Source organism: Gracilibacillus saliphilus (assembly GCF_010994085.1).
GTDB lineage: Bacteria > Bacillota > Bacilli > Bacillales > Amphibacillaceae > Gracilibacillus > Gracilibacillus lacisalsi.
Window position 1 is genome coordinate 1 of the sequence record NZ_WJEB01000004.1, and the last position, 57,671, is coordinate 57,671.

Consider the following 57,671-nt stretch of genomic DNA (forward strand, 5'->3'; position numbering starts at 1 on the left):
TATAAAGTTTAGTTTCATAAGTTCATTTCTTTTTATAATCAGAGGACCAAAATAGCGTAGGCAGAATACAGAGACTCCTGTGGGACTCACGAGAGCTGAAGATCCACTTGGTGAAGTGCCTTTCTTCACCAAGTTAGCTGAAGTCGAGCCCACGGAAAGCGCAGTATTCTGCCGAAGCGTTTGGCAGCACTCATCAAAATGCAGTACGGAAGAGAGCCTATCCTCACTCACGTTACTGCGCAGTTTATGTATTTTGTGCTCTATTTTAAAAAGCACTCACCATTTAAAAAATGATGAGTGCTTTTGATTTTAGCCTTCTAATAATAGATCATATGGATCTTCTAATAATTGTTTGACGCGTACAAGGAATTGTACTGCTTCTTTTCCATCTACGATACGGTGGTCGTACGATAAGGCGATATACATCATTGGACGAACTTCAATGGAATCATCAGGCATTACTACTGGACGTTTTTGAATCGTATGCATTCCTAAAATACCAACTTGTGGTGAATTTAGAATTGGCGTGGATAATAACGACCCAAAAATACCACCGTTTGTAATTGTGAAGGAACCGCCCTGTAAGTCACTAATTTGCAACTCTTTATTTTTCGCTTTGGTACCTAAATCAGCAATCTGCGATTCGATACCTGCAAAGTCTAAACGATCTGCATCACGTACTACTGGTACAACTAAACCATCATCTGTTGATACAGCAATACCGATATCATAGAATTTCTTCTTCACAATTTCGTTTTCTTGAATCTCAGCATTTAAGTACGGGAACTCTTTCAATGCACTAACTACTGCTTTGGTAAAGAACGACATAAAGCCTAGTTTAATACCATGCTTTTCCTGGAACTTATCTTTACGTTGGCTTCGTAGTTTCATCACTGCAGTCATGTCTACTTCATTAAATGTCGTAAGCATTGCTGCTGTGTGCTGGGCTTCAACAAGACGATTAGCAATGGTTTGACGGCGGCGAGTCATTTTCTCACGCTCTACTGGTTTATCAAACTCTTCTTTGGAACTAGAAGTTTTTGCTTGATTATCTGCCTTAGACTTCTTATTTGCTTTTTTAGGTTTCGCTGCGTTCTCCACATCTTCTGAACGAATCCGTCCTAGTGGATCTGTCGGAGTAATATCATTCAGATCAATACCTAACTCACGAGCACGTTTTCTCGTAGCTGGTGATGCGACAACTTTTTGTTTATCTCCTGCTTTTTTCGGTTCAGTTGCTTCATTACTAGCCTCTTCTTCTTTCTTTGGCTCAGTGTTTTTCTCTTCTTCTTTTGTTTTTTGTTCTTCTTTATCGTCGGAGCTTTCAGTTGAATCTCCAGCAGCTTCACCATTTTCATCTATCTTCGCAATGACTTCCCCTACTTCTACATCATCACCTTCATCTTTAACAAATTCAGCAATTACACCTGAATAATCAGCATTAACTTCTACATTAACTTTATCTGTTTCTAGCTCACAGATCGGATCACCTTTCTCGACGGAATCCCCCTCACTAACTAGCCACTCTGCTATCGTACCTTCCGTAATGGATTCTGCTAATTCTGGGACTTTAATTTCCTTCATTGGTTTCTCCTCCTTCAGACAGCTCTAATGCTTTTTGTACTATGCGTCTTTGTTCTGTTTTGTGTATGTGTGGATCACCAACAGATGGTGACGAACGTTCAGTACGTCCAACATAGTGTAATTCTAATTTTGTGTTCTCAAGCATTCTGTAAAGCAATTCTTTTACAAAATTCCATGCTCCCATATTACGTGGTTCTTCTTGTACCCAAACCACTTCTTGCAATTTAGGACAACCATCAATGACCTCTTGAATTTTCTTTTCAGGGAACGGATAGATTTGCTCTAAACGAACGACATGAATATCTTCATATTTCTCTAGGCTTTCACTCATTTTTTCTTGAATGTCTACCATAACTTTCCCTGTACCAATTAATAATCGCTTAGCTTTTTTTGATGTTAACTCTAAGCCTGGTTGAGGTATTAATGATTGGAATTTACCATTCGTAAACTCCTCTATTGTTGACACTACTCGCGGACTGCGTAACAAACTCTTCGGTGTTAAAACAACTAATGGACGCGCTGCTTCACTGTCCACTAAGGCAGCTTGACGTCTTAACAGATGGAAGAATTGTGCACTGGTTGTAACATTAGCTACAATCCAATTATTTTCCGCTGCCATCGTTAAGAACCGCTCTGCTCTTGCACTAGAGTGTTCTGGTCCTTGGCCTTCATAACCATGTGGTAATAACATCACCATATTAGAACGTTCATCCCACTTCGCACGACCAGATGAGATAAATTGATCAAAAATTACCTGACCTGCATTGGCAAAGTCACCGAATTGTGCTTCCCAAACAACTAATGTTTTTGGTGCTTTTACACTATAACCGTATTCAAATCCTAGTACCGCAGCTTCTGATAATGGACTGTTGTGAATGTCGAATGTCGCTTTTGCTTCATCCAGTCCGTGCATCGGGCAATACGTATCACTTGAATCCACATCATGTAACATTAAGTGACGGTGTGCAAATGTTCCACGTTCTGAATCCTGTCCTGTAATACGAATTGGAATACCGTCTTGTAAAATCGAAGCATAGGCTAAAGCTTCTGCTACTGCCCAATCGGCTTTTTCATCTTTTTCGAATGTGTTATGACGCTTAGATAATATTTTTTCGAGCTTCTTAAAGGATTGGAAACTTTCTGGTCGTTTTAATAGACCTTTATTAAGTGAAAGCAGTAAATCCTTTGGCACCGATGTTTCAATGTCACTCAATCCATTCTGCAACGCCTGTGGTACTGGCAATGCTTCTGGATTTTCATTAACACTTTCCGTCATATCATCATAAATGCCTTGTAATTTATTAAAAACAGCTTCTTTCATTTCTTCAAAAGTATTTTCTGCTAAAATTCCTTCTTCTTGTAGTCGTTTAGCATAAACATTGGCACAAGTTGGATGTTGATCAATTGATTGATACAATTTCGGTTGTGTAGCACGTGGTTCGTCCATTTCATTGTGACCATATCGTCTGTAACCGACTAAATCAATTAACACATCTTTTTGAAACTTTTTACGGTAATCATACGCTAATGTTGCTGCTGAAATACAAGCTTCCGGATCATCTGCATTGACATGGATAATAGGTACTTCAAAGCCTTTCGCTAAGTCACTTGCATACCTGGTGGAGCGACCTTGGCGTTGCCCAGTTGTAAAACCTACTAAGTTATTCGCAATGATATGCAATGTTCCACCTGTTCGATAACCATCTAATGCACTCAGGTTAAAGGTTTCTGCTACAACACCTTCGCCTATAAATGCCGCATCACCATGAATCAAAATACTAAATGCTTTATTGACATTTTGCTCTGGACTACCTTTTTGGAAACGAAAATCTTGTGCTGCTCTTGTAAAACCTTCTACCACTGGGTTAACAAACTCCAAATGTGAAGGGTTATGTGCTAATGTAATCTTCGTTGGTGATGGTTTCTCTTCCCCAACATCGCGTTTTGCGCCAAAATGATATTTTACATCACCAGTCCATCCATACGTAATCGCTCTTGAACCCGGTGATGATGGCACTAATTCCTTATCTGCTGAAGGATGAAATTCAGAGAATAGCTTATCAAATGGCTTACCTAAAATATGTGTCAGTACACTTAATCTACCACGGTGAGCCATCCCCATTAGAATCTCTTCTGTTTCATCATAAAAGGAATTTTGAACGATTCGATCTAAAATAGGAACCATCATTTCCAAGCCTTCGATCGAAAAACGTTTCTGTGCGACAAAAGTTTTCGCTAAGAAATTTTCAAAACCTTCCACATCAACGATTTTTCCAAGTAGTTCTTTTTTCTCCTTCTCTGAGAATGGAAAACGATACTTACCAGATTCAATGTTCTCTTGGAACCACAAGCGCTCTTCGTCATTGTTTACATGATCGTACTCAAATGAAATCGTTCCTGCATATTGAGCTAACAAATAATCAACAACATCCTGCGCATTGTTCACCCCTTGAACAGTGGAATCCCAAACCCATTCAGCCGGAATCGCTTCCAAAACGTCTCTACTTAGATTGTAATAGCTTGGATCAACAAGTGTATTATCACTTGCTATACCTGATCCTACAGGGTAAATCTCAGCTTTCAAATGACCATAACGACGAATAGCCTCAACAAGCTTAATTGCTGAGGTTAATTGTTTCGCACTTATATCAGATGATAAGCCCTTATTGCTTGCTACCTCTGCTTGCTGTCCTTCAATTAATTCTTTTGGAGCTCCATACTGATCAAACATCTCTTTCAGGGATGAATCGACAGAGTCTTTGTTTTCCAAATAAAGTTCATACTGCTCTTGTACATAGCCCATATTAGGACCGTAAAATTTTTTCCAGAATCTCTCACTGGATTCCTGCTGTGTCACGTCTTATACCCCCATTAGAAGTCACTTTCTCCTGCTAAACTAAACTCCCATCCAAATGTTGTAATGAGTAAAACATTACATCAATAAATATAACCTATTTTACCTAGGGAAACAACATATAAGTTACGATTTTTTGGAAAAGTTTAATAAGTATAAAAAAAGCTTAAAAAAGCTAGTTTTTATGCGTTAAAAGGTACATTATGATCGTTTATGAGAATGCTTACAAAAAGGGGAAAATACTTCGCACTTTTGTACTATTTTAAACGGAATAATGGGTAATTATTAAAAGCTATTTTTAAAGAAGCTAAAAGCATTAATACAAGCCATGCAGTTGTCACCAACGCTCTGATATGATTTACTTTTAAAGTAGGAATTTGATTGAGGAGGAAAATAATAAATGAAAGATTTAGATAAAAATCCTATTAAAGTAGCCAATCGCGAAGCACTCATCGGTGTCTTTTTAGTAGTGTTTCACTTTATCTGGTGGTTTGCTTTTGCATATGGCTTAGGAACAAAAGAACCTGCAGAGTATCAATATATTCTCGGATTTCCCGCATGGTTTTTCTATAGCTGTATTGCAGGTATTATCATTATGTCCATTCTTGTATTTATTATCGTAAAATTCTTTTTCACTGATTTACCTTTTGATGATGAGGAGTTCGAACAATCATGAATCTAGTAGCATCTATCACATTATTCAGTTCGGTTGCCATTATTTTTTTAATTGGTTTATTGGCGAGCAGAACGACCAATACAAGTGCTTCCTTTATGGAAGATTATTATTTAGGCGGACGCAGCTTAGGCGGATTTGTCTTAGCGATGACCATGACTGCAACATATGGAAGTGCCAGCAGTTTTATCGGTGGGCCCGGTGTAGCTTACAATGAAGGGTTAGGTTGGGTATTATTATCTGTTATCCAGGTCTCGACAGGTTATTTCACCTTAATGATTATCGGAAAAAGATTTGCAATCACAGCAAAAAAATATAAAGCGATTACGATGGTAGACTTCCTTAAAGAAAGATATCAATCCAAATGGGTTGTATTATTGTCTTCATTCAGTATTATTGTCTTTTTATTTTCAGCCATGGCCGCTCAATGGATTGGCGGTGGTCGATTAATCGAGTCTATTACTGGGTTATCCTATCATTCTGCATTACTTATTTTTGTATTAACAGTACTTATTTATGTCACATTCGGTGGGTTTCGCGCAGTAACTTTGACGGATTCCATTCAAGGAACGATTATGATTATCGGAACTGTCATCCTATTGTCATCGATCATTACAGCAGGAGGCGGTATTTCTTCGATCATGGCTGACCTTCGTGCTGAGAATCCTAATCTAATTACACCATACGGGGCAGATGGAAGCTTATCACCACAGTATGTATCCTCTTTTTGGATATTGGTTGGTGTTGGGATTGTAGCTTTACCGCAAATTGTGGTTCGAGCGATGTCCTATAAGAACACGAAATCATTTCATCGTGCACTAATTATTGGTACTATTGTCGTCGGTGTTATTATGTTAAACATGCATTTAATCGGAGTATTTGCTCGTCCGATTTTGCCAGGTGTTGAAGTAGCTGATACAGTAATCCCGTTAATTGCTATAGAAGTATTACCAGCTTGGTTGGCAGGAATAGTATTGGCAGCACCACTAGCAGCCATCATGTCGACAGTTGATTCCTTGCTATTATTAGTCAGCTCAACCATTGTTAAAGACGTCTATCTTAATTACATACAGCCAACAGCCTCTAAGAAAAAAGTTCGTACATTAAGTATGACCATAACCGCTATTTTAGGGTTGATTGTATACTTAATTGCGATTAATCCACCTGATTTAATCATTTGGCTGAATTTATATACTATTGGCGGGTTGGAAGCTGCATTTATTTGGCCGGTTGTAATGGGTATCTATTGGAAAAAAGGAAACAAATATGGTGCGATTGCAGCGATAATCACAGGTTTCAGCTCGTACATTTTGTTTCAAGCCTTTTATCCAGAACCATTTGGCATGCATTCGGTTGTCTCATCAATAGCGATATCACTGATTGCCTATGTTGGGGCTAGTTTGAGCTTGAAAAACAAACTGCTGTGATTTAATGGACACTTTTTACTGTTTATTGGACACTTTCGATCATTTATTGGACACTATTCATGATTTATTGGACACTTTATATGGTTTATTGGACACTTCTAGTGATTTATTGGACACTTTTTAAAATGCACACACAAAAATGACCTCCGGACAAAGGAGGTCATTTTTCTTATTATCGATTCAACAAGCTACCGACATAACGTAACAGATCATTAGCAGATTGTGTATTATAGCCATACTCTTCCACTAAAGTTGCCACTACTTCATTCATTTTCTTTAACTGCTGCTCATCTGGTGTTTTCGTGGAAGTGGTGATTTTTACTACGTCCTTCAAGTCAGCAAATAATTTCTTTTGAATCGCTTCGCGCAGGCGTTCATGTGATTGATAATCAAACTTTTTGCCTTTGCGTGCATAAGCTGAAATTCGGATTAAGATCTCTTCGCGAAATGCTTTTTTGGCATTTTCAGATATACCAATCTGTTCTTCAATCGAGCGCATTAATTTTTCATCAGGATGCATTTCTTCTCCTGTTAGTGGATCCTGCAATTTTGCTTTATTACAAAATGCTTCCACATTATCTAAATAATTGTCCATCAGCGTTTTGGCAGATTCTTCATAGGAATAAACAAAAGCTTTCTGTACTTCTTTTTTCGCCAGTTCATCATATTCTTTACGGGCAATCGAAATAAAGTCCAAATAATCTTCTTTTTGTTCTTTCGTAATCGAAGGATGATCATCCAAGCCATCTTTCAATGATCGCAATACATCAAGCGCATTGATTGCCTGCATTTCTTTACGGATAATCGTCGATGAAATGCGATTGATGACATAACGAGGATCAATTCCAGTCATGCCTTCATCAGGATATTCCTTTTTCATTGCGTTTACATCTTGATCACTAAATCCTTCAACATCTTGATCATTATATAAATACATCTTTTTCAACATACTGACATTGCTTTGCTTCGACTCTTTTAATCGTGTAAGAATCGTAAACATCGCAGCTATTTTTAAAGTGTGTGGTGCAATGTGGACGTCCTGGATATCACTTTCTTCAATCATTTTTTGATATATTCGCTCTTCCTGATCTAATTTTAAGTTATATGGAATCGGCATCACAATCATTCTTGAGTGTAATGCTTCGTTCTTTTTATTAGATATAAAAGAGCGATACTCAGATTCATTCGTATGCGCTACTATCATTTCATCTGCTGAGATCAAGGCAAATCGGCCTGCTTTAAAGTTACCTTCCTGTGTTAATGAAAGCAAATGCCAGAGAAATTTCTCATCACATTTGAGCATTTCCTGGAATTCCATCAATCCGCGGTTGGCTTTATTCAACTCTCCGTCAAAACGGTATGCTCGAGGGTCTGACTCTGATCCATACGTGGCAATCGTGGAAAAATCAATTGAGCCAGTAAGGTCCGCAATATCCTGTGATTTCGGATCGGACGGACTAAATGTACCAATGCCAACCCGTTTATCTTCTGAAAAAAAGATCCGCTCTACTTTAACATCTTCAATTCTACCGCCGTATTCCTCCTCGAGTCGTAGTCTATTTAAGGGGGATAAACTTCCTTCAATTTTTATACCATATTCTTGTTCAAAATCAGCTCTCAAATGCTGTGGTATCAGGTGCAACGGGTTTTCATGCATGGGACAATCTTTAATTGCATACACCGCACCGCGATCTGTCAACGTGTACTTCTCTAATCCTCTTTTTAATAATGTGACCAAAGTGGATTTCCCGCCACTTACCGGTCCCATTAATAATAAAATCCGCTTTTTAACATCTAGCCTTTTAGCAGCTGGATGAAAGTATTCCTCAACCAATTTCTCTAATGCTTCTTCCAATCCAAATAATTCATGGCTGAAGAAGTTATATTTACGCACTCCATTTTCTTCTTCTACCCCTTCATCTTTTATCATCTGATAGATACGGGAATGAGCAGATTCTGCAAGGTACGGTTTTTCTTTTAACAATTCAAGATACTCTGCAAATGTACCTTCCCATTTCAAGGCATCTTGTGTTTGACGATATTCTTGCACCCTTCTTAAGATATCCATAGAACAACCTCCCAATAATGTAAACCTTGCTTATGCTTCCAAGCATGATGTAATAGTTTCAGTAGTTGCCATATCTATATCTATGTAGGAACAAGGCAAAAAATGAATCGAGTATCGTTAAGAAAGCAGATTGATTTGTCAGGATAAGTAAGATTCCAGAAACGTTTAATATTCACCAAAGTGCCTATGAGAAAAACTGAACAAAATTCACTCAGTCCTTATCACTCAATGTTAAGGGGATCTTAAATTGTTTTAGTGGCCATTTTGAAATATATCAATTGCATAACCATCGCTTCGGCTCCTACGGAGTTAATACGTTCTGAAGATCCACTTTTGCAGCAGTGAATTTCTCCTGTAAAAGTTAGCTGAAGAGCATGCCTCTATAAAGCGAAGTAATTAGTCGGAGCGTTGCAAATACACATCAAACATTTCAAAATAACTACTTCGTTTAACACGGCCATTGCGCTGATTTTATACTTTCCTTACAAGCAAAAAAAGCATGGAGAACCAAATCTCCATGCTCAGTTACTTTAATGTGGTTTTCGTATTTTTCTGATTTCATCTGCTACAAATTGCACTTGAGTTCCAACTATTACTTGGATGCTATTTTTACCTACAATATTGATTCCGGGTACACCAGTATTTTTTATACGTTGCTGATCAACAGCATCCATATCTTTAACGTCTAATCTTAATCGTGTCACACAGTTATCTAATGTGACAACATTGTCATCTCCACCTAATCCAGCATAAATTTCTTTTGCCATTGTAGCTATATCATTATCACCAGAAGATTCTTCACTTGCATTTTCCACCTGCTCTACATCATCTTCACGACCAGGTGTTTTGAAATTAAATTTCGTGATTAAGAAGCGAAATAGTACATAATAAATAACAGCTATGACTAAACCTTGAACAAGTAACATTAATGGCTGGTTAGCTAATGGTAATTTTGAACTTAAAAAGAAATCAATAAAACCAGCACTAAATCCAAAACCTGCTGTCCAATCAAAGGCAGCTGCTACAGCCATGGAAATACCTGTTAAAGCTGCATGCACTACATATAATGCTGGAGCTAAAAACATAAATGAAAATTCTAACGGTTCTGTTACACCTGTAAAGAACGAAGCAAAACCAGCTGCTAAAAGTAATGATGCGACTGTTTTCTTTCTTGTTGTTTTAGCTGTATGATACATTGCTAACGCTGCTGCTGGTAAACCAAACATCATAACTGGGAAAAAGCCTGCCATGTACATACCTGTAACACCTTTTTCCCCTTCTCCAGACCAAAAATTCGCAATATCATTAATACCTGCAACATCAAACCAAAAAACGGAGTTTAAGGCGTGATGAAGGCCTGTCGGTATTAATAAACGGTTAAAGAAGCCATATAAACCTGCACCGATAGCATCTAAATCTAGAATTGCCTTACCAAAGGAAACTAATCCAGAATAAACAACCGGCCAAACAAAGAAGAGAACCGCAGATATAAGTAAGCTAGATACCGCTGTCATGATTGGCACTAAACGCTTACCACTAAAAAACGCAAAAGCATCTGGCAATTTCACGTGACTAAATCGATTATACATAATAGAAGCAATAATACCTGAAATAATACCGATAAACTGATTTTCAACATTATCAAAGGCTGCATTAACATTGTCTGGGTCTACACCTTGTAACAGTGCGACAGATTCCGTTGATAACAAGGTTGTAACGACTAGATAAGCTACCAACCCACTCAATGCAGCAGAACCATCCTTGTCTTTGGACATTCCAAAGGCAATACCTACCGCAAATAAGATTGACATACTTTCAGTAGAAATAATAGATTCACCGGCTTTAATTAAAAAGGCTGCTATTACATTTGCTTCCCCCCAACCTTCCGGATCCATCCAATAACCAAGCCCCATTAATATCGCAGCAGCTGGCAATACGGCAACCGGTAACATTAATGATCTACCGATATTTTGAAGATATTTCATAACCATCATTAGTTCCTCCTATAAAAAAAATTAAATTACTGTTTAAGTCTATTAAGGTGAATCGTGATATATCCAAGCTCTGATTCTGGAAAATAAATATCATACTTATTTTGTATAATGTCTGTTACTTCTTTAGTACACTGATAAGAATCTGCAAATTTCTTTTGAATCATCGATAACATTTCCTGATCCAATTCATGCATTTCATAGTGACTAACTCGAGATAAAGCAAAATGTAAATGAGTTACAAGCCTTTGATAAGATATATCATCTTCTCTAAATTGCATCACCATTTTCTGCATGATAAGTTGGATCATTTCTCTTACTATGGCAGTATGCTTAATCGTCTGACGGTAATCACCCCCTTGAAGCTTCATTGTATGGATATGCAGTGCAATATGAGCTGCTTCATCAATTGGAATGTCTATATCATATTTTTTACGAATTCGCTGCACTGCCCATAAACCAATTTCATATTCATTTCGATACAATATCTTTATTTCATTTAGAAGCTTATTTTGGAGATGTATCCCATCTTGTGTACGTTCAATCGCGAATGAAATATGGTCTGTTAAAGCAATATGAATATGCTCACTTAACTTAGTGCCAAGATACTTTTCCGCATAGGAGATAATTTCTTCTGAAATCAGAAAATGTTCCTCTGGAATTCGATCTAACAACTGCTGTAACTTTTCATTTTCCTTCATTACAAAAAGTTGTTCGACTTTCTGTGGGTTAATGACATCATTCTTTTTCTTACCGAATGCAATGCCAGTGCCGATCGCTACTTTTTCTTCTCCTTGGTCCACTACAAGTACAGCGTTATTATTCAAAATTTTTTTTAATTTCATTCCATCATCTCCATTCTTCGCAGAAAGCGTCATTCCTAACATTACTCATTAATCGTTAACACGGTTGTTTTTCCGGCTACACATTCCGTTTCTGTAGTTAAGATATATTCGTTTTGGCTTTGGTTACTATTAGTAATGACCATCGGAGTTATAATATGATCTACTTTATTACGAATATAACCCAAATCCACTGCCATTAATCGATCTCCAACTGAAACACGATCCTCTTCTTTTACTAAGACGTGAAATCCCTTTCCATCTAAGGAAACAGTCTCTAATCCAACATGGATAAGTATTTCTATGCCATTTGTCGTCTTTAATCCAATGGCATGCTTACTTGGTGCAATTTGGATAATTGTTCCTTCAACAGGGGCAACAATATTTTCTTTGTTCGGGATGATCGCAACCCCTTCCCCCATCATCTTTTGACTGAAAACTGGGTCGGGTACCTTTTCAAGCGGTAATATTTCACCAGTAATAGGTGCTTTTATTTGTACAGTGGTAGAAGGTTTTTTAAACAAGTTTTTAAACATCATTCCATCTCCTTTTGGCATGATTTTCATTTAAATAAGAAAAGCGCAGAGCGCCCGTTTAGAAACGTAGCTACTTCAGAAGCAACTGAGATAAAGGAATCACGGTGAGTTTACGAACCGATGATGACTTATCGTAGGGCGATTCGTGAAATCGCATAGTTTCTGGGCGTTCGGAGCTAGACAAGTACCTAATTTTTTATACTTTTTTTCCCCACAAAAAAAGCATGAAGAAATATTAAAGGCGATAAACCAGCCTTTATAATTTCTCCATGCCTAATCTCATTAGTAACATGTGAGCCATGATTTAATTAGCCAATTCCAATTACATATAGATTAACATAAGACAGGATTAGTTGTCTATACCTAAATATATCAATAATATCTACGCAATTTTGATACGAAAAACACGATGCCACCGCCAGTTATTAATAGTAAGCCGATTAATAAAAAATCGAATTGGTTCGTAGCAGTATCTGGAAGAGGCTGACCTTCCGTTTGCTCATTTTGACTTTGGGGAGACGTAGTACTTTCTTTTTCGTTGTTCCCATCGTTCTTGTCGTCTTGATCCGTATTATTAGTGGAAGGTTCTTCCGTTGTTTTTTCTTCATTATCGTTATCTATTTCAGACTCATTGCCTTCCTTTTCATCTTCTGTTTGTTCTTCATCAGGAGTGCTATTCTCGAATACCCCGTATAAACTAAAATGAGCAACCTCTGCCATAACGATTTGTTGTTCCTTATCGTACTCGACATCTATTTCTTTCTGTTTTTCACCCTTCTCCTCCAATAAATAAACAACTAATTGATCCCAATTTTCTATCTTGTCTTCATTCACAGTGAAAGTCAATGTAACTTGATGCTCGCCAAAGTCAGCCATTACTTCTTCTCCAGCTAATATCTTTAAATCATAAATAGAGCTAACTTGATTATTATGCTTACTGTTTATCTCCTCTCCAGCTTCGGTAAATTGGAAGGTGATATTCTCTTCTTTCTGCAACAATGCAACAGGTACTTCTATAGCAATATCTTTAAAATCAATCACTAACTCATAATCTTCTTCTAATTCTTCCAAAAGGGATGCATTAAAAACGATGCTTTCCTGATTACTTGAGTTAGTATACATATACTGATTATCACTGATCTCGAGTTCTGCTATATCCTTAACCGTACCATCATCAGGAGGTGTAGGTTCAGGTGGTGTTGTGCCGTTTGTAAATTCATTAAAAATTACAGATAATAGTCTACTCTCACGATCTGCACTTAGCTCCCAAATCATCGCCCCGCCAAGTTGACGGTTTTCCAGATAGGCGATTTTATCCGCTATCGAACGTTCATCATCATAGGTAATAAATTCGCCTGTTTTTTCATTAAATAAATACGGTACTTTGGAAACATCATTCCAATAAGCAGTATATTGCTCATCCGTTAATTTATTGGCCATAATATCATCATAATCATAGACCCCTGGTTCCCATGTTCCATCACCTGCACCTTGACAGTTTTGATAATAACCGCCATTAGGGCTATCCTCCGCGTTATCACAATCAGACCATGAACGACCATAAAAAGGTAATCCCATCACTAATTTATTGGCAGGTACACCCGCATTTAAATGTCCTTCGATTGCTGTGTCTACATTGAATACATCTGTGTCTGGAACTCCTGCGTCCATTGCAACCGGATCAGCAAATAATGGAGCATTATGTGCACTGGTAGATTGCCAGCTTCCATTAAAGTCGTAAGTCATGATGTCAATAAAATCAACTATTTCTGCAATTTTTTCCATTTCATTATTTTCTAGATAAGAAGGATTTGCACTAGAAGCAATCGCTAATTCATATTCCTTGCTGTCTTCTTCCTCTGCTTTGTCTAATTGATCACGTATCGCTTGTAATAACAAAGTGTGATTTTCTTTATCTTCCGGGCGGTGAACATTTCCTTCCTGCCCACCACTAACCGGGTATTCCCAATCGATATCTACACCATCCATTTCATATTTTCTCATGAAAGCAACTGCTGATTTTGCAAAAGTTTCCCTAGTATCTTCTGATGCTGCTATATGGGAGAAATTTTTCGAGAATGTCCATCCCCCAATAGATAATAAGGTACGTAATCCCGGGTTTTCATCCTTTAATATTGCTAAACCACCTAAGTTTCCATAAAAATCTCGATCCCAATCTTCTAATTCCTCTTCAGTAAGTCCTAATACATTAGGATTTTGATAATCTGCCCATGGATCAGCGGATACTACTGTACCATTTGTTACCCCTTCACAATCAGTTGTATCTGCATGACCTTCACCTTCCCAACAATAATCCGCAAATGCATAAACGATATGTGTTAATTTACTTGCATCAATATCTATCGCTTGATAATCTCTGCCATATGTTGACCATTGCGTATAATATCCGACTACTCGATAATCATCTTCTGATTCTGATGCAGTCATTTCTTCTGTTGCTAGAAATAATAAACCAACAGCAACTATTACAATTGCGACACAACCTGATACTAACCATTTCATAACATCTTGACATTTCCCTTTCATTATCACTTTTTCCTCCACTCCTTTAATAGATTAGTAGAATACATGTTGGTGTAAGCGCAATCTATGTTAGGGATAATAGATAAGATGACTATACCTCTATACAAGATTATTAAACTTAGAAACTTTTGTCAATATAAAATAAACACAGGACTATCTTAAAATAAGGTATAGACATCTATACTTAAAATTGATATTCTTTTGTCATAAGGGGTGAAATATATGACATATTCGTATGTACTACAGAATGTGAAATTCGCTATCGGGCGGAAAGTGGATATGGTGATTAGAAATGGCCGAATTGCTGAAATTACCAAGGCTGGAAAAGGAATAGCGCAGGAAAAATTCAATTATTCTGGCTGTTATGTGTCGAGCGGGTGGATTGATCTACATGTACATGCAAATAAAGCATTATATCCATACGGAGACGAAATAGATGAAATTGGTGTTAAACAAGGTGTAACAACCATTGTGGACGCTGGAAGTTGTGGTGCAAACAATGTAAGCGATCTCCTTGATACTGAGAAGGTGTATAAGACAAATTTATATCTGTTTTTAAATATTTCAGCTATCGGCCTTACGAGAATGGATGAACTATCTAATCTGGAATGGATAGATGAACAGAAAGTAGTGGATACCATTGCTAAATATCGCGAGAAAATCATTGGACTTAAAGCTAGAATAAGTAACAGTGTTGTAAAGGACAACAACATTATCCCATTACAAATCGCCAAAAAATTTTCTCGTCTTACCTCCCTACCATTAATGGTACATATTGGCTCAGCACCTCCAGCTATTAACGATATTTTAAGATTACTAGATCGAAAGGATATTGTGACACATTTTCTAAACGGAAAAAGCAATAATTTATTTGATCAGAATGGTAATCCACTAAAAGATCTGCAACAGGCAATCCACCGTGGGGTGTTGTTAGATGTTGGCCACGGCAGTGCAAGCTTTTCCTTTCAAGTTGCAGAATATGCCAAAAAGCATCAAATCTATCCTTTTTCGATCAGTACTGATATTTATCGGGAGAATCGGCAGAATGGTCCAGTGTACAGCTTAGCTCATGTAGCCAGTAAATTTCTCTCTCTTGGCTACTCTTTGGAACAAGTCATCAATTCCATAACCACATACCCTGCCCAAGCTATAGGAATGCCTGAGTTAGCTACCTTTGCAGCAGGTGAAAATGCTAACTTGACAATATTTAAGATGGAAAATAAAAAAACGGTTTTAGTTGATTCAGTTGGAGAAGAGAGAATTACCAATCAAATGATCGTACCTAAAGGAGTGGTAAAAGATGGCGAACTCATTACATGCTAAATACGGGTTAAAGCGAGTCATTAATGCAAGTGGCAGAATGAGTATTTTAGGGGTATCGGCACCAAATGACAGTGTTATGGACGCAATGAAAATAGGAGCACAAAACTATATCGAAGTAGCTGATTTAGTAGATAAAGCAGGGAGCTATATAGCGGATAAATTAGACAGTGAAGATGCAGTCGTCGTTAATTCTGCTTCTAGTGGAATCGCAATGTCAATTGCAGCTCTCGTAACAAAGGGAAATAAGTATGATAGTTTAAAGCTACACCAAAAAGACATTCCAGAAAATGAAGTGATCTTATTTAAAGGGCACAATGTTCAATACGGAGCTCCAATAGAAACCATGATTCATTTAGGAGGTGGAAAACTAGTAGAAGCCGGCTATGCCAATGAAGGTAGGAAGGAACATTTAGAAGAAACGATAAACGACAATACGTGTGCTATTTTATATGTCCAATCTCATCATGCCGTTCAAAAAAACATGATAACGGTTGAGGATGCATGGGAAGTTGCCAAAAAATATAGCATTCCCTTCATTATTGATGCTGCTGCTGAAGAAGATCTGCAAAAATATATATCCTGTTCCGATCTTGTTATCTTCAGTGGTTCGAAAGCTATCGAAGGGCCAACCTCGGGGATTGTAGCAGGAAAAAAGCAATGCATTGATTGGGTAAAAGTCCAATTATATGGAATTGGTAGAAGTATGAAAGTAGGAAAAGAAGCAATCTTCGGGTTACTTCAGGCAATTGATCATTTCTTTAACAAAGAAGATCATAGTCGAGAAGAACGAATCAGCCTTCAAGCCTTACATGTATTAAATGAATTAGATGGTGTAACCGTTGATATTGTCCAAGATGAAGCGGGAAGAGAGATTTATCGAGGAAGAATCAAGGTTAATCCAATCCAAGCAAACATGAGTGCAGAAGAATTAGCTACTGCTTTAAGAATCGGAAAGATCGCTATCTACACTAGGGATTATGGAGTAAAGCAAGGCTTTTTCGATATTGATCCCCGCCCATTACAGGGAAATGATATCGAAATTATTGTTCAAAGAATCCAAGAGATTTTAGGAGGTAGTTCATAATGGCTTCTATTTTTAATCATTTTTATCAAAATCGGGTTGCTTTAAATGTATTAGCCAACAGTATCGATAACGCGAAAAACATCTATCAAGCTGCTGAAAAACATGTACTAGTTGGCGTTTTATCTAAGGATTACCGAACAACAGATGAAGCTATACAGGCTATGAAGGCGTATGGTTCAGCAATAGAGGATGCAGTCTCGATCGGACTCGGAGCAGGTGATAGTAGGCAAGCACCAGTAGTTGCTGAGATAGCAAAACAATATACGGGCAAACATATAAATCAAGTATTTCCATATGTCGGACACACGAAAGCAAATACGGATAAGCAAGAATGTTGGATTAATAGCTTAGTAACACCTTCTGGGAAGATTGGTTACGTCAATATTTCAACAGGTCCTATTAGTGAACAAGCAGAAAAAGCAATTGTTCCTGTCAAATCTGCTATTTCATTAGTTCGTGATATGGGAGGAAAGGCAATTAAATATTTTCCAATGCAAGGTTTAGCGACAATAGATGAGTACAAAGCCGTCGCCAAAGCGTGTAGTGAAGAAAACTTTGCACTAGAGCCTACTGGCGGTATAGATAAAACAAACTTCACTGAAATATTGGATATTGCCTTATCAGCCAATGTACCGCAGATCATTCCCCATGTTTATTCATCGATTATTGATAAAGAAACTGGCAAGACTAACGTTGATGATGTAACCTTCTTACTACAACAAGTAAAAAAGCTGGTTGATCAATATGTCTAAGAAAATCGCAGCCTTTGGTGAAGTAATGATGCGTATGCAAGTGCCTGAGAATCTACTGTTGACACAAGCCAATTCTTTACAATATTCGTTTTCGGGTACAGGGGTAAATATTACTGGCAGCATCGAAAAATTAGGATATGAAAGTGCACTCATTTCAACACTACCAGCTAATCCAATTGGTGATGCTGCTATTTCTCATTTACAAAAGCTCGGCATTTCGACCGATTATATCGCCCGATCAGGTAATTATATCGGAATGTATTTTTTAGAGAATGGAATTGGTGCTCGGCCAAGTCGTGTAACTTACTCCAATCGTATGGAAAGTAGCTTTAATACCGCAAGTAAATCCAACTATTCATTTCATAAAATCGCTGAAGAGATCGACTTATTACATGTATGTGGGATAACACTAGCTATGAATGAAAATGTTCGACAGCAAATGATACGGTTAGCTAATTTAGTCAAGGAGCAGGGCGGTACTGTTCTCTTTGATTGCAATTACCGTCCTTCTCTATGGGGAGAAAACGGCCATCTAAAAGCAAAACCATACTATGATCAACTACTGAACATCGCTGATATGGTGATGATGAATGAGAAAGATGCACTTTACACATTAGAATACCACTGTCAGCATCAAGAACGTGAAAAACAGTTAGAGGAACTGATTCCAAAAGTGGCAGATGATTATAACATAGCTATGATAGCAGGTACTCATCGAACGATTCATCGTGATGACTCCCATTCTATCAAAGGCTATTTATATCAGGCAGGGAAATTTCATTATGCAAAGCAAGAACAATTTCGTGTTTTGGACCGAATCGGAGCTGGTGATGCCTTTGCAACAGGCATTATTCACGGAAAACTCCAAGACTTTCAACCACAACAAACCATTCAGTTTGCGACCGCTTCATGTATGCTAGCACATACCATTGTAGGTGATACACCGCTATCGACCAAGCAAGAGATTTTACAAGCAAGCAACCACCAAATCCGTGATGTAATAAGGTGACAATAAATTTTTCTTATAGATAATTAGAAAAAACGGGAAAGCCCGCCAAGTCCTGTCCAGAGTAGTTATGTTGACATGAATAATAGGCGTAACAACCGGAGCGGTTGACTTGCACTAGCTAGCTTTCAAAATGACAACTCGTATAGCTATTCTTGCTTCATAAAATATACCACCTTTCCTTACAAGTTAAAAAGCATAAGCGACCAATGAGCTGGCCGCTTATGCTTTTTGGGGTTTCCATTGTTTTTTTCTTTCATTCGTTTCCTTAACTCTTTTTGCTCTTAGGTAAATGAAATAATAACCTAGAAAACAGATAATTGCAGGCGAAATTCCACCATACAACACAAGAAATACGGGATGTAGCCAGTATAAAATATACAGGCAAACACCTGAAACACCAATTATAGAAATGGTATAATGCGGAAAACCAATACTCATTATGATAGATTTTTTAAGGGATGCAATAAACGTCAGATGATAATGTACGCTATCCGCAAAGAAATAACTCGTAAATGCTAATAAAAACATAGTAAGGGCGAGGTAAATATAAGACAATCCAGAACCTAACTCAATCCCTGATAATTGATAATTGTAAATCCAAACAAACCAAAGAACAGTAATCGTTATCCCACCTACAAGACTGCGAGCATAATTTTGTTTATATGTCTTCCAGAAATAAGATAGTAATCTATCATCCTTCTTATATAACACTCCTCTTCTTACTACCGCAAACATTGCATTAGTGGCAGGAAAGAAAATAAAGGGGAGTAACAGTATGATGATGATAAGAAGCAAATACAGTTCATCCATACTGTTTACTGTTAATATAGCCAGTACCATATACACGATTGGAAAATTAAAAATAACCCATATCATATTTACCAGTAGTAATTTCATCATCCAATACGATATTTGATAAAATCTACCGATCATTCCCATCGATTCCATGATGATTTACTCCCCTTCCATTTAATCATTTATTGCCCAGCCATAACCGCTAGATTCTCTTGCCATTTTTCAGTTTGAAATTCAAGGAGTTGTTGATAACCTACATCCTGAGCCGCTGTTTCAGCTTCGGCCATTATCTGCTCGACTTCTTCATCGCTTTGTGCATAAACTGCTTTGGCACGAGCCTCCTCAAAAATTTCTCCTACACGTTGTTGGATAATCCCTTCCTCACTTTCGGGGATCGGGCTAATATTCAAATATTGTGTTGCATCATATTGGGTATCCCATGTAATCGTATTTTGCCAGTGCGTCGTCCAATTACGTTGTTCCTCAGGTAATGTTTCTTCAAATTTAGCTTTCGCTGTATCTAAGAAATTAGAATTCCCATTCCATTGAAAATTCGCTGTATCTTCTTCCACTTTCGCTAAACCTTCAGGATCCTCATAGTATTTTTCCGTAAATTGCGGGAATCCTTCTTCATCAAATCCATCCCAATATTCTCCCTCAGGACCAAATATGAGTGAAGCCTGCCCTTCTGGCCCTGTTAGCCAATCCAAGAAAGCAAAAACCTTCTCGGGATCTTCCGCACCTTTAGTGATAACACTTACATTCCACCCCATCATATTATAAGAACCTGGGTAAACTTCATTTGGATCTAATCCTTCTTTATGAATTGGATGAATCATGAAATATCCTCCATCAGGATCTTCTTCCAAAAGATTATAATGACCAGTTCTGGCATGATCAGTTGGACTTGCAGATGCGAAAACAGCTATGTTACCTGATGTGACTTTCTCTATAACCATATCTTGATCTTGTGTTAAAGCGTCTTGAGTGAGCAATCCTTCACGGAACAATTTACTAACATATTGTAAAGATTCAATATAATTCTCATCCGTAAAAATGGACGTTAACTGATCTCCGTTCGGGACTGCTACATTGTTAATATTAGCCGGAGATTCTCCCTCGGCAAAAGCAGAATATAAAACATTAATCCCTTGACCATCTATACCTGTTTCAAACGGAATAACATCTGGATATTTGTCTTTTACTAATTGTAAGTATTCATATAAATCTTCTGTAGTCTCTAAAGGAGGAGAACCTAAATCCTCATAAATTCCTTTATTTACGACATACCCAGCATTGCCAAATGGGCTCGAATTATACCAGTTCGGAAATTGATATAACTTCCCGTCATCTGAACGAAGCATATTAATACCTTCTTCACCGAACCAGTCTCTTAAATTTGTATACTTATCAAGATAAGGATCCAATGGGACAAGCGCTCCACCTTCTCGTAATCTTTCAACAGCTGCCCCACGATCTGTCCAAATAAAATCAGGCAGCTCATCCCCTGCAATCATCGTGGTTAATTTTTGTTCAGCATTCCCACCACCGTCAATCGCAGTTATATCTACTTTTTTATTCTCTTTAATCCAAGCTGTTGCTACATCATCCCCCCATCCAGGCATGGTGTACCAGTCATAATTGCCAAACATTGAAATTTCCAGTGGCTCCTCACCTAATACAAATCCGTCATCCTCCTCACCTGCTTCATCGTTTGTTTCAGAATCATTTGTCTCTTCTTCTACACTTTCAGTGGTATCACTATCAGAACATCCAGCAACAATGCCAACAGTTAATAGAAATACAAGTAATAGATACCAATGAAAACTCTTTTTCCTCATTGCACACAACCCCTTTTTCAATTAATTATTATTTAAAGCATGTAGCCTTAAACCAATGTCATTGCACTACTCTTTCAATGATCCGATTAGTACCCCTTTTACAAAGTGTTTTTGGACAAATGGATAAACTAGTATAATTGGAATCGTCGCTACCATCATGGTAGCCATTGATAAAGATTTTCCAGTAACTTTCGCTACATTGGACATGTGCGCTAAAGCTCCCGCATCAAGCTGACTCATTTGTGATGTTACAGTATTGGAATTCAATACTTGTCGAAGTAAAGTCTGAATTGGTATCAAGTTCTCTGAAGAGATATAAATACTAGGGAAAAACCAATCATTCCAATGGAACACTGCTGTAAACAGGGATAACGTTGCGATAACAGGTCCTGACAAAGGTAGCACAATCCGGAAGAAAATTTGCCAGTTTCCACATCCATCTATCTTAGCTGATTCCTCCAGCCCTTTAGGCAATTGTTGAAAGAAGGTACGGAAAATAATCATATTCCACACTAATACAAGTGTTGGGATAATCATCGCCCAAAAGGAGTCCATTAGCCCTATTCCTCTAACTAGTAGAAATGTAGGGATTAATCCGCCACTAAAGAACATGGTTAACAAACAGAAAATCATAAAAAATTTTCTACCAATCAATTCTTTTTTGGACAAGCCATACGCCAGTAATGCAGTAACTAGAACAGATAAAAAAGTACCAATTACCGTCCTTAACACAGAGATCAAAAAGGCATTCAATAATCTTTTATCCTGGAAAACGATTTGATAATTTTCCAATGTGAAATCTCTTGGCCAAAAAGTTACACCGCCTAGCATAGTGTCCTGCCCACTATTAAAGGAAATCACTAACGAATTCCAAAATGGATAGAACGTTACAAAGCCTAATAAAATCAGAAAAATATATATGCTGACTATCATGATTCGGTCACCAAATGTCGGTTTTATCATTAGTTCTTCACCTCTTCTCTCTCTTTTACCAAAGACTATTGCCATTCCTACGAGCAATATAATTTGCCAACGTTAACAAACCAACACTTATAATCGCTTTAAATAATCCAATTGCTGTTGCATAGGAATACCTTCCGCTTCCAATCCCTACCCGGTAAACATAGGTATCAATGACATCAGAAACAGACCGTAATATTGCCGAATCTCCTAAAATTAATAAATCTTCGAAACCAGCATTTAATAAATTTCCAACTTCTAAAATAAAAAAGATAACAATGATAGGCATAATCGAGGGAATCGTTATTAAAAAGATTTGCTTAAATCGACTTGCCCCATCTAATGCTGCTGCTTCATAAAGCTGCGGATCCACTCCTGCAATTGCCGCAATATAAACAATCGAAGCAAAACCAATCGATTTCCATAGATTAGTAGAAACGATAATCGTCCAGAAATATTCAGGGATTGCTAGAAAACTAATCGGTTCATCAATCAACCCTATTTTTTCTAATGCAATATTTAAACTGCCATTGTCAGTTGATAATATCGACATCGCAAATCCAGCAACGATCACCCATGACAAAAAGTGTGGTAAATAAGTGATGGTTTGTACTGTTCTTTTGAAGGCCATGTTTTTTACCTCATTTAACATAAGAGCTAGCATGATTGGTGCCGGGAAACATATTAAAATCTTCAATCCACTAATCACAAAGGTATTTCGCATGATTTCCAGAAACCTTGGATCAGAAAAAAACATTTTAAAATGCTCTAGTCCAACCCATGTGCTCCCCACCATTCCCTCAAATATGTCATAATTCTGAAAAGCCATTAACACGCCATACATCGGTATATAGTTAAAAATAAAAATAAAGACCAGACCAGGAATAACCATCATTTGTAGGTCAAGTTGGCCAAAGTATCTTTTGAAAAAGCTTTTCTTCTTATTGGTTTTTATACTTTTTGTGATAACCTCGGATTTCACATTCATTTGTCTCCTTACCCCCATATTTTGAAATCAAAAACGACTGTACTTCACGTTCCTGGCAAAGTCATGGCAATTGTTACACATAAAAAAAGGAGAACATAAACTCCTAGACATTTCTAAGATGATTATGTTCTCGTTGATAAGTTTTCTTATTGGTTAAGATAACTATACCAATTCGTAGAGTGTAATGCAATCCTTTTTTTGCATTTTTGTTCAGTTTTTCTTTTATAGGATTTTTTTACTAATTTCCTTCACTGCTATTGAATTAAACACTTGCATCCTCTATGATATAGAATGTAAGGGTTTTCTTTTCATAGTAGAAAAGGAGGTGGATTCCGAAATTATTGGGGCTCTTACTACTATCTTTTACTTCAATAGGTATAGACTTCTAGTATTATAATCAAGGAGGAGAAGAGATGAGTGTAAAAATGAATAATCTAAGTTATTTAAAAGTTGGATTGATGGTTGTTGGATTATTTTTTATGTCGTTAGCTTTTACTACAATTGTTTCTGCACACGGATATGTTAGTAATCCCGAAAGTAGAGCTCTGTTATGTGCAGATGGCGTTAATGTTGATTGTGGGGCTGTAGTTTATGAACCACAAAGCCTTGAGGGACCTGGTAACTTTCCTGAAGCAGGGGTACCAGATGGGCAGATTGCCAGTGCTGGAGGTGTCTTTCCTAAATTAGACGAACAATCAGAAACTCGTTGGGCAAAAGTTCCGATGTCAAGTGGCGCCTTTACCTTTGAATGGACATTAACTGCTGCACATGCTTCCTACAATTGGGATTACTATATTACAAAAGAAGGCTGGGATCCTAATTCTCCGTTAGAACGAGCAGATTTTGAATTATTCTGTACGCATAATGATAATGGGCAACGTCCTGATTTCACGACAACACACGATTGTGAAATTCCTCAAAGGTCAGGATATCATGTTATTCTTGCGTATTGGGAAGTAGCGGATACAGCAAATGGTTTCTATCAAGTAATTGATGCTAACTTTGATGGGGAATTTGAGCCTGGAGATCCGGGGGAACCAGGAGAACCTGATCCGGAAGAACCTGGCGACACACCGGAGTGGGATCCAAATGCTGTTTATTTAAATGGTGATCGAGTTTCTTATAATGGAAACGTTTATCAAGCAAAGTGGTGGACACAAGGAGATACTCCTGGTGAATCAGACGTATGGGAATTGGTAAACGGGGACTCACCTGAACAACCTGAAGCTCCAGAATGGTCCAGCACCACTGCATATAATGGTGGAGACCGTGTTACGTACCAAGGTGTCTTATATGAAGCACTCTGGTGGACACAAGGTGAAATACCTGATACAAGTAGCGTATGGGTTGTCGTGAACTGAGATTCAAAATACATTAAAAAATAGATCTATAATAAAGAACACTACCCCTGTTTCAAAATATTTGATACAGGGGCTTTTACACATAAAAATCGCCTGGTAAGATAATAAATTACTTTTCTCTTATCCAAACTAACATTTCATTCTCACCTCTATTACTCCATGCGTAGTAAGGGATTGCTGTTAGTTCCTTTTCTATAAAGGCTGATTGAGCTGTTGTATAAAGTTGGTCTTGAATCTTTTCAGTATCTGTTTTGAAGCCTGTTCCTTTTACAACCATCACCCCATTTAAGAGGGAAGCATCAAAGTCTACTGAGAAGGACTGCTTCGAATCTAGTTGGATATCTTGTAAATTTGCTCCATTATCGATTTCTTCCAGACAATATACGATTGGCCCACGTTGAAGTGCCACTTTACCAGCATTTTCACGTACAGCAGGATGTGATCTAACGGTTTCTACTGGCATATCTAGAGATAATGTTACTTCATCCCCTGGATGCCATTCTTTGTGAACTTTTGCATATCCTTTCACTTTCTCAACTGGATATTCCTCGCCATTTATGAATAGTTTGCATTCTTTACACCAACCTGGAATTCTAATTGCCAATGTAAATGGAGTTGGCTTTTTTAAGTCTATACGAAAGTTAATATTCCCTTCCCAAGGATAATTTGATTGTTGTGCTATCTTAATAAGCTCACCATCCATCATAAATTCAGTTTCACCACTAATATATAAATGGACATACAGTTCTTTGTGATTAACAGAATAAATATATTGACCAAGAGAAGCTAGTAATCTAGCAATGTTTGGTGGACAGCAAGCACAACCGAACCAAGGTTGTCTTATTGTTTTAACTGAATTCATATCATGTCTACAGTTTGTTGTATGCGGCCAAACTTCTAATGGATTAACATAGAAATAACTTTTACCATCTAATGCAATGCCACTTAACGCTCCATTATATAATGCTCGTTCTAACACATCCGTATAGTTGGAGTCGGCCTCTATCTGCACCATACGATGAGCCCACATGATTAATGCCACCGAGGCACATGTTTCTGTATATGCTCTATCATTAGGTAAATCATAATCAACCGTAAATCTTTCTTGGTGTGCGGATGATCCAATCCCGCCAGTTACGTACATTCTCTTATTAACAGTATTCTCCCAAAGGGCACGACACACCTCTAACAGTTCTTCGTCTTCTAACTCGCTTGCCAAATCAACCATACCACTATATAAATAGGTAGCACGCACCGAATGTCCTTCAGCTGTCCGTTGTTCTCTAATTGGTAAATGTGCTTGATAATAACTATAATCATTTTCAGGCTTTTCGCCACGTTTTTTAGTTTCTTCGTCAAAGAAATGATGTGGAGTTCTTCTGCCTCTTTCCTCGATGAAAAATTTACACAAACTGATATACGCCTCTTTGCCAGTTATCCTGTATAATTTCATCAAAGCAAGTTCAATTTCAGGATGCCCTGGATATCCAGCAAGCTTTCCTTGATCTTCTCCAATCACCTCTGTAATATGCTCGATAGCTTTATTGACGATCTGAATAATTTGATCTTTCCCTGTTGCTTCATAATAGGCTACTGCTGCCTCAATTAAATGACCAATACAATACAATTCATGATCATCTTTTAAATTCGTCCATTTTTTATCTGGATGATTAACACTAAAATAGGTGTTGAGGTAACCATTTTCTTCTTGTGCTTCTTCAATTAATTGGATAACTTCATCCATGATCTCCTCCCATTTGTCATTTTTCTGCATATGAAGGGTGTATGCTACTGTTTCCATCCATTTGTACAAATCACTATCTTGAAAAACCATGCCATAATGCTTACCATTTGATCTACCTGCTGCTATTTCAAAATTTTTGACCGTTCGGCTTGGTTCAGCTCCAGGTATCCGGTCATTTAAAGCATCCCACTGATATGGAATGATGGAATCTTTTACAAGATTTTGCCATGGACTCCAAAATGCATCCTTAATCTTCACTTGTGAAAGCTGAATTGGTGTCATCTTACTCATCGTTTTTTCCTCCTCATGTATGTTATAGATTAATAATTTTCCAACACTGATCTTGATCCCTTTCAATAATTATCTGTGAAAAATCTTGATTATCTTGTTTGTATACATCCGCTATTCCCATTTGGTAAAACTTATATTCTTTAGGATACGCTGCATAACTTTCAATAATCAATTGACCGTTCTTTTCAGTAATAATTCCATTTACACAATGCACCTTGCCATTTTCTTGATAGACATATGTTGTTGTACCAAATCCTTTTAAATACGCTACTAATTCTTCTCCCATATCCCAATCATCACCTGTTGCATTTCCAGCAAACAGTTCCGGATCATCTTCAAAAAATACTGATTGTCCAAAACGGTTATGGGTTAAGTATGGCTTATTAATATTGGGATAAGCCACACTATAAGTCGAAGCTGCTTCCCCCTCTTTTAGCACGTTTAAAGTGGCACTGGCATTCCAGTCATAACAATAGAGGACAGCCATCATCGAACGGTAAGCTGCATGAAGATAAGCTGTTTTTTTACTTTTTTCAAAGAGGACAAGGGCTGAATGGGATACAAGACCTCCCCATAATGAATGAATCATATAAGATAATGCTTCCCACCAACGATCTGGATTTTGATTTCGAAAATCGTTACTTATACCAATATTCGCCAATATTAATTCACCATACTTCTCCGCAGCTTCTACTTCCCCATATATTGCCAATGATTCACTAGTTGGACCAAATCCGGCATTATCAAAGTGATGCTCTGTTATTGCTGATTGATAGGAATCCACATTATTTACCAACTTCAAACAGAAACTTTGCCATAGTTCTTGTAGCCGATTCCAGTATTTCACCTTTTTTTGTTTTGCAAGTTCTGCTAATAAATCTTCTATAAATAGGTTAAAAACACCATTCATTTCTGTCTCATTTTTTTCTCGTTCACTTTGATGTAAATTCTTATCAAAGCGAAGTATCATTACCTTGGCCGCCCACTCCAAATAAACATTAGGTTGATGAATTTTCAAAAATGTTGGATCGACTTTTGACAATAAAAAGAAAACATGTGCAATATAGTCAAAATCTAATGTACGATAAAAGTCACCATGTATTTTCAACGGATTATTTAGGTCCCCATTTTTAAACCATTTATTTTTTATATAAAATACTGCACTTTTTTCTACTTTTTCTATTTGATTCGGTTTAACTTCCGCTATCAGATTTTTTTGTAACAAAAAACATAACTTACCAAGTGATTCTCCTTGATTCGATATAGGTTTAAACCCAAAAGTGTTTTCATCAGTCTCTTCTTCAATAAAAGCATTGCGCTCTAAATAATTTGCTCGTGCTTCGATAAGACGATGTATTGGATCCATTACATTAAAAACAACGAAATCTATTTTTTCATTATCCAAAACTACCTCTAATTTATGCTCGCCCAAATCTTGCATCAAATATTCTATTTGATACTTACTTTTCGATAATTTCTTTAAATAATTTGTGATATCGATCGTCTTATCATGAAGCTTTAATATAAGCTGGTGAATTGTAGTATTGCTAGGTAGCACCACTTCACCAATAAAATGTCTATCCTTCAATACAACCGGTGGATATTGAATAAGTGGTTGATCGCAATCTATAAGGGCTTGCTGATATTCTTCAGTATGATCGACAGCCGCAAATCGATATAACCAAGACTGCTTATTAGCAGCTGGAACTGTAATACTTTGAGCTAAACTATCATAAACCCAATCACATTGTGCTTTAGTTTCACTCGATTCTGCTAATATAAGTTGGTGAAACATAGTTCCATCTAATGAAGGTGATACTTGTTCACGAAATCTATTCGTATATCGACAGAATGTTCCGATATTTATCGTCTTGCCTTCTAAATTCAAAATAGCTAAATCGGGTCCCTTGTTATCTCTCTTTTTGGCAATCAATCTAGTATAATCATTTGAAATATGTGGGAATATCGCACAAGACTGCTGCATATTCCGATGTACATCTGTATCTCGAAACATAATATAAGAAAGAGAACACCACACTTTAAAATGATCAATCACTAATTCCTTTTCATTATGGTTGATAACTTGTATATGCCAATCAAAATAACTATTATCAGCTGCTGTATAGATATATGATATAGTGAATCCAGCTTCTAAAAAGTCAAAATTCACCTTTAGTTGTTGCTTTGACACATCTACTCTTGGTTTGACCCCCTGATTATCAAAAGTTTGGTTATTTATCTCAATCGAAAAATTCCCATGCAATTTCTGATAGTCTGGGTAATTATGCTCTTTTAAATAATTTTGATTGATAACCCAATTCATATGTGATTTGTCTTGGTTAACAGAAAGAGAATCAACCAATCCTTTGTCGTTTACGAATACTGTGAACACTTGGTTCGTTAACTTATACATATATTATCCCCCAACGTACATATATTGTTGTTTTTATTCTTTGATCGCCCCTGCCGTTAGTCCACTTATAATATACTTTTGTAAGAAAACGGATATTAACACAATTGGAATCGTTGCAACTATCGCTGCAGCTGTCATTTGCCCCCAATTTAGTGAATGCACACCTTGGAACTGAGAAATCGCAACAGGTACCGTCCGAGCACTATCTGAAGATGTAAAGATTAACGCAAATAAAAATTCATTCCAGGATAATGTGAAGGCAATAATCCCAACGGTAATAATTCCAGGAACCGATAAGGGTAATACAATTTTCCAGATTAATTTTGGAATACTACATCCATCCATGATTGCTACCTCTTCGATAGCACTCGGTATTGTTCTGAAAAATCCCGTTAAAATCCAAACAACTAATGGTGTGAAATATGCAATGTAAGGTAAAATTAAGGCAAAGTACGTATCTATCGCACCTATGCTTCGCAAAAAGCTAAATAACGGACTGATAATAAAGATGCCCGGAAAAATGGTCATAAACAGCACAAGCATAAACAATCCATTTTTCATTCGGAACTGTAGCCTTGCAAAAGCATAGGCGGCGGGTACCCCAATTACAATACACATTATCGCTGTCACGCTTGAAATCACGATACTATTCCATATATTCTTCAAAAAGCCACTTTCAAATAGTACTTGCACATAATTTTCCAAAAAAAGTTTTTCAGGGAAAATCTTTATGTTATAGATTTCATTTTGTTGTTTTAAAGAGGTTAAGATCGTCCATAGATAGGGAATTATATTGATTAATATAATTATCGTTAATCCGATCCAAAACCAAACTTTTACCTTTTTTTTCATCAGGAGTACCTCCTATTAGTTATACTGCTTATTCATACTTCTTGTATAGAAGTAGATTAATATACCGACTATAACTACTCCGATAACAGCCATAGCACCACCAAGACCAAAGTCTAGATATTGGAAAAATACTTTGTAATTGTAAAGCGTAAAGATTTCTGTTGATTCACCAGGTCCTCCACCAGTCATCACATAAATAATATCGATGACATTGATCGTCTGTAGTGTTGTAAAGATAAGTCCCATAGCGATGAACGGCCTTATCAATGGCAGTGTAATATGATAATACTTTTTCCAAGCACCTGCTCCGTCTATATCTGCACTCTCGTATAATTCTTTTGAGATCGTCTGTAGACCAGATACAATAATTAAAGTTAACAGAGGGGTTGTCTTCCAAACATTTGTTACGATTACACTGATCATGGCATGATCCGATGAAACAAGCCACGGTATATTTCGTTCGATGATCCCAATCCCTTCCAAAACATAGTTGATAATCCCAAAGTCTGTTTCAAACATAAATTTCCAAGACTGTGCTGCAACTACTGGAGCAACCGCCCATGGTAATAAGATGGAAGCGCGGAATAATGAACGACCTTTAAATGCTTGATTTGCAATTTGTGCGGTAATTAAGCCTAGTATTAACATCCCTATAACACTACCAATAATATAAATTAAACTAGTTATTAGAGAGGATATAAAACGGCTATCCTGCAAAATTTCGATATAATTACTTAAACCAACAAAAGTCGCTTGTGCATCTGGATCTGTCAACCTATAAGATTGAAAGCTGTATATGATGGTCGTAATAAGAGGAATAAACACAATGACAATAATCATGGTAAATACAGGTAATAACAACATATAAGGTAAAAATCTATATCTCATGATTTACACTCCTTATAACAGGTACCGAGGATTCCTCGATACCTGTTATTCTTTTTATTCAAGCTCCTCTAACTCCGTTGCTAATTCATTCAAGGCTTCTTCCGGCGTTATATCTCCTGACAACGCCTGATGAATATAGGATTGCGCAATATCAGATAATTTAGAATACTGAGGATGTGATGGTCTTACTGAAGCATGTTCAAATACATCTAAATACTCTTCCAGCTGAGGATTTGCTTCTAATACTTCTGGATCCTCATATAGCTTTACTCTGGTTCCCACTTGACCACCACCAAGCAACATTTCTTTTTGATTATCAAAAGATGTAAACCATTTGATTACTTCCCATGCTGTTTCTTTATCACTAGCATTTTTGGATATAGCGAAGTTCCAACCTCCAACAGCATTGGCTTTTTGACCACCTTCAAATGCAAAATTACTAGCTACCCACGTTTGATCTTTTACCGGTGAATCATCAGCTTGATTTTCTGAATACACATAGCCCCAGTTAGGATGGAATAATACTTGTCCTTGAGTAAATGGAATTCTAGCATCCTCTGGTGTTGAATTACCAATAGCTGAAGGGGATACCACTTCATATTCCTCTATCATATTGACCATAAACTGAAGTGCTTCCACTGCCTCTGGACTATTAATCGTGACATTGCCATCTTCGTCGAAAAAATCGCCATTATTAGCATGTAAAAATTCAGTAAAGCTGACAATAAGTTGTTCAGCGCGTCCCCAGTGCATACTGAATCCTTGAATACCTTCCTCTTCTTGAATCGTTTGTGCAACCTCTACAGCCTCTTCATACGTTTCTGGTACTTCCAAATTATATTTTTCTAACAAATCCTTGCGATACCATAATGGATGTAAGTCATTAAACCATGGAACCGCCCATACATGTCCCTCATACGTCATGGCATCAACTTGCCTTTCAATAAATTCTGATTGCATTTCTTCTGTAAATAGGTCATCTAATGGCTCTATCCATCCTGCTTCTGCAAATTCAGCAGTCCATACAACATCCATATTAACAATGTCGAGTTTTTCAGATCCTGCAGACAGTTGTGTTACGGTTTGGTCATGCATTTGCGATGCATCATTTGACATCTCCACAAATTCTACTTGTATATCATCATGTTCTTCATTAAATCTTTGACGGGCTTCCTCCATCATTCCATTAGGATCAGATTCTAATTTTGCCATATGAATAGTTTGTACATCCGTATTATTATTGTTTTCAGCTTCATTTTGTTCCTCATCCGCATTTTCATTACTACAAGCGACTAAAAATACTATTACAATTACTACAACAAAAAGTGAGAAACGGTTTTTAATATAATTTTTCATAGTTAATTTTCCTCCTTTAATTTTGTACTACATGCCTTTGAACAAAAGGAAATAGCTACAGCATCACATTAATTTTTATACACCACCTCCTCGAATAAACCGCTTTCATTTGATTAAACGTTTAATCTTTATGCAATTAGATTAAACGCTCTTACGTTTAACTAATTTACAATTTAATCTAATTTTATTAGACAAAATTCTTTCTCCTCTTATTTTTTTTATTAATAATTTAATGGATTGCTGCCCCATCTCATTTAATGGTAGACTCATAGTTGTTAATTTGGGTGTTAAATACTGGCTGATCTCTCGATTATCAAAACCTATAACTGCTAAGTCGCCAGGAACGTCAATTCCTAATTCATTTGCCGCCTTTAATACACCACCTGCCATTAAATCATTCATAGCTAATATAGCTCTTGGTTTATTGTTTTTCTGTAATAAAACAATGCCTTGATGATAACCAGAATTGAATTCCCAATCTCCATTAGTAATCCAATCTGGATTCCATTCTATTTCATTTTCTTTAAATGCTTTTTTAAAACCTTTTAATCGTTCCATAGTTGATTCAGAATTTTTAAATCCTGTAATTAGGCCTATCTCTTTAATACCTTGCTCGATTAAATAGTCCGTTGCATAAAAAGCAGCGCTAAAGTCATTATAATTAACCGATAAATCTTTCGGATTAGATGTATCACAATAAGTATATACAACAGGTATAGAAGAATCAGGAAGTATCCCTTTTACATCACGTGAATGAATTCCAATATAGATAATCCCTTCAACTTGACTTGCTAATAAAACTTTAAACATTGGTGCTGCCTCTTGTTTACATACTTCGGTGTCGGGATATTGCACACCGGTTTTTTTCTTCATACGTAAGTTCATCAGTAATATAGAATATCCATGATCTTCTGCAAAAGAATTTATTCCATCAATTATTTCTGGTGCATTAAAAACAGATAAGTCCTCAACAATAACACCAATCGTTTGAGATTTATTCATTTTTAAGCTTTTTGCCATTCGATTAGGAGCATAATTAAAATCTTCAGCTATTCGTAAAATTTTCTTTTTAGTTTCCTCACCTACTCGCCCTCTATTATTGAGAACATTTGAAACGGTAGCAACTGAAACATTTGCCTTCTGAGCGATTTCTTTTAAATTAGCCATTTTCTTCACCACTTTGATAAAACGTTTAACCTTTATAAAGAAATTAACATGAATGCGTTTTCTTTGTCAATGAATATTAGAAAATTAATCCTATTTTTTATCCTTTACTACCGTTCATGTTTACTACTCTCAATTTGTAGGCTTAAGAAAGATTGAACAAAATACATGCTAAGTGGATCTGCGATTATTTTAGTACGGAAAGGGAACTCCTGTGGGAATAGCGCGAGCCGAAAATCTACTTTGCAAAGTTAGTTGAGGCCGTGCCGCGGAAAGCGAAGTAATTAGTCTGAGCGTTGGCAAATACACATAAAATTGAAACATATCAAAATAACTACTTCGATTAACACGGTCATTGCGGGCTGATTTTATATTTTTTGCTCTGAACAAAAAATAAAAAAGTAATTCAGTAAGGAGTACAAGTTGCCCGCACTCCAGAACTAAACTACTTAAAGTGACTTCAGTTGTTTCAACACAGGCACACCATCAATCGGTACCGCTCCAATCGTTTTCTTATAAAAATCCACGGGACCAGCATCACCAATGATTGCATACGCATAACCTTTAGCTCGTAATTGAAACAAGCTAGCCAACAACAACTGATAACCAATTCCTTGCCCTCTTGCACCTTCTTTCACTCCAGTTGGCCCAAAAAAGTTTGGAAATGTTGTATCATAACAGGCAAAACCTAAAATTTCATTATCTTGAACTGCAATTAAGCAGTTAGCAGGTACCTTTGTGCAAGCCACTTCACATTCACTTACCCAGTTTTCAGAAAAATGCTCACGGACCCAATCCACCACTTTATGTTTTTCTGGTGGTAAAACCGTTCGGATTTGATAGCTTTGCGTCTTATCAAGTGAAGCTTCTGGTAATGAATATAAATTGACTAACATATCTGCCATTCTCACAGCCCCCTTAAAAATTTTAAACAAGTCGGTTTCATCATTTCATATTTATCAGGTAATAGTTGTAATGTACCATCTGAGCAAATTTTCAGTACCGTGATCAAGTCACTATGTTCATTAGCAACCAAAATAAACGCACCATCAGGCGTAACAGCAAAATTTCGTGGCCAGCGCCCTAGTGTTGATACCTCATCATGAAAGGTTAGCACGCCATTGGTAAACACCTGAAAAACGGTAATAGAATCTCTCCCCCTATTCGATACATATAGGAAATGTTCATCTGGAGAAAAGTGTATATCCGCACAATAATTATCTACCTCTTCGTCTTGAGGAATAGTAGCAATTTCCTGAATAAGCTCCATCTCTAACTTGTCTTCATTAAAGCAGTATACTGAAACAGTAGAACTGAATTCATTTGCAATATAAATGAATTGTCGATTCTGAGAAACAACTAGATGCCGTGGTCCCTTACCTTGTCCTAATTCAAATGAATGAATATGATGTAAGCAGTGTTGATTGCGAATTAATTGAAACAATGACAACGTATCCTGACCTAAATCCGTGACTAAAAAAGTATCCTGATCACCTAACGGATAACAAGTATGTGGATGTGAATGCTTACCTTGCAGAACAATCGGTAGTTTAATTGCATCACTACACGTTTCTATTGAACCATCTTCTTTTAACGGGTGTAACGAAATGTTCCCTTCCCCATAATTTGCGATTAATAAAAATTCGCCTTTTTCATCGGTATGAACATAACAAGGCCCTGATCCTCTTGTAGACTGTCTACTTAATTCCATGAACTGCGAATCAAACTGAAACCCAGCTACTTCTCCGTTATCCACCTCACTGACAGCATACAAGATGTCTAAATAAGGATGAATTGCTAAAAAAGAAGGGGAAGTAATCCCCTTTATCGTAGACTGTTTTTCAAATGAATTTGTTTTTGAGTTGTAAGTAACCAATTGTATCGCTTCCTCATCTTCTTGCCCATATCCTCCAGCAAACATTTTATAGCTACTCAATTGAATGGATCTCAGTCCTTTCGTATATTGATTAATAGATTGGTAATACGTGAAAAAACACGTTTGGAGATGCCATCCGATAATAATAACTAGACCAACCTAAACCGGTTGTTTTATCTAGATTAGCATTAAACGGTAGACGTTCTTGTTCCAGCTCCTCAATTCTTTCAATCTCCCCATTCGAATAGTCTATAATTCGCTCTATTGCAGTTTCTAAACGAGCAATAAGTCCACCGTATCGAATATCGATCACTTCCCAGCCAAAAGGCTTATTAATGGTCAACCATTGCTTTTTATGGGCATTTCGCAAAACTTTTACCTTATCTATAATTACCGGTAAGTCTTCATCAGCTATTTGCCGTAAGGTTTCTACTTGTTGATTATCATAGGCTGTTTTTAGTTTGATACCGATAGCAGCCTTTTGTGCTAATACTGCCGATAATTTCTCTGGTACTTCAAAAATAAAGTCAAGCTCTAAACGTGGATCTCGTGACTGTTTTATCCTATTCTCCAATTGTTGATAATGAAGAGAAACGTCATGTTCTACCCCTTCTATATGTTTATCAAATAAGCCGAGAAGTACGTCTTGCCATAACAAAAATTTCGATGGATTTGTTTGATCCAAGTTTCCGCTTCCCACTCCAGGGATGTCATCTAAATCATTTAATTGTAAAAAGGACTTCGCATCTAAACCAGTACAAAATTTAGTACGGGCATACCAATATTCCTTATCAACAGTAGTTTGGAATTGATGTTCTGCATACAATTGTAAACCAAGCATCGCCGAATAGTAGTTATTTTCATAACCATCATCACCCCATAAAGTAACAAAAACATCTTCTATACCCTCTTGCTTACATACTGTTAGAGCTGCTTCACTTGTTTTTAATGACAGTCCATAATTCGTTGCGAAGGTATTCCAAACCCAAATGCCACCAGCAAATGCAGGTGTTTGTCCCAATTGTTTATGTTTAGCAATCAATGCCTGATAATCTTCTTGTTCCGTATGATAGTAATCCCAATACATTAGCTTGATATTGTCAGGTATTTTATTTTTCATAACCTCTGAAATCTCCGTTGACATATCATACTGATCATCCCCGGAATTAGATGCTAGCTTTAAAAACATGTCACTCCACATCATGACATCAAGTTCCAGTTTATCTGTTATTTCTTTTACCTGTCGTAAATGATCTGTCATCAAATCTATACGATCTTTATAGCCAAATTTATTTAAATAGATCCCTCTCCCTAATTCTTCGGCTTCATCCATACCAATATGAATACGTTTAGTTCGGAAAGGTTGAGCTACAGCGGTAATCATTTTTCGCAAAAATTCATATGTTGCTTCCTGTTCCACTAATAAAACACCTCTTGTATCCTTCAGGTGTGCTGCTGCATCCCACTTCAAAAACTCTTCTAAGTGTGCAAGTGTTTGGATACAAGGAACCAACTCGATTCCAAATTGAAACGCATAATCATCAAGCTCTTGTAATTCCTGTTGGGAATAGCGCCCCCGCATATATCCAAAGTAAGGAAAATCTTTAACTTCATACGTATCTTCCATGTAAAGCATTGCTGCGTTAAATCCCATTAATGCCATTTTTCGAAGCATACCTTTGAATTGATCTACTCGCATCACGGCATTTCTAGACAGGTCAAACATCGGGCCAATTGTTTGAAAATGTGGTGTTTCTTTCATCATAAACGTTGCTTGTTCTTTACTGTGTTGAACAAATAAACCAATTGCTCTATAGACGTGATAGGTTTGACCATAAGAAATAAACCCTTCACCATTTCTGAACTCAACAACAGTATCCTTACTATCACTCTTCTCTATTGTTAATGGGATACCGTCTTCATGGAGGGTAAAATTAATTTCCTTCTGTAATTCTTCAATACCAGGTAAAAATGAGTGAAATTCTCCTTGTAATAAAATATACAAATGGATCACCCTTTCTTTTTTGATTGTCTCTCAATCGTTAGCCTTTGACTGCTCCAGATGTTGCTCCTTTTTCAAATGTCTTCTGAGCTAATAGATAGAAAATAAGAACAGGAATTACAGTCATCGCAATCGCTGCGGTCATTAAACCGTAATCTGTACCATACTGTGAACTTACATTAGATAATAACACGACGATTGGTGCTACTCTTTCGTGTGAAACTAATACTAATGAAGAGAATAAGTCGTTATACGACCAAAGAAATACGAAAATACCTACTGTTGCAAAGGATGGTAATGATATCGGCAAGAATACTTTTGTAAACATTCTAAAGCGGCCACAACCATCCATCACAGATGCCTCTTCTAATTCCTTGGGGATGGTCGCCATATAACCACTAATAACCAGGATCGCAAAAGGCAGGTTACCAGCAGTATGCGGAATAATCAGCGCCAGATATGTATTAACAAGGTCCATTTGAATCATCATTCGATAAACAGGAACAATCGTCGCAAATGCCGGGATTAGTAAACTTGCGATTAAGAGAGCTTGTAATACTCCTCTTAATTTAAATTGCATCCGTGCCATCGCAAAAGCCGCTAGACCACCAATAAATAACACAAGCAACACAACAGAACCAGATATTATAAAACTGTTTAAGTAGCTTTTACCAATATTGACAGTTTCAAACGCATTGACATAATTTTGCACAGTTGGATCAGATGGAATTTAAAACGTGTCCGTGATAATCTCCCGAGAATCCTTAAATGAATTTAAAAATACCCATGCTAAAGGAAAGATGGTAGTCATCGACCATAATGTAAGCACAACATAAATAAAGATTTTGCCGATTTTAGATTGGGAAAAATACCTTTCCTGAAACCTTTCCCAAAATGTTAACTGTTCCTGTGTATGAGTATGCAAAGGTGAACACCTCTTTTCCATTTAGTACGTAACTTCTTCTTTCTGTAATAATTTGTTCGTGATAAATGCTAAACTTAAACCTAAAACAACAATTAACACTGCGATGGTAGCACCATATCCCATTGCCGTATCTTCAAATGCCTTCTGATACATGTAGGTTCCTAATACTTCAGAGGAACTACCCGGTCCACCTCTAGTAATAATGTAAACAAGTTCAAATATCTTTAACGTACCGGTAATGGCAAGAACAATACATGTTTTCAAATCACTGACAATCAATGGGATCGTCAGTTTAAACATTTTTTGAATGCCGGTAACCCCTTCTAACTCAGCTGCTTCATAAAAGTCATTTGGGATTTTTTGAATGGCCGTTAATAAGATGACAAAGTAAAAGCCAATATAGTTCCAAACCGTTGGTATAGCTACCATATATAAGGAGGATTGCTCGGTCAGCCATAACACTCTTTCTAAACCAAGATTAACTAAAATCTCATTCAACAAACCGTTTCTGTAATTATAAATCAACGTAAATAATAACCCGATCGCAGCACCGGAAATAACGATTGGAAAGAAAAAGGTTGTCCGGTAAAAGCCTGCCCCTTTCGTAATGGCGTTGACCATTATTGCTAGAACAAGTGCGATTCCTACCTGAAAAATAGTGACATACAACATTAACTCCAGTGAATTGAATAATGCCTCTCTAGCAATCTCATCATTCCATAACCGAACATAGTTATCTATCCCAATAAATGTAGAATTAAAGAATCCGTCCGTTTTGTAAAAGCTTTGCAGAATATTTTCTACAAACGGATAATACAAAAAGATACCTGTTATCACAAAAGCAGGTGTGAGAAAGAGAAAAATATACAACTTATCACCTTTCATGACGTCCTCCCTTCCAGATGAGTAATGAGGCTGACCCTGATACAGGGACAACCTCCTACTTACTATCTAGTTATCTATTACTCTTCCATTGCAGCTGCTTCCTCTAATACTTGTTCACCAGTTGTGTTACCACTTACAATATCAGGGACGCTTGTCCGCATATGTGTGAACCCTTCCGGATAAATACGGTCGTTGATCGGTAATGCTACTGCTGGAGCATCACTGACTAATTGATGACCTGCTTCCAAATAAGCTGGTAAATCTTCCAATGCACCTTTAGCCGGTGGCTGCCCTGTTGCTCCGGCAATCCGGACAATCGTTTCTTCGGAAGTTAAATAGTTAAACAAATCTACAACAACATCACGCTTTGCTTCATCTTCATAGGATTTAGTACTGATAAACCATCCTTGAGATGCTCCACCGACAATCTCCCCAGTTTCACCTCCATCAGCATAAACTGGCATCGGTAAAACGGTAACATCTTCGCCCATACCTGCTTCTTCCAATTGCCCCCAGAACCAAGAGCCTTCGAAAATCATTGCTGCTTGTTCTTGTTTAAATAATTCTTGTGCCATCGCTAAATCAATTGTTGCTGCATCAGGTGTAAACGTTCCCATATCTGCATGTTTTTTTATGTTATCTAAACCTTCCGCCCAAGACGGGTTTTGGTCTGCTAATTCTGCTGTATAATTTTCCATACCGCCTGCAGCAAGTGCATAATGCTCTACTACATAATATGAGTCCTCTGTAGATGCTGCGATTGGAACAATATCTGTTTCAGCAAATGCTTCAATTGCTGCTTCATATTGCTCCCAAGTAGTAGGTAGTTCAATTCCATTTTCTTCAAATAACTTCTTATTTACGAATAACCCTTCATAAAAACCAGATTGTGGTGCAGCATAAATGTTACCGTCGCTATGTCTTTGTTGTTCTAACATCGAATTAAATCCAGATAAGTCAATACCTTCTGCTTCTTCTAAATTTACAACCTTACCTTCTTCGATGAGTCCTTCTGCATCAACTGTATTAAAATAGAACATCATATCAGGCTCATTATCAGAAGAGAAATCCGTATTTACTTTCGTTCGGATTGTACCTGCATCGGCTGATTGTGAATCATTTTCAATGGTTACATGTGGATGTTCGCTTACAAATTCGTCTAATACTTCCTGAAATACTTCACCGGCCGGATCCGTACCTGCCATTGTCGTAACCACTCGTAAATCAACGTCTTCAGATGCTTCTTCTGTATCTGTCTCTTCGGCACCTTCAGAGTTATCATCATTATCTGCCGGTATTGAATCGGTTTCATTATTAGAACACGCTACTAAACCTATTAAAACAAACAAAAGTACTAACAACAGACTCCATTTAAATTGCTTCAACCTAACTACCCCTTTTCTATAAAGTTTATCAACAACTTATGTACAGTTGTCTATACCTAATATAGCTTGATGGTTTGAAAATGTCAATACTTTTTCTATAATTCTGCCATATTCCACCACTATTTAAATAATCCGGTTAGAAAGATTAATAAACCAATCTATAATAATAGGATATTTTAAACTATTTTCTAACAAACTACCTTCTCTACGTTATTTTCGATAAAGCGAGACTATGATCAGTGTATATCGTCTGTTACCCCTTGTGTTACTTGAAGTCGGACTTTTAGCAACTAAATAAATGGCACCACACCTTGTATATACCATTCGCAACCTTTTTGTAACAAATATTCACACACTTTTCACAAGAAATATACCATATATTTTTATTAGGTATAGACAACCATACTTTAAACTGGTATTCTATGATTAACAACTCATTCTCTAAAGGTGTGATCATAATTGGATAGACAAAAGATTTTAATTAAAAATATGGAAATATATGCAGAAAACCAGAAACTTCATAACGGATTCATTAAAATCAAGGATCATATCATCGAAGAAATTGGTACATTAGACCAAATAACAGCAGAAGAGGAGTACCGAGTCCTTGATTTTTCAGATAAAAATGCAAAGGCGATTCCTGGATTAATCGACGTTCATATACATGGCGCAAACGGAGCTGATGTGATGGATGGCACGAAGCAAGCCTTGCGAACAATGGCTAATACATTACCGAAAGAAGGAACGACTTCTTTTTTAGCGACCACAATGACCCAAAGTAACGATGACATCGAACATGCGATTAAAAATGTCGTCTCCTATATGGATCAGCAAGAGCCGGGAGAAGCTGAAATTATCGGAATTCACTTAGAAGGACCGTTCATCAATATGAAGCGAAAAGGTGCACAGTCTGAAGCACATATTAAGGAACCAGATATTTCACTGTTTCAAAAATGGCATCAATTAGCGCATCAACAAATCAAGCTTGTCACACTTGCACCGGAAGTAAATGGTGGAATGGAATTTGTTCAACATTTAAAAAGTCAAGGCATCATTGCATCAGCAGGACATACCGATGCTACCGCTGGCGAAATTAAGACAGCAATCAAACATGGTTTGTCTCATATTACACATTTATATAATCAGATGCGTGGTTTTCATCACCGGGAACCAGGTGTAGTAGGTGCTGCATGGCTACAAAATGAACTTATGGTAGAGATGATTGCTGATGGTGTTCATTCCACACCTGAAGCAATTCAGACAGCTTTTAAACTCAAAGGAAAAGACAGACTACTGTTAATCACAGATGCAATGAGAGCAAAGTGCTTGCACGATGGTCATTATGACTTAGGTGGCCAAAAGGTCAATGTCGTAGAACAAAAAGCAAGACTAGAGGATGGCACATTGGCAGGTAGCACTTTGAAATTGGGTGATGCACTGAAAAATATTATTCAGTTTAGTGGTTGTACTTTCGAGGAAGCAATCGCCATGACTTCCGCAAATGCCGCTAAAGAATTGGGTATGATAAACAGAAAAGGTACCATTGCTGAGAAAAAAGATGCCGATATCGTTTTATTAGATGATAACAATGATATCATTCTTACACTTTGCCGCGGAGAAATTGCTTACGAAAGGATGTAACAAAAGATGAAAGTAATTCGCACAACCAATCATCAAGAAATGAGTAAAATTGCAGCAAATATTATCTTGGATAGAATAAAATCAAGTTCACATATCACATTGGGATTAGCTACTGGCGGAACTCCTATTCAAACCTATGCCTATTTAGCCGAAGATTACCTGGAGAATCAAACCTCCTATCAGCACGTTGTCACATTTAATTTAGATGAGTATATCGGACTTCCTAAAGATGACCCTAATAGTTACCATTACTATATGCATCAGCATTTATTCAGCAAGGTGAACATTCCTAGAGATCAAACTTTCATTCCCAATGGATTAACAGAAGATCTTGCAGCAGAATGCGAAACATACGAGCAAAAGATCCAACAATACAATGGGATTGATTTACAACTCTTGGGTTTAGGTAAAAACGGTCATATTGGTTTTAATGAACCGGGAACACCATTTGATCAGCACACTCATATAGTGTCCTTAACCCGTTCAACGATACAAGCTAATGCTCGCTTTTTTGGTACAGTGGAGGAAGTTCCGAAACAAGCGATTACAATGGGAATTGGCTCGATCATGGAAAGCAAAGAAATATTACTGCTAGTATCCGGGAAAGAAAAAAATCAAGCACTAAACAAACTCTTGCATGGTAAAATTGACGAACAGTTCCCAGCATCTATCCTGAACAATCATGAAAATGTTACCATCATTGCAGATGAAGATGCTATAATGAATACGGATATTTACTAAATTACCATGTAAAATTTAATGATATTGCAAGCAGAACGCCAAAAACGACGCTAACTAAATCCACTATATATTTTAGTAATTAGATCTATAACAGAAAGGAGAAAGTACAATGATAGATAAGCAATCGCCAATTCCTATTTATCATCAATTAGAAGAGCAAATTAAATCTAAAATAGAAAATGGTGAATACAAGCCAGGTGATGCATTACCATCCGAGCGTGAATACGCTGAACAGCTGAACATCAGTAGAATGACAGTGCGACAAGCAATTACCAATTTAGTTAATGAACGCTATTTACACCGGATAAAAGGGAAAGGAACATTCATAACTGAGCAAAAGTTAGAACAAAACTTAAATGGACTTACAAGCTTTACAGAAGACATGAAAGCACGCGGTATGGAACCGGGTAACAAATTAATTAATTTCGAAATCATTCCAGCCAATCAGAGTTTAGCTGAGCAGCTTCATATACCTGAACACGCACCAATTTATGAGATTAAACGGATACGATTAGCTGAGAACATTCCCATGGCTTTGGAGCGCACTTATATTTCAGCAAATTTAATTAAAGGTTTGACAGATGATATTGTGCAAAATTCACTTTATCAATATATTGAGAATGACTTAGGATTAAAAATAGGAAAAGCAAGCCAAATATTTGAAGCTACTATTGCTAATGAAGAAGAAATTGAATACTTAGAAATACCCGAACATTCACCAGTCCTTTTTATGAAAAGAACGACACAACTAGAAAATGGCACAACATTTGAAGTTGTAAAATCCTCTTACCGTGCAGATCGATACAAATTTATGCTTGATCTAGAACGTTAATAAGGAGCGTCGTATAATGGTTAACACAGTTACAGAAGCGATAAATCAAAATTCGCTTGCTATCGATGAAATGGAAGCTATCGATATCGTCTCACTAATGTTGGAAGAAGAACGCCATATTCAAGAAGGAATTCAAAAATCGTTAACAGCTATTGCAGAAGCAGTTGAACTAATTGTAGACAAATGGCAACATGGAGCTCGTGTCTTTGTTCTTGGTGCTGGAACGAGCGGACGTATTGGGGTATTAGACGCTGTCGAGCTTGGTCCAACCTTTTCGATAGATCCTGACCGTTGGATTGCGTTTGTTGCCGGCGGAAAGAATGCCATGTGGGAACCACTTGAGCAGCATGAAGACAACGCTTCTGATATTGTCTATGATCTACAGCAATACGATTTTAACGAAAACGATGTACTGATTGCTATTAGCGCAAGTGGCTCCACTCCCTATTCCGTAGCTGCACTAACTTACGCGAAAGAAAAACAGGCTGCATCGATTTCGATAAGCTGTAATCAGCAGACATTGTCAACTAAACTAAGTGATGTCGGGATCGAATTGATAGTAGGTCCCGAAGTAATCCGCGGCTCAACGAGACTAAAAGCTGGAACGGCCCAGAAAATAGCGATTAATATGATATCAACCGCAACCATGGTCAAGCTTGGTAAGGTGTATCAGAATGAGATGATCGATATGCAGCTTATTAATAAAAAATTAATGAAGCGCGCAGAGTCGATGCTAATGCAATTGACAAGTATCTCGGAAAAGGAAGCTCAAACATTAATGGACGAGACAAACAATGATGTAAAACTTTCCCTAATGATTGCCAAAACAGGCTGTAACAAAAAGGAAGCAGCTCAATATCTAACGAAAGCAAATAACCATGTAAAGAAGGCAATCCAATTATATGAAATGGGTTAGAGAAACAGCGGTGAAGGGCCGAATGTAAATTCATATCAGCTCTTCACAAAAAGTATAGACTTCGCTATAATAGAGAAAGAATAATGTACATAAGCGGTCGATTTTTTCAGTGAAAAAGGAGGAGACTCATGGGAATCGCATTAATTATCGGTGTTTGCGTTACATTTTTTGTCGCTATTTTCGCTGCAGGATATGAAGCGAAACAATAATTAAGAGGCTTGCTTTCGGTGAAAGCAAGCTTTTTTCTTTGTAAGTTAAGAAAAGATATAATCAGTGCAATGACTACGTTAAGTGAAGTAGTTATTTTGACATGTTTGATGTATATTTACAACGCTCCGACTAATTACTTCGCTATAAGAAGGTGCAACAATTTTTGTCATAAGTAATAGGTTGATCTTTTTTACAATATGACCGCTATCCGTGAGTATAAAAGCAGCTGTGTTACTTCATGCTAGCGTTGTAGAGCCTGATAATAGCGTAGGCCGCCCACTTCCACTCCTGTGGGAATTGTTTGACCTGAAGATCCACTTTTTCGAGCCGATTTTGCTCGAAAAAGTTAGCTGAAGGCCAAACCCCACGGAAAGGGACGTGGGCAGCCGGAGTGGTGGTCAAGCAGTTAATATTATTTCATAATAGCCTATAGAGGAGAATGGCTCAGTTTTTTTCTTAAGTGTATAAACCTAGCTGGATAAAAACGAAAAAGCATCTAATTATGCAATTGAAAGCATTTATATCCGAATGCTTCGATTTTCACTTTTGTTTCTTCTTGTAATACCTCTTGATTGGAGAATAATTCTATTGCCTTTCTGTTTGAAAGTGCCTCGACTTCAATACTTTTCGCTTGGTTACTGTTATTTAATACAAAAATAAGCTCTCCCTCGCTTGCTTGTTTTTGATAGACAACTGTATTTCCATCTATCTCAAGAAACCTGAAATTCGCACAGTTTCCAAATCCAGGTACTTCCTTCCTCATCTTTATTAATCTTCGAACAAAGCGAAATAATTCATGATCTTGCTTGGACTCATCCCATTCCATGCATTTGCGACATCCAGGATCATCATCACCCGTTATGCCAATTTCGTCTCCATAATAAATACAAGGTGAGCCTAGAAAGGACATTTGAAATACGTAAAGCAGTTTGACCAGATCTTTATTACCTTCAGCCATTGTTAAAATTCGAGCCGTATCATGACTGTCCAACAAATTAAAGGCTGCTTCATTAACATTTTGTGGGTACATATGCAATACATTTGTGATACTATCAGCAAATGTTTGACTATCCATTTGTTGGGTAGTAAAATATGCTACCGCACCATTAGTGAATGGATAGTTCATCACGGCATCAAACTGGTCCCCTTGTAGCCAAGGCATTGCATCATGCCAGATCTCGCCCAATATATATGCATCTGGCTTCACTTCTTTTACTACTTTACGAAAATCACGCCAAAACGTATGATCTACTTCATTGGCAACATCTAAACGCCATCCATCAATGTCAAATTCTTCAATCCAATATCGCGCCACATCTAGCAGATATTTTTTCACTTCAGGATTGGCAGTATTTAATTTGGGCATGGATGCTACAAATCCAAACGCATCATAATTGGGATAGCCTTCTGCTTTTACAGGGAACTCCCATATATGAAACCAGTCTTTGTATCGTGAATCTTCTTGTTTTTCCAACACATCTTGAAATGGTTCAAAATAATATCCACTATGATTGAAAACTGCATCTAGCATTACCTTTATGCCTCGATTGTGGCATTCATTCACTAACCTTCGAAAAGTCTCTTTATCCCCGAATTGTGGGTCTATTTCAAAATAGTCAATCGTATCGTATTTATGGTTCGAATACGCTTTAAAAATTGGTGTAAAGTAAATACCAGTAATACCTAAATCGGATAAATAATCCAGATGATCTATGACACCTTGAAAGTCACCTCCGAAAAAATTAGTCGCGCTAGGCTCCTCGCTCCCCCAAGGTATTGTGCCTTCTGGATTTAAGGAAGAGTCTCCATTAGCAAACCGTTCAGGAAAAATCTGATACCAGACCGTATCCTTCACCCAATCTGGTGCTTGAAATATATCATTTTCATGTAAATAAGGCATACAGAAGTAATTACCGATGTCAGAGGGAATCGTTTTATAAAACTCCCTTTCTGTCACGATAATTTTCGTATTATCTTTGTCCATACATTGAAATCCGTAGCGTAATCTTCTGTATTCAGGTTGAACAGATACCTTCCAATAATCTGTTAATTGAGTAGAACCTGTCTTAATCATTTGTTTTGTTTTATATTGCCATTGATCACCCTTAAAATCATACGGGTCCGCAAATATTAATTCGACAGCTTCTACATCTCCTTTTTTCGTTTCTAGCATAATCTCTATTGTTTCTTTATCTCTCGCATAGATGTATGGATTAGTTGCTCTATGGTTTATAGCTTCAATAAACATGTAATATCCCCCTTTTGGAATAGATAGGACAACTCTGAAAGTATATTTGATAATTGAGGACGAAAAAGAGACAATCCACAAAAGCGCAATCGTTTTCCTCATAAGTCCACTAATTTCACAATTTTAATCTATCCTCCTTCCTCAAAAACAAACAACCCCGACTTTTACTAAAAGCCGGGGTTGTTTGTAAAAAATACAAAAGCAGTGCCCTCCATTTGTATAATGGTGTCTATCACTGTTGTTAACTTTATTATTACAATAACCGAAATGATCTGTCAATATATTTTTCCTTTTCAAAAAGTACATATAATGTAGAAAAAAATATTTGAAAGTTTTTCTGGAAAACGCTTGCTTATATAAAAAATCCTATGTATAATTAAAGCCAATTAAGCGCAATCGATTGCGCAAATTATTGAAAAGGGGAGAAATATATGAGAAACATAAAATTATTTTTAGCTTTAATTACACTGTTATTTGCAATCGTTATCATCACAGCATGTGCTCCAGACAGAGAGGAAGAAACAAATACAGATAGCAATCAAGAAAGTACCTCAGAAGATACTGCTAAAGAATCAAATGATTCTGCTGAAGCAGATAAACCGGAAGAATTAACAGTTTGGGCCAATGATGAAGAAGAACAATTAGAAGCTATCGAGAAAATAGCAGCAGATTACGAAGAACAAAATGACATTACAATTAATGTAGTTCCTAAATCAATGCTAGATCAATTAGATGAATTATCATTGGCAGGACCAGAAGGACGTGGACCGGATTTATTCTTTCAGCCACACGATCGAACTGGTGATATTGTTGCACAAGGTTTAGCGCAACCACTTGATATTTCTGATGAACTGTTAGCTGACTACAGTGATGCTTCTCTAGCATCCGTTCAGTACGATTTTGAAGGTTCCAACGATATGTATGGCGTTCCTGCAGTAATTGAAACATATGGCATTTTTTATAACAAAGATATAATGGATGAGCCACAAACAATTGATGACTTACTTACTGCATTAGAGGAAAACACAGACGCTTCCCAGGATAAATTTGGATTTTTAATGAAACCGAACGATTTATATTTCTCTTATCCATTCTTTAAGAGTTTTGGTGGATACATTTTTGGCGGAGATATCGGTGAATATGATACAAGTGATATCGGACTTGCAAATGAAGGTGCTATCGAAGGGGGCGAACTCTATCAATCATTCTTCGGAGATGGAAAGATTCCTCCTTCCACCACAACTGATGTTATAGACGGATTATTTACAGAAGGAAAAGTTGGTGCTGTAATTAACGGGCCATGGAGTATCCCTAGTTATACAGAAGCTTTAGGTGATAGTCTTGGATTTGCGCCATTCCCTGAAATGGATGGGCAAGGAGCTCAATCATTAGTTGGGGTTAAAGCCTGGATGGTATCATACTATTCTGACAATACAGAATGGGCTACAGATCTTGCATTATTTATGACAAATGAAGAAAATCAAAAGCATTACTTTGACGTTGCTGGAGAACTGCCGACTAATACAAGTGCACTTGAATCTATCGAGGATCCAATTTTCAGTTCATTCAGTCAGCAAATTGAAAATGGAGTACCGATGCCTAGTACTCCACAAATGTCTCAAGTTTGGGAACCAATGAATAACGCATTACAGTTCTTAGCTGAAGGGGAAGATCCTTCTTCTGTACTTCCAGAAGCGGTAGAACAAATAAAAACCAATATTGATGCTAGTGGTGCTCAATAAAACATTCACGGGGGAGAAAATAATTTCTTCCCTCTCATTTTTTCTGTCCTATTGGGGAGGTAATCAAATTGAATCACAATTCCAATAACAACTTTAAAAACCATAACCCTAACGTTGCTACCGTATTATCCATAATTTTTGCAGGGTTAGGTCAGCTTTATAATCGCAGATTGTTAAAAGGTACTATTTTTATTCTATTAGAGCTCGCTTTTTTAGTAACGTTATTCGATACCATTAATTTCGGATTATGGGGATTACGTACGTTAGGTACTATTCCTGGTACGGATCACTCGATTCGATTATTGGTCTTTGGTGTCTTAGCATTAATTGCAACAGTTATTTTAATCGCATTATATGTAGGGAATGTGATGGATGCACGTAACCAGGCCAAAAAAATAAAAGATGGGTGGAAGCCAAAAAGGCTTAAAGATACCATTATCGATTTTTATGATACTGCTTTTCCATATTTAATGACTGTTCCTGGGTTATTGCTAATGATTTTTGTCGTCATATTCCCACTTATCTTTTCAGTCTTACTGGCATTTACAAATTATAATTTATACAACTCACCACCAAGGAATCTTGTCGATTGGGTTGGGTTTGAAAACTTTAAAGAACTTATTACTGTCCCAATCTGGCAGGATACTTTCATTAGTGTTTTAGCTTGGACCATTGTATGGACAGTGGTTGCTACGACGCTGCAAATAGCTTTAGGTTTATTCTTAGCATTGATCGTTAATGATCCAAGAATTCGATTCAAGAAATTAATTCGTACCATTTTAATTTTACCTTGGGCAGTTCCAGCATTTGTTACGATTTTAATTTTCTCAGCTATGTTTAATGATGACTTTGGTGCGATAAACCGTGATATTATTATTCCACTCCTCGGTGGAGAAGGGATTCCGTGGTTGAGTGAACCATTCTACGCGCGGACAGCGATTATATTAATTCAAACATGGTTAGGGTTCCCATTTATATTTGCATTGTTTACAGGTGTCTTACAAAGTATCTCAAAAGACTGGTATGAAGCAGCAGACGTAGATGGCGGATCCCGTTTTCAAAAATTTCGATTTATTACTTTTCCACATGTAATGTTTGCCACTGCACCGTTACTAATCATGCAGTATGCGCAAAATTTTAATAACTTTAACATTATTTACTTGTTTAATGAAGGTGGACCTCCGGTAAGAAATCAAAATGCTGGAGGCACTGACATATTAATATCATGGGTATACAAGTTAACATTTGAAACAAACAACTATGCAATGGCAGCAGTTATCTCTCTAATTATGGGACTTATCATTTCTGGTTTTGCCTTTTATCAATTTAGGCAGACGAAATCATTCAAGGAAGAAGGTGAATTGTAATGAATCAAAAGCAAAAATCAAAAATCGAAGTAACGCTTATGTACCTAGTCATTCTTATCACTTCCATTATTATCTTTTATCCATTAGTGTGGACGGTGGGAATGTCTCTTAATCAGGGTACCAGCTTATATTCATCTTCACTTATTCCAGAAAATTTTTCGTTGGAACATTATAAATGGCTGTTTAGCGACGAAAGTGATTATTTATTATGGTATAAAAATTCATTGATTGTATCGATCTCAGTAGCTGCAGGCAGTGTGATCATTACCTCATTGGTAGCATATGCATTCTCACGTTACCAATTTGTTGGAAAAAAGAATGCACTGTATATCTTCCTGTTACTACAAATGTTTCCAGTTATGATGGCAATGGTAGCATTATATATTTTCCTTAATATGATCGGCATGCTTGATACCTTAACTGGGTTAATATTGGTTTATCTAGGTGGGCAAATACCATTTAATGCATGGTTAGTTAAAGGCTATTTTGACACTATTCCACGTGAACTTGACGAAGCGGCGAGAATAGATGGGGCTGGGCATTTAAGAGTATTTTGGAGTGTAATGCTTCCACTAGCAAAACCTATTTTAGCAGTAGTTGCATTATTTAATTTTATGATGCCACTTTTTGATTTCCTATTACCATCAATCGTACTATCAAGTCAGGATAACTATACTCTAGCAGTTGGATTATTTAATTTTATTAATGATCGCTTTGCAAATAACTTCACTAGATTTGCTGCAGGTTCTATTTTAATAGCAGTTCCAGTTGCAACGGTTTATCTATTCTTGCAACGCTACTTAATTTCTGGCCTAACAGCAGGCGGAACGAAAGGATAAATTTCGTTTTACAGTGAAATATACTTTGATAATAATACCTGATCACATATAATAGAACTACAGAATTCTCAGGCATTAATGCATTTTTACAAATCTAAAGGGTGAAAAATTATGGCAGTTACAATAAAAGACGTAGCAAAAAAAGCAGGAGTAGCACCCTCTACGGTTTCTAGAGTTATAGCAGACAACCCTAGAATCAGTTTAGATACCAAAAAGCGTGTAAGAAAAGCGATGAAAGATCTGGGATATCATCCAAACATAAACGCACGTAATCTTGCGGTACGATCTTCACAAGCAATTGGTGTTATCATGCCATCATCAGCTGATAAAGCACTGCAAAATCCATTCTTTCCTGAGGTTTTACGTGGAATTGGCTCTTTTGCACATGAAGCAGAATATTCTTTATACGTATCAACGGGTGGTAATGACCAAGACGTATATGAAGAAGTACAACGAATGGTAAACGGTAACAGGGTTGATGGTATTATCTTACTTTATTCGCGAATTGCTGATCCTGTACAACAATTTTTAACGGGGGAAAATTTTCCTTTTGTCATTGTAGGGAAACCTTCTGAACAAGAAAGTGAAATTACGTATGTCGATAATAATAATTTTAGAGCGAGCAAAGATTTAACCAATCATTTAATAGACATAGGACATCAGCATATCGCATTTATCGGTGGTTCCACTGAACTTACAGTGACACTTGATCGTCTAAATGGCTATAAGTCTGCCATAAAAGAAGCCGGATTACCATTACCAAATGAATATAAAGTTCACGCGGAATTTCTGAAATCCGGAGGTCGTGATGCAGTTGAACAACTATTTGCACTGGATGAACCGCCAACAGGTTTGGTAGTAGCCGATGACTTAATGTCTTTAGGGGTTATTAATACATTAGAAGAAATCGGCCTCAGTTGCCCTGAAGATATTTCTTTAACATCATTTAACAACCTTTATCTATCAGAGATTACGACACCGCCATTAACAACTGTTGATATTCAAATTCATCAGTTAGGTGTACAGTCAGCAAGATGCTTAATTGAAAAAGCAAAAAATAAAGATGAACCTGCTAAACGTATCATTGTTCCTTATGAAATTAAATTTAGACAATCGACAAAATCCATGATATCCGAAATAATCGAATAGTTGAAAAGGTATACCTGAGGAAAGAGGTATACCTTTTTTAAATGACAATCGATTGACCGACAACCGCTATTGTTGCTTGATTAGTATATGTTTGTTTCGCCTCTTCCAATATATATTGGATATTGCCGAAATGAGGTAAATGAGTTAGTATTAGCTGTTTAGCAACTGCTTTTTCTGCCAAAATCCCCGCCTGCCGACCACTCATATGACCTGGGATTTTCCCTTCATATTCCTGATAGAGATTAGCCTCTGAAACCAATATATCAGTATTTTGAGAAAATGAAATCAGTGACTCTTTCCAACCAGTATCAGCCGTGAAGACGACACTTTTTCCTTTTGCCTCTAGGCGTATTGCTAAACAATATACCGGATGATTCGTCTCTGTTGTCTCTAACGTAAAAGGACCTATTTGTGACGTTTGTGTTACATTATATGCTTGTGTATGTTCTTTATAAGTCAATGAATGAAACTGGTCATCCCTATCATGTGCATAGATGGATAATGTTTTAGGATTATCTGTTAATTGGTTTTGGATTAATTTTGCGTAATGAAGTGCTCCGACATCCGCCATATGGTCATGATGGTAATGGGTGATAATCACCGCATCTAATTGTTGAATAGATATGTAATTTTGCAACGACGCAAGCACACCACTACCACAATCTAACAAAAGATAAAACCCATCTTCCTCGATTAAAAAAGAAGAGGTAGCACCATTCGCTTTCGGATAACCTCCCCAAATGCCTAAAGGAATTATTCTCATATTTTCTACTCCCCATGATTGTTAATCTTGTTATATATTTTGTTAACATTACCTATGATGGACACTTTTGGATGTTTTTGCTTTTTACTATCCTTCATCTCCTTGATGATTGATGGACACTTTTTGGCGTTTTTGCTTTTTTCTGTCCTTCATCTCCTTGATGATGGACACTTTTTAGCGTTTTTGCTTTTTTCTGTCCTTCATCTCCTTGATGATGGACACTTTTTGGCGTTTTTACTTTTTTCTGTCCTTCATCTCCTTAATGATGGACACTTTTTAGCGTTTTTACTTTTTTCTGTCCTTCACCTCTCTTCATTATAGCTTCTGAAATACTTTTAACCAGTAAAACTACCAAGTGGCTTTAAATCAAAAATTCCCTTTGTCTGCTTCTCCGGCATTTTTTACAGCTGCTTCTCTATCTTTGGCCATTTCTGCCACTGACTTTACTTTTACTCGAGCCGCTCCCTGATAATCTTTCGTTGGAATTTGTTCTTCTTCAGCTAGTCTTTTTTCGGCCAAAGCTATCGCTTCTTTATACTGTGGTAACCATTCTTTTTCGGCAACTAACATTTCATCAGTCATTTGCCAGATTTCTTTCGGGTTACACACAGCACCGACTAGCGGGTCCATCATCATTGCTTGGCGCAACAAATAATCATCTCCATGGACAGCTGCTTCCACTGCTAAGCGCTGAACGGAAATGCTGACATTACAAACGGCAGCAGGTCCCAGTGGTAAATCCCCTACATACGGCATATTAATTCCATTGCGATCCACGTAACCCGGTGCTTCAATGATCGCATCATCTGGTAAATTCGAAATAATTCCATTGTTAACCCTGTTAAAGTGACCACGGTATATACGACCGGTTTCCAATCCTTCTAAAATATAGGAACCATGTTCTTCACCGCGATTTTCCTCTTTGTATTCAAAGGCTGGTTCCTTTAACCAATTTGGAAAATCTGTCTCAAACCAATTACGTCCCTCTGTACAAACGCGTAGATACCCGCCTGTTTCTCCGTTTATCCAACTACTTAAATCAATCCACTCGTTAATTTCTTCCGGACGCTTGCGATACCACGGTACATACTCACTCAAATGACCGTTAGACTCGGTACTAAAATAACCGAAACGACGAAGCATATCAATCCGTACTTTTTCGGTATCCCTATATTCAGGATGACTTTCAAATGCTTCTAATAACTCACCAGTCCGGTCGACTCCATTTGTTTTCACTTCTATATACCATGTCTGGTGATTGATTCCAGCGCAAATGATATCTACCTCATCTTTTTTCTTTCCTAATACTTCGGCGATCTGTTTATGGCCATTTTGAACACCGTGGCAAAGACCGATTGTATTAACTCCTCCATATTTGTTGCAGGCCCATGTTAACATGGCCATTGGGTTCGCATAATTTAACAACAACACACCTGGATCCGCAACTTCACGAATATCTTTACAAATTTCTAACATTTCTGATATTCCACGTTGCCCATACATAATTCCGCCTGCACTTAGTGTATCCCCTACACACTGGTCAACACCGTATTTTAACGGAATCTCCACATCATGTTTAAATGCTTCTAATCCACCTATTCTGACCACATTAAAAATATATTTTGCATCTTTTAAAGCAGTTCTTCTGTCTGTCGTAGCTTCAATCGTAATAGCTAGTCCATTTTCATCGATATCCCGTTGACACAACTGTGTTACCATATCTAAGTTTTTCTGATTGATATCGGTAAAAGCTACCTCTATTCTTTGAAACTCTGGTACTGACAAAATGTCACGAAGTAAACCACGCGTAAATCCAATACTACCTGCACCGATAAAAGCAATTTTAAATGACATGTCTCGACCTCCTTCTCGTCTTTAAAGGTATCTTATCACGAAAGGAGTGTAAGCGATTTAAATATTATCGTTTCTTGATCACTATATGTGTAAAATTCTAACCTTTTATATTTCACGAGAATGTTCCCGATAGGCTGACGGTGATAAACCTGTTTCCTTTTTAAACAAATTGCTAAAGTATTGACTCGTGTTCACCCCAACATAATTGGAGATTTCTGTAACAGGAATTTCAGTATTGACTAGCAGCATTTTCGCTTTCTCCAGCCGTACTTTAGTAATATATTGATTAATCGTCATTCCTTGTGAAAGACGGAAGATTTTATGTAAATAGCTAGGATGAAGATGCGTGATAGACGCAAGCCTTTCTACCTTTATTTCTGTATCATACTGTTCATGAATATAGGTCAATGCTTTTTTAATATGCTGATTACCTGTTTGTTCATGATACTCACGTCGGTTACGGTCAATCCACAGTAATAATTGGACCATTAAGTTATCGATCAACAGTTGATTGTTTGCAGACTGATGATCTAATTCTAGAACGAGGTGTCGTAATGTAAAATATACCGCATCATCATCTTTTAATAGAAAATACCGTTCGTTCTGATCAAATAATGACCGTATGGACGGTTGTGTTTGAAAAAGCATTTCAATGGACATATAAGGAATGGTTTTATTGCTATGAAGGATAAATTCAATATTTAACATCCGGCAAGGGTGATCTTTATCAATGATTAAACGATGCTTCACATTACTCTGAATATAAATATATTGACCCTTACGCATATGGACAATCCGGTCATCAATTTCAATCTGACATTTGCCATCCATAACATACATAATCTCAATTGCAGGATGATGATGCAAGTCCATCTCAAACTCGTGCCAACGTTTATAATAATAAGCCACAGCCTTAGGAAATTGTCCCATCTTTATCCCCCTTAGAAAAAAGCTAGAAGATAATCTCCTAACTTTTTTCAAACTCTCCACTTACGTATATCTGTGATTTTTTCATCAAAAAAGGCAAGCACATCGTCGACCTCTTGTTTCAATAATGTTATATCCGTCGAAAGCCAGCGAATAAGAATTCCTTTACCATCGATATCGGTCATCCCTGCTCGATGGTGCTTCGCTTGTGATAAGCGCTGCTGGACATCCCATTCATCAAAAGGCGGATCCGGTGAAATATACCATATCGAAGCAACATATGGAAATGACTCTGTCATGCCATGATGTGCCAACATCTCTTCCTTTCCGGTAAATTGGACTGGATCATAAGCTAGACACTGATCTTCCGTCCAAATCTCCATTAACGAATAGTAATGATAATCGGATACTTGATTTAAATGAACGATCTCTGACCAGACAAATTCCCCATCCCCTGTGACATTCACTTTTATATGCTGGCTAATGTTACTTTGATTAGCTGGGATTATTTCTCGCTTTTTAAAAAATAATAACGCTTCTTCTTCGATGTTACAGGTGAATTGAAGGGAATGATCTTCTTGAGCATGTTTATCTGTTTCCATCTCTAATAGTTTTATATTAGACGCTTTTTTTACAGTAAAATCAATCGAAATGGGATCTGTTGTTTGATTCAATCCATCGATATTATAGGTCGTAAATACACGATGGCTCTGATCTGCTTTTGCAATTTTTAATGGTTGATCATTTTTATAGTCTAGAAGATTAACTTTCTGAAACCGTGCTTGTAACTGCTTATTCGATTCCATCTTTACCTCCATTAAGATATAAATAATTTTGATAAAAGATATTTATGTTGCATAGCGGATATTTCTAATCCGATCGCACTATTCTGGATATCTTTAAAATGTAGTGTCATAGCCAATTCAGTTGTTTGATCCACTTTGGTTAATGCATCTAATGTGACTTGTTCCGCGTCTTTTGGTGCTAGTGGAATCGCTCTTACCGCATGTTGGATAAGGTTTGTTAAAGAAAAATATAAATAGGTTTGGATCGTTGCAAACAAGTCAAACCCTTTTTCAAATGCATAAAGACTATATACAATAACATAATGATTGAGTAAATCTCTATCCTTTATTTCTTCCGACCATTTGGAGAGGATAGGTGTCGCTTCAATCGTCAATAGCCGATCAAGGAAACGGCTTCCTGCTTGACGGCTAGTCTTCTTTAACTCCAATACATTCTTTCTGGCATTATATATTTCGGCTAAATACAGAACCTGATTCCAATCATTTTTCTTCAGTTTTGAAAATAATTCTTTAATAATAATTGCATCGTTATATAATAAATAATTACCGACGTAACTATGGCAAAAGGAAGCCAGATCTTCCTTTGAATTTACTTGCTTGGATCGGATATACATTTCCATTCCAATTGCATGTGCTACCTGACTTTTTAAGAAAGATGAATGGTGCATATGTAATAAATGTAAAAGTTTTTGCGAATCATTGGTACTCATCCAATCCCTCCATTTCTTAGTCTATTATATCATACTCATAAAGGTGGATTGATAATATCTTTCGATCGATTTGTTGCTGAATGGAGATTGTATAAGAAAAGCGCAGAACGGCCGCTTAGAAACGTAGCGACTGGAACGAATTAACTGAGATAAAGGAATCACGGTGAGTCTACGAACCGATGATGACTTATCGTAGGGCAATTCGTGAAGTCACCTAGTTTCTGGGCGCTCGGAGCTAGACATCTGCGTAAAATTTATACTTTCTTATCTGATGAGAAAAACCGACAAACCCCGCCGGTCCTTTATTACTTTAGTAGTAATGATAAAATATTTGAACAGCTTGACCACCGCTCCGGCTGCCCCCTTCCCTTTCCATGGGGTTTGCCCTTCAGCTAACTTTTTCGAGCCAAAACCGCTCGAAAAAGTGGATCTTCAGGCCAAACGATTCCCCCAGGAGTGGAAATGGGCGGCCTTCGCTAAGATCTGCTTTACAACGCTAGAATGAAGTAATAC

Annotated in this window: 44 protein-coding genes; 15 read left to right on the forward strand and 29 right to left on the reverse strand. The window is 37.1% G+C overall.

Annotation, left to right across the window (positions count from 1 at the left end; all coding sequences use genetic code 11):
* Nucleotides 1-309: 309 nt before the first annotated feature.
* Both odhB and GHT08_RS06470 read right to left on the reverse strand, forming a co-directional pair.
* Nucleotides 310-1,584 (reverse strand): 2-oxoglutarate dehydrogenase complex dihydrolipoyllysine-residue succinyltransferase, encoded by a 1,275-nt coding sequence (odhB, locus tag GHT08_RS06465; RefSeq protein ID WP_163580624.1) that lies wholly within the window; start codon nucleotides 1,582-1,584, stop codon nucleotides 310-312.
* Complete coding sequence (locus tag GHT08_RS06470; RefSeq protein ID WP_163580625.1) at nucleotides 1,571-4,441, reverse strand: 2-oxoglutarate dehydrogenase E1 component; 2,871 nt, start codon at nucleotides 4,439-4,441, stop codon at nucleotides 1,571-1,573. The genes odhB and GHT08_RS06470 overlap by 14 nt, the downstream gene beginning before the upstream one ends.
* A 397-nt stretch (nucleotides 4,442-4,838) precedes the next feature.
* Here GHT08_RS06470 and GHT08_RS06475 point away from each other — a divergent pair, with 397 nt between their 5' ends.
* Nucleotides 4,839-5,114, forward strand: coding sequence for a YhdT family protein (locus GHT08_RS06475; protein ID WP_163580626.1), 276 nt, complete (start codon nucleotides 4,839-4,841; stop codon nucleotides 5,112-5,114).
* Nucleotides 5,111-6,538 carry a sodium/pantothenate symporter gene (panF, locus tag GHT08_RS06480; RefSeq protein ID WP_163580627.1) on the forward strand — a complete coding sequence of 476 codons (1,428 nt, stop codon included), beginning with the start codon at nucleotides 5,111-5,113 and terminating at the stop codon, nucleotides 6,536-6,538. The genes GHT08_RS06475 and panF overlap by 4 nt, the downstream gene beginning before the upstream one ends.
* Before the next feature lie 172 nt (nucleotides 6,539-6,710).
* Here the strand turns inward: panF and GHT08_RS06485 are convergent, their stop codons facing one another.
* The 5 genes from GHT08_RS06485 to GHT08_RS06505 form a co-directional block, all read right to left on the reverse strand.
* The gene (locus GHT08_RS06485; protein ID WP_163580628.1) at nucleotides 6,711-8,606 is read right to left on the reverse strand and encodes a PrkA family serine protein kinase; all 1,896 of its coding nucleotides are present in this window, start codon (nucleotides 8,604-8,606) and stop codon (nucleotides 6,711-6,713) included.
* Between the two features lie 530 nt (nucleotides 8,607-9,136).
* The gene (nagE, locus tag GHT08_RS06490) at nucleotides 9,137-10,597 is read right to left on the reverse strand and encodes an N-acetylglucosamine-specific PTS transporter subunit IIBC (RefSeq protein ID WP_163580629.1); all 1,461 of its coding nucleotides are present in this window, start codon (nucleotides 10,595-10,597) and stop codon (nucleotides 9,137-9,139) included.
* Between the two features lie 29 nt (nucleotides 10,598-10,626).
* A complete protein-coding gene (locus GHT08_RS06495) occupies nucleotides 10,627-11,442 on the reverse strand; it encodes a PRD domain-containing protein (protein ID WP_163580630.1) in 816 nt (271 codons plus the stop codon).
* Nucleotides 11,443-11,483: 41 nt separating this feature from the next.
* Nucleotides 11,484-11,975 carry a PTS sugar transporter subunit IIA gene (locus GHT08_RS06500; RefSeq protein WP_163580631.1) on the reverse strand — a complete coding sequence of 164 codons (492 nt, stop codon included), beginning with the start codon at nucleotides 11,973-11,975 and terminating at the stop codon, nucleotides 11,484-11,486.
* Between the two features lie 372 nt (nucleotides 11,976-12,347).
* A complete protein-coding gene (locus GHT08_RS06505; protein ID WP_163580632.1) occupies nucleotides 12,348-14,522 on the reverse strand; it encodes a glycoside hydrolase family 18 protein in 2,175 nt (724 codons plus the stop codon).
* Nucleotides 14,523-14,741: 219 nt separating this feature from the next.
* On the opposite strand from GHT08_RS06505, the gene GHT08_RS06510 reads away from it, so the two are divergent.
* From GHT08_RS06510 to GHT08_RS06525, 4 genes are read left to right on the forward strand one after another with little or no spacing between them, the layout of a single operon-like run.
* On the forward strand, nucleotides 14,742-15,842 hold the full coding sequence (locus GHT08_RS06510; protein ID WP_163580633.1) for an amidohydrolase/deacetylase family metallohydrolase: 1,101 nt from the start codon (nucleotides 14,742-14,744) through the stop codon (nucleotides 15,840-15,842).
* Nucleotides 15,820-16,926 carry a DgaE family pyridoxal phosphate-dependent ammonia lyase gene (locus GHT08_RS06515; RefSeq protein WP_163580634.1) on the forward strand — a complete coding sequence of 369 codons (1,107 nt, stop codon included), beginning with the start codon at nucleotides 15,820-15,822 and terminating at the stop codon, nucleotides 16,924-16,926. The genes GHT08_RS06510 and GHT08_RS06515 overlap by 23 nt, the downstream gene beginning before the upstream one ends.
* A complete protein-coding gene (gene dagF / locus GHT08_RS06520) occupies nucleotides 16,926-17,678 on the forward strand; it encodes a 2-dehydro-3-deoxy-phosphogluconate aldolase (protein WP_163580635.1) in 753 nt (250 codons plus the stop codon). Before GHT08_RS06515 ends, dagF begins: the two co-directional genes overlap by 1 nt.
* A complete protein-coding gene (locus tag GHT08_RS06525) occupies nucleotides 17,671-18,687 on the forward strand; it encodes a sugar kinase (RefSeq protein WP_163580636.1) in 1,017 nt (338 codons plus the stop codon). Before dagF ends, GHT08_RS06525 begins: the two co-directional genes overlap by 8 nt.
* 219 nt (nucleotides 18,688-18,906) lie before the next feature.
* Here the strand turns inward: GHT08_RS06525 and GHT08_RS06530 are convergent, their stop codons facing one another.
* The 4 genes from GHT08_RS06530 to GHT08_RS06545 form a co-directional block, all read right to left on the reverse strand.
* Nucleotides 18,907-19,635 carry a YesL family protein gene (locus GHT08_RS06530; protein WP_163580637.1) on the reverse strand — a complete coding sequence of 243 codons (729 nt, stop codon included), beginning with the start codon at nucleotides 19,633-19,635 and terminating at the stop codon, nucleotides 18,907-18,909.
* A 29-nt stretch (nucleotides 19,636-19,664) separates the two neighbouring features.
* Nucleotides 19,665-21,323, reverse strand: a complete 1,659-nt coding sequence (locus tag GHT08_RS06535; RefSeq protein ID WP_163580638.1) for an extracellular solute-binding protein — start codon at nucleotides 21,321-21,323, stop codon at nucleotides 19,665-19,667.
* Nucleotides 21,324-21,389: 66 nt separating this feature from the next.
* On the reverse strand, nucleotides 21,390-22,286 hold the full coding sequence (locus GHT08_RS06540; RefSeq protein WP_018933928.1) for a carbohydrate ABC transporter permease: 897 nt from the start codon (nucleotides 22,284-22,286) through the stop codon (nucleotides 21,390-21,392).
* A 25-nt stretch (nucleotides 22,287-22,311) separates the two neighbouring features.
* Nucleotides 22,312-23,271, reverse strand: coding sequence for an ABC transporter permease (locus tag GHT08_RS06545; RefSeq protein ID WP_163580639.1), 960 nt, complete (start codon nucleotides 23,269-23,271; stop codon nucleotides 22,312-22,314).
* Between the two features lie 413 nt (nucleotides 23,272-23,684).
* Between GHT08_RS06545 and GHT08_RS22375 the strand changes: the two genes are divergently transcribed.
* Entirely contained in the window at nucleotides 23,685-24,632 is a 948-nt protein-coding gene (locus GHT08_RS22375; RefSeq protein ID WP_163580640.1) for a lytic polysaccharide monooxygenase, read from the forward strand.
* A 109-nt stretch (nucleotides 24,633-24,741) separates the two neighbouring features.
* Here the strand turns inward: GHT08_RS22375 and GHT08_RS06555 are convergent, their stop codons facing one another.
* The 12 genes from GHT08_RS06555 to GHT08_RS06610 all read right to left on the reverse strand — a co-directional run bounded on the left by GHT08_RS06555 (nucleotide 24,742) and on the right by GHT08_RS06610 (nucleotide 40,413).
* Nucleotides 24,742-26,667 (reverse strand): glycoside hydrolase family 127 protein, encoded by a 1,926-nt coding sequence (locus tag GHT08_RS06555; RefSeq protein WP_163580641.1) that lies wholly within the window; start codon nucleotides 26,665-26,667, stop codon nucleotides 24,742-24,744.
* A 22-nt stretch (nucleotides 26,668-26,689) separates the two neighbouring features.
* On the reverse strand, nucleotides 26,690-29,080 hold the full coding sequence (locus tag GHT08_RS06560; protein WP_163580642.1) for a hypothetical protein: 2,391 nt from the start codon (nucleotides 29,078-29,080) through the stop codon (nucleotides 26,690-26,692).
* A 33-nt stretch (nucleotides 29,081-29,113) separates the two neighbouring features.
* On the reverse strand, nucleotides 29,114-29,932 hold the full coding sequence (locus GHT08_RS06565) for a carbohydrate ABC transporter permease (RefSeq protein WP_163580643.1): 819 nt from the start codon (nucleotides 29,930-29,932) through the stop codon (nucleotides 29,114-29,116).
* Between the two features lie 15 nt (nucleotides 29,933-29,947).
* Nucleotides 29,948-30,820, reverse strand: coding sequence for a carbohydrate ABC transporter permease (locus GHT08_RS06570; RefSeq protein ID WP_163580644.1), 873 nt, complete (start codon nucleotides 30,818-30,820; stop codon nucleotides 29,948-29,950).
* 54 nt (nucleotides 30,821-30,874) lie between these two features.
* Nucleotides 30,875-32,176 (reverse strand): ABC transporter substrate-binding protein, encoded by a 1,302-nt coding sequence (locus GHT08_RS06575; protein ID WP_163580645.1) that lies wholly within the window; start codon nucleotides 32,174-32,176, stop codon nucleotides 30,875-30,877.
* 141 nt (nucleotides 32,177-32,317) lie between these two features.
* Nucleotides 32,318-33,343, reverse strand: a complete 1,026-nt coding sequence (locus tag GHT08_RS06580) for a LacI family DNA-binding transcriptional regulator (RefSeq protein ID WP_163580646.1) — start codon at nucleotides 33,341-33,343, stop codon at nucleotides 32,318-32,320.
* A gap of 446 nt (nucleotides 33,344-33,789) precedes the next feature.
* Nucleotides 33,790-34,245, reverse strand: a complete 456-nt coding sequence (locus GHT08_RS06585) for a GNAT family N-acetyltransferase (RefSeq protein ID WP_163580647.1) — start codon at nucleotides 34,243-34,245, stop codon at nucleotides 33,790-33,792.
* Between the two features lie 2 nt (nucleotides 34,246-34,247).
* Complete coding sequence (locus tag GHT08_RS06590) at nucleotides 34,248-35,276, reverse strand: lactonase family protein (RefSeq protein WP_163580648.1); 1,029 nt, start codon at nucleotides 35,274-35,276, stop codon at nucleotides 34,248-34,250.
* 31 nt (nucleotides 35,277-35,307) lie between these two features.
* Nucleotides 35,308-37,221 (reverse strand): beta-N-acetylhexosaminidase, encoded by a 1,914-nt coding sequence (locus GHT08_RS06595; RefSeq protein ID WP_163580649.1) that lies wholly within the window; start codon nucleotides 37,219-37,221, stop codon nucleotides 35,308-35,310.
* Nucleotides 37,222-37,258: 37 nt separating this feature from the next.
* Complete coding sequence (locus GHT08_RS06600) at nucleotides 37,259-37,930, reverse strand: carbohydrate ABC transporter permease (RefSeq protein WP_238343514.1); 672 nt, start codon at nucleotides 37,928-37,930, stop codon at nucleotides 37,259-37,261.
* A gap of 234 nt (nucleotides 37,931-38,164) precedes the next feature.
* Nucleotides 38,165-39,028: a carbohydrate ABC transporter permease gene (locus GHT08_RS06605; RefSeq protein WP_163580650.1), complete on the reverse strand. Its 864-nt coding sequence runs from the start codon at nucleotides 39,026-39,028 to the stop codon at nucleotides 38,165-38,167.
* 77 nt (nucleotides 39,029-39,105) lie between these two features.
* Entirely contained in the window at nucleotides 39,106-40,413 is a 1,308-nt protein-coding gene (locus GHT08_RS06610; protein WP_163580651.1) for an ABC transporter substrate-binding protein, read from the reverse strand.
* A gap of 459 nt (nucleotides 40,414-40,872) precedes the next feature.
* Between GHT08_RS06610 and nagA the strand changes: the two genes are divergently transcribed.
* From nagA to murQ, 4 genes are all read left to right on the forward strand, one after another.
* Nucleotides 40,873-42,054 carry an N-acetylglucosamine-6-phosphate deacetylase gene (nagA, locus tag GHT08_RS06615; RefSeq protein WP_163580652.1) on the forward strand — a complete coding sequence of 394 codons (1,182 nt, stop codon included), beginning with the start codon at nucleotides 40,873-40,875 and terminating at the stop codon, nucleotides 42,052-42,054.
* Between the two features lie 6 nt (nucleotides 42,055-42,060).
* The gene (gene nagB, locus GHT08_RS06620) at nucleotides 42,061-42,795 is read left to right on the forward strand and encodes a glucosamine-6-phosphate deaminase (RefSeq protein WP_163580653.1); all 735 of its coding nucleotides are present in this window, start codon (nucleotides 42,061-42,063) and stop codon (nucleotides 42,793-42,795) included.
* A gap of 109 nt (nucleotides 42,796-42,904) precedes the next feature.
* A complete protein-coding gene (locus GHT08_RS06625; protein ID WP_163580654.1) occupies nucleotides 42,905-43,627 on the forward strand; it encodes a GntR family transcriptional regulator in 723 nt (240 codons plus the stop codon).
* A gap of 16 nt (nucleotides 43,628-43,643) precedes the next feature.
* Nucleotides 43,644-44,543 carry an N-acetylmuramic acid 6-phosphate etherase gene (gene murQ, locus GHT08_RS06630; RefSeq protein ID WP_163580655.1) on the forward strand — a complete coding sequence of 300 codons (900 nt, stop codon included), beginning with the start codon at nucleotides 43,644-43,646 and terminating at the stop codon, nucleotides 44,541-44,543.
* A gap of 706 nt (nucleotides 44,544-45,249) precedes the next feature.
* Here murQ and GHT08_RS06635 read toward each other — a convergent pair.
* Nucleotides 45,250-47,001 (reverse strand): glycoside hydrolase family 13 protein, encoded by a 1,752-nt coding sequence (locus tag GHT08_RS06635; RefSeq protein ID WP_163580656.1) that lies wholly within the window; start codon nucleotides 46,999-47,001, stop codon nucleotides 45,250-45,252.
* A 431-nt stretch (nucleotides 47,002-47,432) separates the two neighbouring features.
* Between GHT08_RS06635 and GHT08_RS06640 the strand changes: the two genes are divergently transcribed.
* The 4 genes from GHT08_RS06640 (at nucleotide 47,433) to GHT08_RS06655 (ending at nucleotide 52,098) form a co-directional block, all read left to right on the forward strand.
* Nucleotides 47,433-48,743: a sugar ABC transporter substrate-binding protein gene (locus GHT08_RS06640; RefSeq protein WP_163580657.1), complete on the forward strand. Its 1,311-nt coding sequence runs from the start codon at nucleotides 47,433-47,435 to the stop codon at nucleotides 48,741-48,743.
* A gap of 68 nt (nucleotides 48,744-48,811) precedes the next feature.
* On the forward strand, nucleotides 48,812-50,110 hold the full coding sequence (locus GHT08_RS06645) for a carbohydrate ABC transporter permease (protein WP_163580658.1): 1,299 nt from the start codon (nucleotides 48,812-48,814) through the stop codon (nucleotides 50,108-50,110).
* A complete protein-coding gene (locus GHT08_RS06650) occupies nucleotides 50,110-50,949 on the forward strand; it encodes a sugar ABC transporter permease (protein ID WP_018933906.1) in 840 nt (279 codons plus the stop codon). The genes GHT08_RS06645 and GHT08_RS06650 overlap by 1 nt, the downstream gene beginning before the upstream one ends.
* A gap of 111 nt (nucleotides 50,950-51,060) precedes the next feature.
* Nucleotides 51,061-52,098, forward strand: coding sequence for a LacI family DNA-binding transcriptional regulator (locus GHT08_RS06655; RefSeq protein ID WP_163580659.1), 1,038 nt, complete (start codon nucleotides 51,061-51,063; stop codon nucleotides 52,096-52,098).
* Nucleotides 52,099-52,135: 37 nt separating this feature from the next.
* On the opposite strand, the gene GHT08_RS06660 is transcribed toward GHT08_RS06655, so the two are convergent.
* The 5 genes from GHT08_RS06660 to GHT08_RS06680 all read right to left on the reverse strand — a co-directional run bounded on the left by GHT08_RS06660 (nucleotide 52,136) and on the right by GHT08_RS06680 (nucleotide 57,158).
* Nucleotides 52,136-52,861: an MBL fold metallo-hydrolase gene (locus tag GHT08_RS06660; protein WP_163580660.1), complete on the reverse strand. Its 726-nt coding sequence runs from the start codon at nucleotides 52,859-52,861 to the stop codon at nucleotides 52,136-52,138.
* A gap of 366 nt (nucleotides 52,862-53,227) precedes the next feature.
* A complete protein-coding gene (gene melA, locus GHT08_RS06665; protein WP_163580661.1) occupies nucleotides 53,228-54,715 on the reverse strand; it encodes an alpha-glucosidase/alpha-galactosidase in 1,488 nt (495 codons plus the stop codon).
* A 105-nt stretch (nucleotides 54,716-54,820) separates the two neighbouring features.
* Nucleotides 54,821-55,645: a helix-turn-helix transcriptional regulator gene (locus GHT08_RS06670; RefSeq protein WP_163580662.1), complete on the reverse strand. Its 825-nt coding sequence runs from the start codon at nucleotides 55,643-55,645 to the stop codon at nucleotides 54,821-54,823.
* Between the two features lie 47 nt (nucleotides 55,646-55,692).
* Nucleotides 55,693-56,448, reverse strand: coding sequence for an urease accessory protein UreD (locus tag GHT08_RS06675; RefSeq protein ID WP_163580663.1), 756 nt, complete (start codon nucleotides 56,446-56,448; stop codon nucleotides 55,693-55,695).
* Nucleotides 56,449-56,459: 11 nt separating this feature from the next.
* Entirely contained in the window at nucleotides 56,460-57,158 is a 699-nt protein-coding gene (locus tag GHT08_RS06680; RefSeq protein ID WP_163580664.1) for an urease accessory protein UreF, read from the reverse strand.
* Nucleotides 57,159-57,671: the final 513 nt, after the last annotated feature.

What these genes read in the sequence shown, in the direction of transcription:
- GHT08_RS06575 (WP_163580645.1), bottom strand. Translation starts at nt 32,176, where the DNA reads ATGAAAAATTATATTAAAAACCGTTTCTCACTTTTTGTTGTAGTAATT.
- melA (WP_163580661.1), bottom strand. Translation starts at nt 54,715, where the DNA reads ATGTCATTTAAAATTGCTTTTATCGGTGCAGGTAGTATTGGATTTACG.
- GHT08_RS06625 (WP_163580654.1), top strand. Translation starts at nt 42,905, where the DNA reads ATGATAGATAAGCAATCGCCAATTCCTATTTATCATCAATTAGAAGAG.
- nagE (WP_163580629.1), bottom strand. Translation starts at nt 10,597, where the DNA reads ATGGTTATGAAATATCTTCAAAATATCGGTAGATCATTAATGTTACCG.
- GHT08_RS06605 (WP_163580650.1), bottom strand. Translation starts at nt 39,028, where the DNA reads ATGAAAGGTGATAAGTTGTATATTTTTCTCTTTCTCACACCTGCTTTT.
- GHT08_RS06505 (WP_163580632.1), bottom strand. Translation starts at nt 14,522, where the DNA reads ATGAAAGGGAAATGTCAAGATGTTATGAAATGGTTAGTATCAGGTTGT.
- GHT08_RS06540 (WP_018933928.1), bottom strand. Translation starts at nt 22,286, where the DNA reads ATGATAAAACCGACATTTGGTGACCGAATCATGATAGTCAGCATATAT.
- murQ (WP_163580655.1), top strand. Translation starts at nt 43,644, where the DNA reads ATGGTTAACACAGTTACAGAAGCGATAAATCAAAATTCGCTTGCTATC.
- GHT08_RS06475 (WP_163580626.1), top strand. Translation starts at nt 4,839, where the DNA reads ATGAAAGATTTAGATAAAAATCCTATTAAAGTAGCCAATCGCGAAGCA.
- GHT08_RS06525 (WP_163580636.1), top strand. Translation starts at nt 17,671, where the DNA reads ATGTCTAAGAAAATCGCAGCCTTTGGTGAAGTAATGATGCGTATGCAA.
- GHT08_RS06570 (WP_163580644.1), bottom strand. Translation starts at nt 30,820, where the DNA reads ATGAGATATAGATTTTTACCTTATATGTTGTTATTACCTGTATTTACC.
- panF (WP_163580627.1), top strand. Translation starts at nt 5,111, where the DNA reads ATGAATCTAGTAGCATCTATCACATTATTCAGTTCGGTTGCCATTATT.
- GHT08_RS06680 (WP_163580664.1), bottom strand. Translation starts at nt 57,158, where the DNA reads ATGAGTACCAATGATTCGCAAAAACTTTTACATTTATTACATATGCAC.
- nagB (WP_163580653.1), top strand. Translation starts at nt 42,061, where the DNA reads ATGAAAGTAATTCGCACAACCAATCATCAAGAAATGAGTAAAATTGCA.
- GHT08_RS06485 (WP_163580628.1), bottom strand. Translation starts at nt 8,606, where the DNA reads ATGGATATCTTAAGAAGGGTGCAAGAATATCGTCAAACACAAGATGCC.
- odhB (WP_163580624.1), bottom strand. Translation starts at nt 1,584, where the DNA reads ATGAAGGAAATTAAAGTCCCAGAATTAGCAGAATCCATTACGGAAGGT.
- GHT08_RS06495 (WP_163580630.1), bottom strand. Translation starts at nt 11,442, where the DNA reads ATGAAATTAAAAAAAATTTTGAATAATAACGCTGTACTTGTAGTGGAC.
- GHT08_RS22375 (WP_163580640.1), top strand. Translation starts at nt 23,685, where the DNA reads ATGAGTGTAAAAATGAATAATCTAAGTTATTTAAAAGTTGGATTGATG.
- GHT08_RS06560 (WP_163580642.1), bottom strand. Translation starts at nt 29,080, where the DNA reads ATGTATAAGTTAACGAACCAAGTGTTCACAGTATTCGTAAACGACAAA.
- GHT08_RS06660 (WP_163580660.1), bottom strand. Translation starts at nt 52,861, where the DNA reads ATGAGAATAATTCCTTTAGGCATTTGGGGAGGTTATCCGAAAGCGAAT.
- GHT08_RS06565 (WP_163580643.1), bottom strand. Translation starts at nt 29,932, where the DNA reads ATGAAAAAAAAGGTAAAAGTTTGGTTTTGGATCGGATTAACGATAATT.
- GHT08_RS06555 (WP_163580641.1), bottom strand. Translation starts at nt 26,667, where the DNA reads ATGAGTAAGATGACACCAATTCAGCTTTCACAAGTGAAGATTAAGGAT.
- GHT08_RS06545 (WP_163580639.1), bottom strand. Translation starts at nt 23,271, where the DNA reads ATGAATGTGAAATCCGAGGTTATCACAAAAAGTATAAAAACCAATAAG.
- GHT08_RS06535 (WP_163580638.1), bottom strand. Translation starts at nt 21,323, where the DNA reads ATGAGGAAAAAGAGTTTTCATTGGTATCTATTACTTGTATTTCTATTA.
- GHT08_RS06670 (WP_163580662.1), bottom strand. Translation starts at nt 55,645, where the DNA reads ATGGGACAATTTCCTAAGGCTGTGGCTTATTATTATAAACGTTGGCAC.
- GHT08_RS06650 (WP_018933906.1), top strand. Translation starts at nt 50,110, where the DNA reads ATGAATCAAAAGCAAAAATCAAAAATCGAAGTAACGCTTATGTACCTA.
- GHT08_RS06580 (WP_163580646.1), bottom strand. Translation starts at nt 33,343, where the DNA reads ATGGCTAATTTAAAAGAAATCGCTCAGAAGGCAAATGTTTCAGTTGCT.
- GHT08_RS06530 (WP_163580637.1), bottom strand. Translation starts at nt 19,635, where the DNA reads ATGGAATCGATGGGAATGATCGGTAGATTTTATCAAATATCGTATTGG.
- GHT08_RS06635 (WP_163580656.1), bottom strand. Translation starts at nt 47,001, where the DNA reads ATGTTTATTGAAGCTATAAACCATAGAGCAACTAATCCATACATCTAT.
- dagF (WP_163580635.1), top strand. Translation starts at nt 16,926, where the DNA reads ATGGCTTCTATTTTTAATCATTTTTATCAAAATCGGGTTGCTTTAAAT.
- GHT08_RS06500 (WP_163580631.1), bottom strand. Translation starts at nt 11,975, where the DNA reads ATGTTTAAAAACTTGTTTAAAAAACCTTCTACCACTGTACAAATAAAA.
- GHT08_RS06585 (WP_163580647.1), bottom strand. Translation starts at nt 34,245, where the DNA reads ATGGCAGATATGTTAGTCAATTTATATTCATTACCAGAAGCTTCACTT.
- GHT08_RS06655 (WP_163580659.1), top strand. Translation starts at nt 51,061, where the DNA reads ATGGCAGTTACAATAAAAGACGTAGCAAAAAAAGCAGGAGTAGCACCC.
- GHT08_RS06640 (WP_163580657.1), top strand. Translation starts at nt 47,433, where the DNA reads ATGAGAAACATAAAATTATTTTTAGCTTTAATTACACTGTTATTTGCA.
- GHT08_RS06515 (WP_163580634.1), top strand. Translation starts at nt 15,820, where the DNA reads ATGGCGAACTCATTACATGCTAAATACGGGTTAAAGCGAGTCATTAAT.
- GHT08_RS06675 (WP_163580663.1), bottom strand. Translation starts at nt 56,448, where the DNA reads ATGGAATCGAATAAGCAGTTACAAGCACGGTTTCAGAAAGTTAATCTT.
- GHT08_RS06510 (WP_163580633.1), top strand. Translation starts at nt 14,742, where the DNA reads ATGACATATTCGTATGTACTACAGAATGTGAAATTCGCTATCGGGCGG.